Origin of the sequence: Chromobacterium piscinae (genome assembly GCF_021129175.1) — a bacterium.
Taxonomy (GTDB): domain Bacteria; phylum Pseudomonadota; class Gammaproteobacteria; order Burkholderiales; family Chromobacteriaceae; genus Chromobacterium; species Chromobacterium piscinae.
In genome coordinates, this window is the sequence record NZ_JAJOHV010000022.1 from 111,714 (window position 1) to 152,718 (window position 41,005).

At 64.3% G+C, this 41,005-nt stretch carries 38 protein-coding genes and 7 tRNA genes (1 of these 45 running past the window's edge); 35 read left to right on the plus strand and 10 right to left on the minus strand.

Going from position 1 to position 41,005, the window contains the following annotated elements:
• The 9 genes from LQR33_RS07980 to LQR33_RS08020 form a co-directional block, all read left to right on the plus strand.
• Positions 1 to 547, plus strand: partial view of a hydrolase gene (locus LQR33_RS07980; RefSeq protein ID WP_231468270.1) — the 3' portion only. It extends 107 nt beyond the left edge of the window; only the last 547 of its 654 coding nucleotides appear in the window; its start codon lies beyond the left edge, outside the window; it ends in the stop codon at positions 545 to 547.
• A gap of 64 nt (positions 548 to 611) precedes the next feature.
• Positions 612 to 2,492: an amidohydrolase gene (locus LQR33_RS07985; RefSeq protein ID WP_231468272.1), complete on the plus strand. Its 1,881-nt coding sequence runs from the start codon at positions 612 to 614 to the stop codon at positions 2,490 to 2,492.
• A 104-nt stretch (positions 2,493 to 2,596) separates the two neighbouring features.
• Positions 2,597 to 3,844 (plus strand): serine hydroxymethyltransferase, encoded by a 1,248-nt coding sequence (gene glyA / locus LQR33_RS07990; protein ID WP_021476990.1) that lies wholly within the window; start codon positions 2,597 to 2,599, stop codon positions 3,842 to 3,844.
• A 142-nt stretch (positions 3,845 to 3,986) separates the two neighbouring features.
• Positions 3,987 to 4,445: a transcriptional regulator NrdR gene (nrdR, locus tag LQR33_RS07995; protein WP_021476991.1), complete on the plus strand. Its 459-nt coding sequence runs from the start codon at positions 3,987 to 3,989 to the stop codon at positions 4,443 to 4,445.
• A gap of 56 nt (positions 4,446 to 4,501) precedes the next feature.
• A complete protein-coding gene (locus LQR33_RS08000; RefSeq protein ID WP_231468274.1) occupies positions 4,502 to 5,050 on the plus strand; it encodes a GNAT family N-acetyltransferase in 549 nt (182 codons plus the stop codon).
• Positions 5,047 to 5,580: a GNAT family N-acetyltransferase gene (locus tag LQR33_RS08005; RefSeq protein ID WP_166438939.1), complete on the plus strand. Its 534-nt coding sequence runs from the start codon at positions 5,047 to 5,049 to the stop codon at positions 5,578 to 5,580. Before LQR33_RS08000 ends, LQR33_RS08005 begins: the two co-directional genes overlap by 4 nt.
• Positions 5,577 to 6,683, plus strand: coding sequence for a bifunctional diaminohydroxyphosphoribosylaminopyrimidine deaminase/5-amino-6-(5-phosphoribosylamino)uracil reductase RibD (gene ribD, locus LQR33_RS08010; RefSeq protein ID WP_231468276.1), 1,107 nt, complete (start codon positions 5,577 to 5,579; stop codon positions 6,681 to 6,683). Before LQR33_RS08005 ends, ribD begins: the two co-directional genes overlap by 4 nt.
• A gap of 99 nt (positions 6,684 to 6,782) precedes the next feature.
• The gene (locus LQR33_RS08015; RefSeq protein WP_166438937.1) at positions 6,783 to 7,424 is read left to right on the plus strand and encodes a hypothetical protein; all 642 of its coding nucleotides are present in this window, start codon (positions 6,783 to 6,785) and stop codon (positions 7,422 to 7,424) included.
• 136 nt (positions 7,425 to 7,560) lie between these two features.
• Entirely contained in the window at positions 7,561 to 9,048 is a 1,488-nt protein-coding gene (locus LQR33_RS08020; protein ID WP_221665614.1) for a carboxypeptidase M32, read from the plus strand.
• A gap of 139 nt (positions 9,049 to 9,187) precedes the next feature.
• On the opposite strand, the gene LQR33_RS08025 is transcribed toward LQR33_RS08020, so the two are convergent.
• Positions 9,188 to 10,057: an alpha/beta fold hydrolase gene (locus tag LQR33_RS08025; RefSeq protein WP_166438935.1), complete on the minus strand. Its 870-nt coding sequence runs from the start codon at positions 10,055 to 10,057 to the stop codon at positions 9,188 to 9,190.
• A 732-nt stretch (positions 10,058 to 10,789) separates the two neighbouring features.
• Here LQR33_RS08025 and LQR33_RS08030 point away from each other — a divergent pair.
• The 4 genes from LQR33_RS08030 to LQR33_RS08045 all read left to right on the plus strand — a co-directional run bounded on the left by LQR33_RS08030 (position 10,790) and on the right by LQR33_RS08045 (position 15,768).
• Complete coding sequence (locus tag LQR33_RS08030) at positions 10,790 to 11,314, plus strand: fimbrial protein (protein ID WP_021476998.1); 525 nt, start codon at positions 10,790 to 10,792, stop codon at positions 11,312 to 11,314.
• Positions 11,315 to 11,382: 68 nt separating this feature from the next.
• Complete coding sequence (locus LQR33_RS08035) at positions 11,383 to 12,132, plus strand: fimbrial biogenesis chaperone (protein ID WP_231468278.1); 750 nt, start codon at positions 11,383 to 11,385, stop codon at positions 12,130 to 12,132.
• A 67-nt stretch (positions 12,133 to 12,199) separates the two neighbouring features.
• Positions 12,200 to 14,758: a fimbria/pilus outer membrane usher protein gene (locus tag LQR33_RS08040; protein ID WP_221664850.1), complete on the plus strand. Its 2,559-nt coding sequence runs from the start codon at positions 12,200 to 12,202 to the stop codon at positions 14,756 to 14,758.
• Between the two features lie 44 nt (positions 14,759 to 14,802).
• Positions 14,803 to 15,768, plus strand: coding sequence for a fimbrial protein (locus LQR33_RS08045; RefSeq protein ID WP_166438932.1), 966 nt, complete (start codon positions 14,803 to 14,805; stop codon positions 15,766 to 15,768).
• A gap of 72 nt (positions 15,769 to 15,840) precedes the next feature.
• On the opposite strand, the gene LQR33_RS08050 is transcribed toward LQR33_RS08045, so the two are convergent.
• The 3 genes from LQR33_RS08050 to LQR33_RS08060 form a co-directional block, all read right to left on the minus strand.
• Positions 15,841 to 16,143 carry a hypothetical protein gene (locus LQR33_RS08050; protein ID WP_231468280.1) on the minus strand — a complete coding sequence of 101 codons (303 nt, stop codon included), beginning with the start codon at positions 16,141 to 16,143 and terminating at the stop codon, positions 15,841 to 15,843.
• Positions 16,144 to 16,573: 430 nt separating this feature from the next.
• Positions 16,574 to 18,187 (minus strand): MFS transporter, encoded by a 1,614-nt coding sequence (locus tag LQR33_RS08055; protein ID WP_231468282.1) that lies wholly within the window; start codon positions 18,185 to 18,187, stop codon positions 16,574 to 16,576.
• A complete protein-coding gene (locus tag LQR33_RS08060; protein WP_231468283.1) occupies positions 18,184 to 19,836 on the minus strand; it encodes a GMC family oxidoreductase in 1,653 nt (550 codons plus the stop codon). Before LQR33_RS08060 ends, LQR33_RS08055 begins: the two co-directional genes overlap by 4 nt.
• A 166-nt stretch (positions 19,837 to 20,002) precedes the next feature.
• On the opposite strand from LQR33_RS08060, the gene LQR33_RS08065 reads away from it, so the two are divergent.
• Together LQR33_RS08065 and LQR33_RS08070 are read left to right on the plus strand one after the other, a co-directional pair.
• Complete coding sequence (locus LQR33_RS08065) at positions 20,003 to 20,920, plus strand: LysR family transcriptional regulator (protein WP_104946384.1); 918 nt, start codon at positions 20,003 to 20,005, stop codon at positions 20,918 to 20,920.
• Between the two features lie 9 nt (positions 20,921 to 20,929).
• Entirely contained in the window at positions 20,930 to 21,784 is an 855-nt protein-coding gene (locus LQR33_RS08070) for an AraC family transcriptional regulator (RefSeq protein ID WP_166438927.1), read from the plus strand.
• 64 nt (positions 21,785 to 21,848) lie between these two features.
• On the opposite strand, the gene guaB is transcribed toward LQR33_RS08070, so the two are convergent.
• Positions 21,849 to 23,312, minus strand: coding sequence for an IMP dehydrogenase (gene guaB, locus LQR33_RS08075; RefSeq protein WP_021477007.1), 1,464 nt, complete (start codon positions 23,310 to 23,312; stop codon positions 21,849 to 21,851).
• A 141-nt stretch (positions 23,313 to 23,453) separates the two neighbouring features.
• On the opposite strand from guaB, the gene LQR33_RS08080 reads away from it, so the two are divergent.
• The 12 genes from LQR33_RS08080 to LQR33_RS08135 all read left to right on the plus strand — a co-directional run bounded on the left by LQR33_RS08080 (position 23,454) and on the right by LQR33_RS08135 (position 30,473).
• The gene (locus LQR33_RS08080; protein WP_231178718.1) at positions 23,454 to 23,882 is read left to right on the plus strand and encodes a DUF4124 domain-containing protein; all 429 of its coding nucleotides are present in this window, start codon (positions 23,454 to 23,456) and stop codon (positions 23,880 to 23,882) included.
• The gene (gene uvrC / locus LQR33_RS08085; RefSeq protein ID WP_231468285.1) at positions 23,882 to 25,687 is read left to right on the plus strand and encodes an excinuclease ABC subunit UvrC; all 1,806 of its coding nucleotides are present in this window, start codon (positions 23,882 to 23,884) and stop codon (positions 25,685 to 25,687) included. Before LQR33_RS08080 ends, uvrC begins: the two co-directional genes overlap by 1 nt.
• A gap of 87 nt (positions 25,688 to 25,774) precedes the next feature.
• Positions 25,775 to 26,356, plus strand: coding sequence for a CDP-diacylglycerol--glycerol-3-phosphate 3-phosphatidyltransferase (gene pgsA / locus LQR33_RS08090; RefSeq protein WP_166438925.1), 582 nt, complete (start codon positions 25,775 to 25,777; stop codon positions 26,354 to 26,356).
• Positions 26,357 to 26,457: 101 nt separating this feature from the next.
• Positions 26,458 to 26,533: transfer RNA gene (locus LQR33_RS08095), tRNA-Gly, on the plus strand.
• A gap of 22 nt (positions 26,534 to 26,555) precedes the next feature.
• Positions 26,556 to 26,631, plus strand: a tRNA-Gly gene (locus LQR33_RS08100).
• A gap of 22 nt (positions 26,632 to 26,653) precedes the next feature.
• Positions 26,654 to 26,729: transfer RNA gene (locus LQR33_RS08105), tRNA-Gly, on the plus strand.
• 25 nt (positions 26,730 to 26,754) lie between these two features.
• Positions 26,755 to 26,830, plus strand: a tRNA-Gly gene (locus tag LQR33_RS08110).
• 26 nt (positions 26,831 to 26,856) lie between these two features.
• Positions 26,857 to 26,932 (plus strand) — tRNA-Gly (locus LQR33_RS08115).
• 45 nt (positions 26,933 to 26,977) lie between these two features.
• A tRNA-Cys gene (locus LQR33_RS08120) sits at positions 26,978 to 27,051 on the plus strand.
• 211 nt (positions 27,052 to 27,262) lie between these two features.
• A complete protein-coding gene (locus tag LQR33_RS08125; protein WP_231468287.1) occupies positions 27,263 to 28,159 on the plus strand; it encodes an N-acetylmuramoyl-L-alanine amidase in 897 nt (298 codons plus the stop codon).
• A 180-nt stretch (positions 28,160 to 28,339) separates the two neighbouring features.
• Positions 28,340 to 29,527: a class C beta-lactamase gene (gene ampC / locus LQR33_RS08130; protein ID WP_378076632.1), complete on the plus strand. Its 1,188-nt coding sequence runs from the start codon at positions 28,340 to 28,342 to the stop codon at positions 29,525 to 29,527.
• Positions 29,528 to 29,771: 244 nt separating this feature from the next.
• Complete coding sequence (locus LQR33_RS08135) at positions 29,772 to 30,473, plus strand: hypothetical protein (RefSeq protein ID WP_231468291.1); 702 nt, start codon at positions 29,772 to 29,774, stop codon at positions 30,471 to 30,473.
• Positions 30,474 to 30,525: 52 nt separating this feature from the next.
• Here LQR33_RS08135 and LQR33_RS08140 read toward each other — a convergent pair whose 3' ends face one another.
• Entirely contained in the window at positions 30,526 to 30,882 is a 357-nt protein-coding gene (locus LQR33_RS08140; protein WP_231178712.1) for a hypothetical protein, read from the minus strand.
• A gap of 131 nt (positions 30,883 to 31,013) precedes the next feature.
• On the minus strand, positions 31,014 to 31,697 hold the full coding sequence (locus tag LQR33_RS08145) for a DJ-1/PfpI family protein (RefSeq protein WP_221665990.1): 684 nt from the start codon (positions 31,695 to 31,697) through the stop codon (positions 31,014 to 31,016).
• An 83-nt stretch (positions 31,698 to 31,780) separates the two neighbouring features.
• Between LQR33_RS08145 and LQR33_RS08150 the strand changes: the two genes are divergently transcribed.
• Positions 31,781 to 32,728, plus strand: coding sequence for a GlxA family transcriptional regulator (locus LQR33_RS08150; protein WP_231468293.1), 948 nt, complete (start codon positions 31,781 to 31,783; stop codon positions 32,726 to 32,728).
• A 1-nt stretch (position 32,729) separates the two neighbouring features.
• On the opposite strand, the gene LQR33_RS08155 is transcribed toward LQR33_RS08150, so the two are convergent.
• Both LQR33_RS08155 and LQR33_RS08160 read right to left on the minus strand, forming a co-directional pair.
• Positions 32,730 to 32,993, minus strand: a complete 264-nt coding sequence (locus LQR33_RS08155) for a hypothetical protein (protein WP_221665988.1) — start codon at positions 32,991 to 32,993, stop codon at positions 32,730 to 32,732.
• Positions 32,990 to 33,784 carry an N-acetylmuramidase domain-containing protein gene (locus LQR33_RS08160; RefSeq protein WP_231468295.1) on the minus strand — a complete coding sequence of 265 codons (795 nt, stop codon included), beginning with the start codon at positions 33,782 to 33,784 and terminating at the stop codon, positions 32,990 to 32,992. Before LQR33_RS08160 ends, LQR33_RS08155 begins: the two co-directional genes overlap by 4 nt.
• Positions 33,785 to 34,522: 738 nt before the next feature.
• On the opposite strand from LQR33_RS08160, the gene LQR33_RS08165 reads away from it, so the two are divergent.
• The 6 genes from LQR33_RS08165 (at position 34,523) to LQR33_RS08190 (ending at position 39,979) form a co-directional block, all read left to right on the plus strand.
• Positions 34,523 to 34,607, plus strand: a tRNA-Leu gene (locus tag LQR33_RS08165).
• 182 nt (positions 34,608 to 34,789) lie between these two features.
• Positions 34,790 to 35,254: a ProQ/FINO family protein gene (locus tag LQR33_RS08170; protein WP_221668884.1), complete on the plus strand. Its 465-nt coding sequence runs from the start codon at positions 34,790 to 34,792 to the stop codon at positions 35,252 to 35,254.
• A gap of 122 nt (positions 35,255 to 35,376) precedes the next feature.
• Complete coding sequence (gene htpG, locus LQR33_RS08175) at positions 35,377 to 37,272, plus strand: molecular chaperone HtpG (RefSeq protein WP_166438917.1); 1,896 nt, start codon at positions 35,377 to 35,379, stop codon at positions 37,270 to 37,272.
• A 105-nt stretch (positions 37,273 to 37,377) separates the two neighbouring features.
• Positions 37,378 to 37,794, plus strand: a complete 417-nt coding sequence (locus LQR33_RS08180) for a VOC family protein (protein ID WP_231468297.1) — start codon at positions 37,378 to 37,380, stop codon at positions 37,792 to 37,794.
• Between the two features lie 62 nt (positions 37,795 to 37,856).
• On the plus strand, positions 37,857 to 38,450 hold the full coding sequence (locus LQR33_RS08185) for a cysteine hydrolase family protein (RefSeq protein ID WP_231468299.1): 594 nt from the start codon (positions 37,857 to 37,859) through the stop codon (positions 38,448 to 38,450).
• A 59-nt stretch (positions 38,451 to 38,509) separates the two neighbouring features.
• Entirely contained in the window at positions 38,510 to 39,979 is a 1,470-nt protein-coding gene (locus LQR33_RS08190; protein ID WP_231468301.1) for a hypothetical protein, read from the plus strand.
• A 2-nt stretch (positions 39,980 to 39,981) separates the two neighbouring features.
• On the opposite strand, the gene LQR33_RS08195 is transcribed toward LQR33_RS08190, so the two are convergent.
• Positions 39,982 to 40,392, minus strand: coding sequence for a hypothetical protein (locus tag LQR33_RS08195; RefSeq protein WP_152526917.1), 411 nt, complete (start codon positions 40,390 to 40,392; stop codon positions 39,982 to 39,984).
• Positions 40,393 to 40,485: 93 nt separating this feature from the next.
• On the opposite strand from LQR33_RS08195, the gene LQR33_RS08200 reads away from it, so the two are divergent.
• Positions 40,486 to 41,005 (plus strand): segregation and condensation protein A (locus LQR33_RS08200; protein WP_231468303.1); only part of this gene is annotated, 520 nt, incomplete at its 3' end.

Sequence of the window (41,005 nt, forward strand, 5' to 3'; positions counted from 1 at the left end):
CATCGATATGCCGACGCTGCGCAACAACGCCGGCCTGGTTGCCAGCGCCGCCGCCGGATTCGGCGTGTCCACCATCCTGACCACCGTGGCGGAGAAAAGCTTCTCCGGCCCGATGTTCGATGAAGTGACCGCGCCGTTCCCGGACTTGCGCATGCTGGACCGCACGTCGATGAACACCTGGGAGGACGCCGCGGTGATCGCCCGCGTCAATCAGATCGGCAAGGGCCGCATCGTGCTGGCCGGCCTGTGGACCAGCGTCTGCATCGTCGGCCCGGCCTTGTCCGCGCTGGATCAGGGCTTCGAAGTCTATGTGATCGCCGATGCCTGCGGCGATATCTCGGCCGAGGCGCACGAGCGCGCGATGCAGCGCATGGCGCAGGCTGGCGCGCGGCCCATCACCTCGCTGCAGTACCTGCTGGAGCTGCAGCGCGATTGGGCGCGCGCCGACACCTATGAGCTGACCACCGGCATCGCCGCCAAGCTGGGCGGCGGCTACGGCCTGGGCATCCGCTACGCCAAAACCATGTTCGGTGGCCACGAAGGCTGATCGCCGCGCCGCCGCCGGCAGCATGCGCTTTCCGGCGGCGGCCAATATTCCGGGAGAAACCATCATGGCTACCGCCGATGTGATTTTGCGCAATGGCCGCATCGCCACGCTGGACAGGCGCAAGCCGCTGGCCGGCGCAGTCGCCGTCAAGGACGGCCGCTTCCTCGCGGTGGGGGAGGACCATGAGATCATGGCGCTGGCCGGCCCGGCCACCCGCGTGATCGATCTCAAGGGGCGCGGCGTCTTGCCCGGCCTGGTCGACAACCACACCCACCTGGTGCGCGGCGGCCTCAACTTCAATATGGAGCTGCGCTGGGACGGCGTGCGCTCGCTGGCCGACGCGATGGACATGCTGCGGCGGCAGGTGGCCGTCACTCCCGCGCCGCAATGGGTGCGGGTGGTGGGCGGCTTCACCGAGCATCAGTTCGTAGAGAAGCGCCTGCCCACGCTGGACGAGATCAACGCCATCGCGCCGGACACGCCGGTTTTCCTGCTGCATCTGTACGATCGCGCTCTGCTCAACGGCGCGGCGCTGCGTGCCGTGGGCTATGGCCGAGACACGCCTGCGCCGCCGGGCGGGGAGATCGTCCGCGACGGCAGCGGCAATCCCACCGGCCTGCTGCTGGCCAAGCCCAACGCCGCCATCCTGTACGCGACGCTGGCCAAGGGCCCCAAGCTGCCGTTCGACTACCAGCTCAATTCCACCCGCCACTTCATGCGCGAGCTGAACCGCCTGGGCGTGACCGGCGTCATCGACGCCGGCGGCGGCTTCCAGAATTATCCGGACGATTACGCGGTGATCCAGCAACTGGCCGACGCCGGCCAGATGACGGTGCGGCTGGCCTACAATCTGTTCACCCAGAAGCCCAAGGAGGAAAAAGAGGATTTCCTAGCCTGGACCGGCAGCGTCCGCTACAAGCAGGGCGACGATTATTTCCGCCACAACGGCGCCGGCGAGATGCTGGTGTTTTCCGCCGCCGATTTCGAGGACTTTCGCCAGCCGCGGCCCGACATGCCGCCGGAGATGGAGGGCGAGCTGGAGGAGGTGGTGCGCATCCTGGCGCAGAACCGTTGGCCGTGGCGGCTGCATGCCACTTATGACGAAACCATCTCCCGCGCGCTGGACGTGTTCGAGAAAGTAGACCGCGACATTCCCCTGCAGGGGCTGAACTGGTTCTTCGACCACGCCGAGACCGTTTCCGAGCGATCGATGGACCGCATCGCCGCGCTGGGCGGCGGCATCGCGGTGCAGCACCGGATGGCTTACCAGGGCGAGTACTTCGTCGAGCGTTACGGCGCGGCGGCGGCCGAGGCGACGCCGCCCATCGCCCGCATGCTGGACAAGGGCTTGAAGGTGTCGGCCGGCACCGACGCCACCCGCGTCGCTTCTTACAATCCCTGGGTGTCGCTGGCCTGGATGATCACCGGCAAGACTGTCGGCGGCTTGCGGCTCTACCCGCAGCGCAACTGCCTGGACCGCGAAACCGCGCTGCGGATGTGGACCGAGAACGTCGCCTGGTTCACCAACGAGGAGGGCGGGCGCGGCCGCATCGAGGTTGGCCAGCTTGCCGATCTGATCGTGCCGGACCGGGATTTCTTCGCCTGCCCGGAGGATGACCTCTCCTTCCTGGTGTCGGAGCTGACCATGGTGGGCGGCCGCATCGTCTACGCCGCCGGCGCCTTCGCCGAGCTGGACGACAACTCCTTGCCGCCGGCGATGCCGGACTGGTCGCCGGCGCGGACCTTCAAGGGCTACGCCGCCTGGGGCGATCCGCAAGGCGCCGGCCGCCATTCGCTTCATCGCCAGGCCTCCGCCGCTTGCGGCTGCGCCAACGCCTGCGGCCTGCATGGCCACCAGCATGCGCGGGCCTGGGGCGCGGAGCTGCCGGTATCGGACGCCAAGGGCTTTTTCGGCGCCTTGGGCTGTTCCTGCTGGGCGGTGTGAGAGGCGCGGCGGAGCCTCGGCGAGCTTGCTTCACGTTAAGGTTTCGTTCCGGGCATTTGGTGTAGAATGCCCGGATCGTTAACCCTTTGATGGATGAGTCAAAGATGTTCGCTGCTGACCAGACGATCGCCAAATTCGACCCAGAACTCGCCGCAGCCATCGCGGCGGAATGCCAACGCCAGGAAGATCATATCGAGCTGATCGCCTCGGAAAACTACACCAGCCCGGCCGTCATGGAAGCCCAAGGCTCCCAGCTGACCAACAAGTACGCCGAAGGCTATCCGGGCAAGCGCTTCTACGGCGGTTGCGAGCATGTGGACGTCGTTGAGCAACTGGCCATCGACCGCGTCAAGCAGCTGTTCGGCGCCGAATACGCCAACGTGCAGCCGCACTCCGGCTCCCAGGCCAACCAGGCTGTGTACTTCTCCATCCTGAAGCCGGGCGACACCGTGATGGGCATGAATCTCGGCCACGGCGGCCACCTGACCCACGGCTCCCCGGCCAACCTGTCCGGCAAGATGTTCAACATCGTCGCCTACGGCTTGAACGACAAGGAAGAAATCGACTACGACGACATGGAGCGCGTGGCGATGGAAACCAAGCCGAAGCTGATCATCGGCGGCGCGTCCGCTTACGCCTTGCGCTTCGACTTCGAGCGCATGGGCCAGATCGCCAAGAAGGTCGGCGCTTACTTCATGGTGGACATGGCCCACTACGCCGGCCTGGTGGCCGCGGGCCTGTACCCGAACCCGGTGCCGCACGCCGACTTCGTGACCTCCACCACCCACAAGACCCTGCGCGGTCCGCGCGGCGGCATCATTCTGGCCAAGGCCGAGTTCGAGAAGAGCATCAACAGCAATGTGTTCCCGACGCTGCAAGGCGGCCCGCTGGAGCACGTGATCGCCGCCAAGGCCGTCGCCTTCAAGGAAGCGCTGCAGCCGGAATTCAAGGAATACCAGCAGCAGGTGCTGAAGAACGCCGCCATCATGGCCAAGACCCTGGCCGAGCGCGGTCTGCGCATCGTGTCCGGCCGCACCGAGAGCCACGTGTTCCTGGTCGACCTGCGCGCCAAGGGTCTGACCGGCAAGCAAGCCGACGCGCTGTTGGGCCGCGCCCACATCACCGTCAACAAGAACGCGATCCCGAACGACCCGGAAACTCCGTTCGTCACCTCCGGCGTCCGCATCGGCTCCCCGGCCATCACCACCCGCGGCTTCAAGGAAGCCGAGGCCATCGAAGTGGCCAATATGGTAGCCGACGTGCTGGACAACCCGAACGACGACGCGCTGATCGCCCGCATCGCCGAGAAGGCCACCGCGCTGTGCCACCGCTTCCCGGTGTACGCCAAGTAATCAGCCGGCTCGCCCGGATGCAGAAAAGCCGCCCGCAGGGGCGGCTTTTTCTTTGCCAGGGCCGGCTCGAGCCATGGCCGGCGGTGCGGGCGGGCGGCATTGCTGATAACATCCAACTATTGCAACCCACAGGATTATTGTCATGAAATGCGCGTTTTGCGGCAACTCGGACACTCAGGTGATCGACTCCCGCGTCAGCGAGGACGGCAGCAGCATCCGCCGTCGCCGCCGCTGCCCGGCCTGCGACAAGCGTTTCACGACCTTCGAGACCGCCGACGTGCGCATGCCGCAGGTGGTGAAGACCGCGGGCCATCGCTCCGAGTTCGACATCGAGAAAGTGCGCACCAGCTTCCTGCGCGCGCTGCACAAGCGGCCGGTGTCCACCACGCTGGTGGACGAGGCGATAGACCGCATCTGCCACAAGCTGCTGCAACTGGGTGAGCGCGAGGTCAGCAGCCGGCAGATCGGCGAGATGGTGATGAACGAGCTGGCGCGGCTGGACAAGGTGGCCTATGTCCGTTTCGCGTCGGTTTACCGTAGTTTTCAGGATATCTCAGAATTTACCGACGCGATCAAGGAAATTCAGAAGTCCTCGCATTGACAGTCCGATATTGGGTTGATTAGGCTGGGTAATTTAATTGTCATTTTCGAGATGCCATGACCGCCATCGCCCAGACACGCATTGCCCTGCTGCCGCCCGACGTCATCCACGCCGAGCGGCTGTTCGCATTGATAGACGAAAGCCGCGGCACGCTGCGCGCCTGGCTGCCCTGGGTGGATGCCACCCGCAGCGTCGAGGATAGCCGGCAGTTCCTGGCCGGCGCCGCCGACGGCGCGCGCAATGGCGGGGCCTGCGCGTCCTGGCTGATCGAGCGGGATGGAGAACTGGCTGGTTGCATCGACATCCACGGCATCAGCAGGCTGCATCGCTCCGGCTTTCTCGGCTATTGGCTGGCCGACCGTTTCGTCGGCGGGGGCGTGATGGGCGAAGCTGTGGCGCAGGCTCTGGACATCGGCTTCGGCAAGTTGGCTTTGAACCGGATCGCTATCGTGGCGGGCGTGGCTAACGCCCGCAGCCGCGCGCTGGCCGAGTGCCTGGGCTTCGTCCGCGAGGGCGCGCAGCGCGAGGGGCTCCATCTGCATGGCCGTTATCATGACGCCTGCCAGTACAGCATGCTGGCTGGCGAGTGGCGGGCGCGTCGATGAGCTTGGTGGAGATCCGATCGCCGGATCCGGCGGGCGACGCCGAGTGGATTTATGCGCTGATCGAACGCCACCGCGGCACCTTGTCGCAATGGTTGTCCGGCATCGTCAAACCGCAATCGGCGGCGGACACCGAAGCCTTCCTGCGCTTGCAGGCGGAAGGCAATCACGAGGGACGCTGCGCGCACCGCGTGATCCTGGCGGACGGTGAAATCGCCGGCATTTGCTCGTTGCACGGCATCAGCGCCGCCCACCGCTATGCCCGCCTCGGCTACTGGCTGGCCGACAGCCATGTCGGCCGGGGCGTGATGTCGCAGGCGTTGACGCTATTGTTGAACTACGCGTTCGAAGACCTGGAGCTGCATAGGGTGGAGCTGGGCTGCGCGCCGGAGAATCTGCGCAGTTGCCGCGTCGCCGAACGGCTGGGTTTTAAGCTGGAAGGAGAGCTGCGCGACGCGCAGTTTCTACGCGGTCGTTTTTGGAATATGCGTTGTTACGGCCTGCTGGCCGATGAGTGGAAGAATCGAACATGACGGACTACCGCCCCGACGACTACCTGTATATGCAGCGCGCGCTGCGTTTGGCCGAGGGCGCGACGCGCCGGGCGGCGCCAAACCCGGGCGTCGGCTGCGTGCTGGTCAACAAGGGCCGGGTGGTGGGCGAGGGCGCGACGCTGGCGGTGGGAGGCGACCACGCCGAGATCCAGGCGATCAAGGACTGCCTGGCGCGCGGCGAAAGCCCGCGCGGCGCCACCGCCTATGTGACGCTGGAGCCGTGCAGCCACCATGGCCGCACGCCGCCGTGCGCTGAGCGCTTGATCGCGGAAGGCGTCGCGCGGGTGGTGGCGGCGATGGTGGACCCCTATCATGAAGTGTCGGGCCGCGGCATCGCCATGCTGCGCGCGGCCGGCGTCGAGGCGTCGGCGGGGTTGATGGAGGCCGAGGCGCGCTGGACGCACCGCGGCTTCCTGTCGCGCGTCGAGCGCGGCCGGCCCTGGGTGACGTTGAAGGCGGCCGCCACGCTGGATGGAAAAACCGCGCTGCTGAACGGCCGCAGCAAGTGGATCACCGGGCCGGAGGCGAGGATGGACGTGCAGCGGCTGCGCGCCGCGCATGGCGCGATTCTGACCGGTAGCGGCACCGTGCTGGCCGACGATCCGCAATTGACCGTGCGCGAGCTGCAGGTGGCGGTGCAGCCCTGGCGGGTGGTGCTGGACGGAGATCTGCGCACCGATGCCGGCGCGCGCGTCTACCAGGACGGCGGCGCGTTGCTGGCCAGCTGCGAGACGGATGAGGGCCGCTTGGCCGCGTTCCGCGAACGCGGGGTGGACGTCCTGGCGTTGGCGCGCCGCGACGACAAGGCCGATTTGGCCGATCTGCTGGCGCAACTGGCCGGACGCGGCGTCAACGAACTGATGGTGGAGGCCGGAGCCGGCCTCAACGGCGCCATGCTGCGGGCCGGGTTGGTGGACGAGATCGTGCTGTACCTGGCACCGTCGCTGGCCGGCGACGCCGCCCGCGGCTTGTTCGCCTGGCCGGCGCTGGAGGATCTGGCCGACAAGATCGAGCTGGATATCGCCGACATCGGCAAGGTGGGACGGGATCTGCGGCTGGCGCTGCGTCCGCGCCGCGTTTAGGGCCGTCTGTCCTCCTGCCGGCTCCGGCTGCGTTATCGCTATCGGAGGCGCGGCGTTTCCGCCGCCATGGGAGAGTGCGATGGTTGCGAGGGCTGGGGCATGAATCCCCGCGAGGCGACGCTGGATGCCTATCTGAAGCTGATCGCCCGGCTGGGCGCCGACGAGGGGGTGGTGGCTGCGCGGCGGGAAATGCTGGGGCGTTTGCTGGCCCGGCTCGCCGGCGCGAAGCGGACTTCCGGCGATTATCACGCCCATGTCGGCGGCTTCGTCGCGGATTGCGGACAATCCGAGCGGGTGCTGGCCATCACCTGCGCCCGGGAGTTTTATTACTTCTGGCTCGACGACATGAAGAAAATGGTGGAGATGACGGCCCGAGCCGGCTTTTCCATCCATAACCCGGATTTTCCCTGGCATGGCGATCTTAGCGCGCTGCTGGGCGCGATGCGCGAATCCGGCTTTTCGCGCTTTCCGCCCTCGCTGGGCCTGTTTCTGGGCAAATCGTTCGAAGACGGCGCCGACGAGGCCGATATCCGCCAGCGCGAACATCTGCTCAAGGCCTTGCTTTTCTTGCTCGATCCCCATCCTCCCACCTCCAGCCATTACCGGATGGCGGTGGACGCGCTGTTGCAGCATCTGGCGGACGCCGCGGCCCGGCAGCAGCTGCTGGCGCTGGTGCGCGAGTATTTCGGTTATTGGCAGTCTTTCCCCTTCTCCCATCACCGCAAGAGCGCGTCATCCTGAGTTGTTAGTGAGTAAAATTCATTGGTTTCTCCTGTGTGCGGCATGCTGGAAGATCGATTTTCCCTAATAAAATTCATGGCATTGACCGAATGAAGAACTGGTGTGAACATTCATTTTCCACACAAGGGAGAACGCAATGGGACATCAGATGGCCTATCAGAGCCTGACCCGCACTTTTCAGCGGCTGCATCATTTCGCCCACCTGGGGGCCATCGCCAGTTGGGACCAAGCGGCGATGATGCCGGCCAAGGGCAACGAGGCGCGCGCCGCCGCCCAGGCCGAGCTGCAGGTGTTGATGCATCAGTTGATTACCGCTCCGGAGCTGGCGCAGCAGCTGCGCAGCGCCGAGCAGGAAAATCTGGACGAAGCGCAACGCGCCAGCCTGCGTGAGATGTGCCGGGAGTGGCGACAGGCCAATCTGTTGCCCGCCGAACTGGTGGAGGCCAAGACGCTGGCGGCTTCCCGTTGCGAGCATGCCTGGCGCAGCCAGCGCAAGAACAATGACTGGCAAGGTTTCTTGCCGAATTTTCGCGAGGTGCTGAGGCTGGCGCGCGAAGAGGCCGCGCTGCTGGCCGAGGCTAACGGCGTCAGCCGCTACGACGCGCTGCTGGACAAGTATGAGCCCGGCATGCGAAGCGCCGAGATCGCGCGCATCTTCGATGACGTGAAGTCCTGGCTGCCCGGCCTGATCGAACGCGCGCGCGCCAAGCAGGCCGGCGAGACGGTGATCCGGCCGCAGGGGCCGTTCCCGGTCGAGCGGCAGCGCGAGCTGGGCCTGGAGGCGATGAAGCTGCTGGGCTTCGACTTCGACGGCGGCAGGCTGGACGTCAGCACCCATCCGTTCTGCGGCGGCGTGCCGGAGGACGTGCGCATCACCACCCGCTACCGCGACGACGATTTCGCCCAAAGCCTGATGGGCATCGTCCATGAAACCGGACATGCCCGCTACGAGCAGGGCTTGCCGCGCGATCTGCTGTCGCTGCCGGTCGGCCGCGCCCGTTCGATGGGCATACATGAGAGCCAGAGCCTGTCGTTCGAAATGCAGCTGGGTTGCAGCCGCGGCTTCCTGCAGTTGCTTGCGCCGATGCTGCGCCGCCATTTCGGCGATCAGCCTGCCTTCGACGCTGACAACCTGGCCAAGCTGTTCACCCGGGTCGAGCCCGGCTACATCCGGGTCGACGCCGACGAGCTGTGCTACCCGGCGCACGTGATCCTGCGCTTCGAGATCGAGCGCGCGCTGATCGACGGCGAAATCGAGGCTGAAGACGTGCCGGCGCTATGGGATGAGAAGATGATGGCCTACCTGGGCGTGGACACGCGCGGCAACTATCGCGACGGCTGTTTGCAGGACATCCACTGGACTGACACATTCGGCTATTTTCCCAGCTATACGCTGGGCGCGATGTACGCGGCGCAGTATTTCGCGACGCTGCGGCGAGCAGAGCCGGGGCTGGACGACAAGATCGGCCGCGGGGAACTGGAGCCGGTATTCGGTTGGCTGCGCGAAAACATCTGGAGCCAGGGCAGCCGCTGGAGCACCGACGAACTGGTTCGGCGCGCCACCGGTGAAGCGTTGAACCCGGCTCATTACCGCGCGCATCTTGAAGCGCGCTATTTGGGCTAGCCGCCGAGGGCCGGAGTCGTTCCGGCCCTTTCAAACCCGCTGGAAAAAAACTGATCCTCTGTTGCGCCTACTTGCCGTACCGCTGGTGGCTGCGTCGGCGCATCTTAGCTCAGGTTATCTTCGAGGTTTATTAGCGGCCTTAGTCTTGCCACAGCAGGAAGCGTTCGACTTCGGCCGCCATCTGTTCCGGCTCATCCCATTGCAGCATATGGCCGGCGCCGGCGATTGTGGCCTCGCTGAGCCGGGCGAAACAGGCACGGCGTTGGTCCAGCGTGGCCATCACATCGCTGACGACGGAGTGGCCGAACGGCTGCTCGCCCAGCAGCCACAGTGCCGGCGCGGTGATGCGGCGCCAGCAGGCCATCGCCTCCTCCAGCCGGTACAGCACAGGGTTGACCATTTTATGGCGCGGGTCGGCGCGGTAGACCACACCGCCGTCTACCGGCCGGGTCAGCTCTGCGGCCAACCAGAGCGCCCGCTCCGGCGTCAGACTTGGATTGCGGGCAATCAGCCTGCTCGCCGCCTGTTGCAGACTCTCCAATGGCTCGAACCCCATCGCTTGACTGATTTCCCGCAGCCAGCGGCTGTAACGGCCTGGCGCCTCGGCCGGGCGGGTGGGGTTGAGGCCGAAGCCCTCGGCCAGCACCAGCTTCGCGACCCTCTGAGGGCAGACGCCGGCGTAGATGCCGGCGATCATCGACCCCATGCTGTGTCCCAGTAGGTTTACCGGCTGGTCCGGCGATAGTTGGCGCAGCAGATCGTCGAGGTCGGCCAGGTAGTCTGGGAAATAATAACTGCCGTCATTCCACTGGCTATCGCCGAAGCCGCGCCAGTCGGGCGCGACGATCCGCCACTTTCCCTGCAGCGCGTCCACCATGAATTGAAACGTGGCGGAGCTATCCATCCAGCCGTGCAGCAGCACCAGCAGGGGCGCGTTGTTATCGCCCCAGCGGCGCAGGTGATAGCGGCGTTGATTGAGCGTCAGGTATTGGCTGGTGGAGAGCATCATCTCGGGATGGTTTCCGTTCGGTGCGAAGCCGTTCAGTCTAACTGCGCGATGACGGAGCGGATAGTGGCGACTGGGGCATTATTGGCGATGGAAATGAAAATGTCATTATGATTTGCCTTTTCTTTGGAATTTGGCGTATTTATTAAATTATAAGTTTAAAATGTTGTTAATTTGATGCAAGAATGCGACACGTCAGTACAGTAATGACAAACTAATATCTTGATGAAAATCCTTTTTAATCAATGGATTGTTTTTAATTTTGACACATATGCTCAAGTAAGAGGATGTTGAAAGTTATGTCTTTTTTGATTTAACCTAACGTCTACATCGCAGCAAAACCGCGCAAGCGGAGGCTTCCGGCAAGGGATGCCAGATGCGATGAAGCTGAGCATTGTCCAGCCATGTAAGGCGACAGACGGCTGTTTTCAACGGCGTCCGTCGCCGATCTTCAGGGTTTGCCCGCCTATTTTTTCAATCTGATGACGAACGACTGTCAGACGGCTTTGATTGGATTTGATGTATTTTGTGAAATCTGATTATTGTTTTTTTGAAAATTGGCGGCAATGAAGCCGGCCGCGGGACGGGCTCGGCGCCGGAACATCTCAAGTGCAGGCAGGGATCGCAAGATTGCCGAAGATGCCTTGACGTGTCGGACTGCTCTTCAACTTCTGCCCCTGGCGGGCAGGCAATCGGGCAACAGCACTGCCTGCAATTTAAACGGAGACTATTTAAATGAAAAAGATCGTAACCGCAGCTCTGATCGGCTTGGGCGTGTACTCTTCCGGCGCCATGGCCGCTGACGGCAAAATCACCGTCACTGGAAACATCGTCGCGCAAACCTGCACCATCGCGGGCACTTCCGGCTCCAACGTCACCGTGAACCTGCCGACCGTGGGCGCTTCCTCGCTGGCCAGCACCGGCCAGACCGCCGGCGCGACCCCGTTTGCGATCAATCTGAGCAACTGCCCGTCCAGCCTGAAGAGCGCGCAGACCCGCTTTGAAGTGGGCCCGACCGTGAACCCGACTTCCGGCAACCTGCTGAACAGCACCGGCGCGGGCTCGGCTTCCAACGTTGAAGTTCAGCTGCTGAACAACACCTTCAACGCGATCAACCTGAGCACCAACGCCAACTCGCAGCAAGTCGCCATCAGCGGCGGCGCCGCCACCATGGGCTACTACGCCCAGTACATCGCCACCGGCGCGGCTGGCGCGGGTTCGGTGAACACCAGCGTTCAGTACTCGATGACCTACCAGTAACAGGCGTCATCCGGCGGGCGGCCTTCGAGCCGCCTGCCGGCATCTTTTGCATGGAGGCGGGTTAGGAAATGAAACAAGCAGTATGGCGAGGAGCGTTCGCCCTGGCGGTCGCCGGCTCGGTATGGACCAGCGCGGCTTTGGCTGGCGTGGTGATTTCCGGAACCCGCGTCGTGTACAAGGCGGAAGACCGCGAAGTGACCGTCAAGGTCAACAACCCGGGCAAGGAGCCTTCCCTGGTGCAGGTGTGGTCCGACAGCGGCAACGAGAAATCCGTTCCCGACACGGCCGACGCGCCATTCCTGATCATGCCGCCGATTTTCCGCGTGGACCCGGCCAAAGGCCAAACCTTGCGTCTGACCTTCACTGGCGCCGATCTGCCCAAAGAGCGCGAATCGGTGTTCTGGCTGAACGTGCTGGATGTGCCGCCGCTGCCGAAGGCCGGCAACGAGCAGCGCAATTTCATGCAAGTGGCTTTCCGTTCCCGCATCAAGCTGTTCTATCGTCCCACCGGCCTGCAGGGCACGCCGGACGATGCAGCCGACAAGCTTTCCTGGACCTTGTTGCCGCAGGCCGGCGGCAAGGGCTACATGCTGCGCGCGTCCAACCGCGCCGCGTACAACGTCTCGCTGAACCGGGCGATGCTGCTGGTGGGCAAGCATGAGTACGAAACCGATGGCGGCATGGTGCCGCCGGGCGGCAGCCACGATTTCGCGCTGAAGGACCTGAAGCTCAAACCGGATGCCGGCGCGAAGCTCACTTACGAAAGCATCAACGATTACGGCGCCCCAGTCATGCACAGCGCGCCCTTAGCTCCCTGATAATTCCAGCGTAGGCCTGCCGGGGCTGCGCGCTCCCGCAGGAGACGATCTAGCCATGAAGCACTTGATGACACGACATTCCGATAACAGCTGGGCCCTTAGCCCGCTCAGCCTGTTGATTTTCGGCTTGTTCGGCGGCCAGGCTGCCTTGGCGGATACGTCCGCGGCGGAAAACGCCGCGCTGGGCGATGTGCAGTTCAATCCTGTCTTTATCAATCAGAATTCCAACGGGAAAAAAGTCGATCTTTCCCGCTTCAACCAGATGGGCGGGGCTTTTCCCGGCAATTACCGCGCCGACGTCTACGCCAATAGCGTCTGGATCGGCCGCCGCGACGTGCAGATGAAGGAGCTGGCCGAAGGCAAGGTGCTGGCCTGCTTCAACCGCGCGATGATGGACGAGCTGGGCGTGGACTTCACTAAGGTGGGGAATGCCGCAGGCGTACCTGGACGGGATGAGCCCGCCCGCTGCGTCGACATCGCCACGGTGGTGCCCGGAGCATTCTCCAGCTTCAACAGCTCGGATCTGCGCCTGGATGTCAGCATTCCGCAGAAATACATGCGGGCCCAGGCGCGCGGCTACGTCGCGCCGGAATACTGGGACGCCGGCGCCCCGTTCGCCGGCTTCCTCAATTACAACGCCAATGGCTACCGCTACGACAACGGCGCCGCCGGCAAGTCGACCCAGTATTATTTCGGCGCCAACGCCGGCCTGAACATCGGCTTGTGGCGCTTCCGCTATAACGGCTCGCTGACGCAGCAGGACAGCGGCAACGGCCAGAGCCAGCGCAACTACCAGGGCGCGTCCGCCTATACCCAGCGCGATGTGACCGACTGGCATTCGGTGCTGACCCTGGGCGATTACTTCACGCCCTCAGACATGTTCAGCAGCGTGCCATTCCGCGGCGTGCAGCTGAGTTCCGACGACCGGATGCTGCCGGAGTCGATGCAGGGCTACGCGCCGGTGGTGCGCGGCGTGGCCGAGACCAACGCCAAAGTATCGATTCGCCAGAACGGCAATCTGATTTACGAAAACGTGGTGCCGCCGGGCGAGTTCAGCATCGATGATCTCTACAACACCGGCTTCTCCGGCGACCTGGAGGTGACGGTCACCGAGGCGGACGGCCGCGTGCGCAAATTCGTCGTGCCTTACGCCGCCGTGCCCCAGTTGCTGCGAGAAGGACAATCCCGTTACGCGATCACCGCGGCGCAATGGCGCGACAACTCGCTCAACAAGCGTCCCGATTTCGTGCAGGCGACCTACCAGCGCGGCATCAGCAACAGCCTGACCCTGTACGGCGGCCTGATCGCCGCCGACCATTACCAGTCGGCGCTGTTCGGCTCCGGCGTCAATACGCCGCTGGGCGCGCTGGCGCTGGATGTCACCCAGTCCTGGGCCCGCAATCTGCCGTACAACGCCAGCGCCGCCAATATGCAGGGCCAGAGCTATCGAGTGACCTATAGCAAGCTGATGGAGTCGACCCGCACCAACTTCACGGTCGCCGCCTATCGCTTCTCCACCGATGGCTATCTGGAACTGCGCGACTACGCCAACCTGATCAACCAGGTCGGCGTGGTTTACCGCGCCAAGAACAAATTCCAGCTCAACGCCGACCAGCCGCTGGGCGAGGGCCGCGGGCAATTGTTCTTCACCGGCTCGACCCAGGATTACTGGAACCAGAAGGGCCGGGATCTGACTTACCAGCTGGGGTACAGCAACAGCTTCAAGTCGGTGAGCCTGAACCTGTCCGCCGGCCGCACCCAGGATTCGACCGGCCGCATCGTCAACCAGTACATGCTGAGCCTGTCGATGCCGCTGGGCCGCGAGCCGTATTCTCCGCTGCTGAGCACCAGCGTCAGCGGCAGCAGCGACCGCAGCGGCAACGCGCAGGTCAATCTGAGCGGCACCACCGGCGAATTGCGCAACCTCAGCTACAACGTCTACGCCAGCGGCAACCGCAGCAGCGCCGGCGCCAACAGCAGCGGCGGCGGCGGCAGCGTGCAGTACGCCACCTCGGTGGCGACACTGACCGCGGGCGCGAGCTCGAGCGGCGGCAACTCCCAGGCGAATGCCGGCATCAGCGGCGCGCTGGTGTTCCATCCGGGCGGCGTGACGGCGGCCCAGTCGCTGGGCGAATCCTTCGCCGTGGTGGAGGCGCCGGGCGCCGAAGGCGCGGCGGTGAGCAACACCAACGGCGTGCGCGTCAACAAGAACGGCTACGCGGTGGTGTCCTCGCTGATGCCGTACCGCCGCAATGAAATCACGCTGGATCCGAAAGGCATGGATCAAGACGTGGAATTGCAGGAAACCAGCGTGCAGGACGCGCCGCGCGCCGGCGCCATCGTGATGCTGAAATTCAACACCCAGCAGGGCAAGCCGGTGATCGTGACGCTGAAGCGGCCGGACGGCAGCCATCTGCCGGTGGGCGCGACGGTCAGCGGCGGCGATGATTTCCTCACCATGGTGGGGCAAGGCGGACGCGCCTTCCTGCGCGGCGTGGAAGGCAAGCCGCTGACGGCGAGCTGGGGCAGCGACGCCGGCCAGCAATGCCGTTTCAGCTATCAACTGCCGCAGAAGACGGGCGACGCGGCCTATATGCGGACCGATGCCGTTTGCGAGCCGCTGTGATGTTTGGCGCGAGCCACTAGAGATACCGGGAAAGCGATAGGAAAATGAAGAAACTGATCTGCAGCGGAGTATATGGATGGCTGCTGGCGCTGATGCTGGCCATGCCGCTGACCAGCCACGCGCTGGGTTGCTGGAACGGCAGCAGCAGTTCCGGCAACGTCACCTCCACCTTCAATCTGCCGGGCAACTTGTATGTTTCCGCCAACGCGCCGGTGGGCACCATCATCTGGCAGTCGTCATTGCAGAACCTCAACCTGTACTGCTCACAGAGCGTTGGCGAATATGTGTATTTCTGGGTGAATCCCAAGGGCCGGACGCTGGCTCCCGGCTTGCAGATCGGCATCATCTTCAATGGCCAGACCTACACCCAGAGCAGCGGAGCGATCAATACAGGCATCTATGTACCGCAGAATGGCTACGTCAGGACGAACCTGCCGTACTCCATCGTGTTGTTGAAGACCAGCGGCGCGCCATCCAGCGGCACGTCTTCGATCAGCCAGTACTCGGTGTTTCAGCTGGATGGCAAGGGCGGCATCAACGCTGCGCCCGGCATCAACTTCAACCAGCTGATCGATGGGAGCGTCACTTTCACGCCCGGCGGCACCTGCGATCTGAGCGCAAACGGGCAGTACACGGTGAATCTGCCTACGGTCGCCAGTGGCCAGTTCGCGTCGGTGGGCAGCGCGCTGTCCCGCTACGCCTTCACCATCACCGCCGCCAATTGCTCCACCGGCGTGAGGACGGCGACTTTCCGCTTCTCGGGCACGGCCGATTCGAACAACCCGGTGCTGTTCGCCAATACCGGCGGCTCGGCTCAGGGCGTCGCCATCAACTTTGGCAGTTCGGCCGACGGCGCCAACATCGGCGCCAACAGCACCAACAATACCCGGGTGGTGAACGTGCAGTCGCAAATGGCGCAACTGGGCGTGTTCGCGGAATACATGCGGACGGCCAACGTGGTGGCGGGCAGCTTGCAGACCGCGATCACGATCGACATGTTGTACCAATAGCCGATCCGTCTGCGGCGACAATGAAAAAAGCCTTCGGCCGTTTGGCCGAAGGCTTTTTTGCGTGGTGTCGGGTCAGTTGTAGACGATGGTGACCAGCTGTCCGCTGCTTTGAGTGGTCGAGCCGGTCATGTTGACGGCGGCGATGCTCAGCGACTGGGTATTGTCGATGCCGGAGCAGGATTGGCTGGACGCTATTTTGCGGGCGGCCTGGTATTGACGGGGATTTTGCGCGTAGCTCAGCAAGGTGCTGCTGTTCTGGGCGCAAGGTTCCTTGACGATGGAGCCGCTGAAGTTGACGGTGCCGCCGTTGGAGGCCATGGCAAAGCCGGATTGCAGAGCGGCCAGCGCTGCCAGTGTCAGTATGGCTTTTTTCATTTGAGTCTCCCTGTTGGCGGCCTGCGAGCTATCGCGTGCGTGCTATAAACAAATTATTTAAATTAATTCGTTTATATTTAATTTGTTCTGTTAAGCAAAGTATAGGCACAAGAATTGTAAACATCAAGCCTATGTTTGATTGAATTATTAATAATAAAAATTGAAAAGTTGTGGGCTGGCCGCCGTGCGCGGTTTTGCTTGGGGCCGCCGCGGGGGGCGGATGATTTTCTGGCAGGGATAATTTCAAGTTATTGCATTTTTGCGGGATTGCTTGATTTTTGGCTGTCGTCGATGGGAAAGCGGAGGGACCGGCGAACGGGTTTTGGCTTTTCCGGGAGAGGATCTGGCGATGGCGAGGAAGCAAAAGCCCCCTCGGAGGAGGGGGCGGCCGCGGGGGCAAGGTGCGGTGGCGATGGGATGTTCTTAAGGTTCAGTGGCCGTGGATGTCGTTGCGGAAGGTTTCCTTCAGGAACAGCAGGCTTACAACGAGACTGACGGCGTAGACCACGATCGGGTACCACAGGCCGTACAGAATGTCGCCGGTGTAGACCACCAGCGAAAAGGCGACGGTCGGCATCAGTCCGCCGATCCAGCCGTTGCCCAGGTGATAGGGCAGCGACATCGAGGTGTAGCGGATGCGAGTGGGGAACAGCTCTACCATCATCGCGGCCAGCGGGCCGTAGGTCAGCGCGGAGATCACCGACAGCAGCACCAGCACCAGGATCACCATCGCGTGGTTGATCTTGGCCGGGTCGGCCTTGTCCGGATAACCGGCGGTTTTCAGCGCGTCCTGCAGCGCTTTCTTATCGAAGCCCTGTTGAACGGTTGCCCCGATATGGACTTCGGTTACGCCGGCCGGCGCGGCTTTTTGCTGGTAGGGCACGCCGCTCTTGGCCAGCAGCGCCTTGGCCTGGTCGCACGGGGTGTTCAGCTTGGCTTTGCCGATGGGGTCGAACTGGAAGTGGCAACTGGCCGGGTCGGCTACCACCGTCACCGGGGAGCGGGACTGGGCGGAGGCGACGTCCGGGTTAGCGTAGTCGGTCAGCCAGCTGAAGGCGGGGAAGGTCAGCGCCAGGCCCAGCGCCAGGCCGGCGATCAGCACCGGCTTGCGGCCGATGCGGTCGGACAGGTGGCCGAAATACAGGAATAGCGGCGTGGTCAGGATCAGCGACGCGATCAGCATCAGGTTGGCGGTTTGCGGGTCGACTTTCAGGATCTGGGTCAGGAAGAACAGCGAGTAGAACTGCGCGCAGTAGAAGGTCACCGCCTGGCCGCCGTTGAAGCCGAGCAGCGAGATCAGCACCACTTTCAGGTTGGCCCAGTTGCCGAAGGCCTCGCTGATCGGCGCTTTGGAATGCTTGCCCTCGGCCTTCATTTTCAGGAAGGCCGGCGATTCCTGCATCGACAGCCGGATCCAGGTGGAGATCGCCAGCAGGAAGATGGACAACAGGAAGGGCAGGCGCCAGCCCCACTCGTTGAAGGCTTCGCCGGTGAGCTTGCGGCAGGCCAGGATCACCAGCAGCGACAGCAGCAGGCCGGCGCCGGCGGTGACCTGGATCCAGCTGGTGTAGCCGCCGCGTTTGTGGTCCGGAGCGTGTTCGGCCACGTAGATGGCCGCGCCGCCGTATTCGCCGCCGATGGCCAGACCCTGCAGCATGCGCAGCGACACCAGGATCAGCGGCGCGGCGATGCCCAGCGTGGCGTAGCCGGGCAGCATGCCGACCAGGAAGGTGGACAGGCCCATGATGACGATGGTGGCGAGGAAAGTGTACTTGCGGCCCACCATGTCACCCAGCCGGCCGAACACCAGCGCGCCGAACGGCCGCACCACGAAGCCGGCGGCGAAGGTCATCAGCGCGAAGATGAAGGCGGTGGTCTCGTTGACGCCGGAGAAAAATTGCTTGCCGATGATGGCGGCCAGCGCGCCGTACAGGAAGAAGTCGTACCATTCGAACACTGTGCCGAGCGACGAGGCGAGTATCACCTTGCGCTCGGCGCGGCTGATGCCGGCGGCGGAAGCAGCCGATGCGATGCTGTTGCTCATGTCCAGGTCTCCTTTGCGGGTGGGGACGGCGTCCGTATCGGCGCCGCTTGCTTGTTGTCCTGCTCTATCATCTGCGCCGCCTTGGCGGCGATCATCAGGGTGGGGCTGTTGGTGTTGCCGGAGGTGATGGCGGGCATGATGGACGCGTCCGCCACGCGCAAGCCGGCGATGCCGCGCACCCGCAGCCTGTCGTCCACCACCGCCAGCTCGTCGCGCCCCATCTTGCAGGTGCCCACCGGGTGGAAGATGGTGGTGCCGATCCGGCCGGCGGCGTCGATCAGCTGTTCCTCGCTCCGGTACTGCAGGCCGGGCCGGTATTCCTCGGGCAGGTAACGGGACAGCGCCGGCGACGCGGCGATGCGGCGCGTCAGGCGGATCGCCGCGGCGGCGACGCGCTGGTCTTGCGGATGGCTGAGATAGTTGGGCTGGATCAGCGGCGGCGCGTCCGTGCGCGCGCCGCCGATGGCGACATGGCCGCGGCTCTCGGGCCGCAGCTGGCAGACCGAGGCGGTGAAGGCGGGGAACCGGTGCAGGGGCTCGCCGAAGCGTTCCAGCGACAGCGGCTGCACATGGTATTCCAGGTCAGGCGTGGCGGCGCCGGGGCCGCTGCGGGCGAAGGCGCCGAGCTGGCTGGGCGCCATCGACAGCGGCCCGCTGCGCTTCCACAGGTATTCCCAGGCCATCGCCAGCTTGCCGCTCCAGCTTGCCGCGCGGCGGTTCAGCGTGGACGCGCCGCGGATCTTGAACACCAGCCGCAGTTGCAGGTGGTCCTGCAGATTGGCGCCGACGCCGGGCAGAATGCGCAGCGGCGCAATGCCATGGCTCGCCAGCAAGGGCGCCGGGCCGATGCCGCTGCGCTGCAGCACCAAGGGGGAGCCGATGGCGCCGGCGGCGAGGATGATCTCGCCGCGGCAGCGGGCCTGCAGCGGCATTCCCTGTTGCATAAATGCGATAGCGGCGGCGCGGCCGTTTTCCAGGATCAGCCGGTCGGCCTCCGCGCCGGTCAGCACCGTGAGATTGGCGCGATCGCGGATCGGCCGCAGGAAAGCGCGCGCGCTGCTCCAGCGCCAGCCGCCTTTCTGATTGACCTCGAAGTAGCCGCAGCCGGCGTTGTCGCCGGTATTGAAATCGTCAACGGGGGCGATGCCCTGCTCGGCGGCCGCGGTGCGGAAGGCGTCCAATATCTCCCATGACAGCCGCTGTTTTTCCACCCGCCATTCGCCGCCATGGCCGTGCAGCGGACGTGCGGGATCGTAGTGGTCTTCCATGGCGATGAAATGCGGCAGCGCGTCGCGCCAGCCCCAGCCGCGGTTGCCCAGCGCCTCCCAGTGGTCGTAGTCGGCGGCCTGGCCGCGCATGTAGATCATGCCGTTAATCGACGAGGAGCCGCCCAGCACCTTGCCGCGCGGGTAGCCCAGCGAGCGGCCGCCCAGCCCTCTTTCCGCCGCGGTCTGGTAGCACCAGTCGGTGCGCGGGTTGCCGATGCAGTAGAGATAGCCCACAGGGATGTGGATCCACGGGTAGTCGTCGTTGCCGCCGGCCTCCAGCAGCAGCACGCGTTTGTCCGGATCGGCGGACAGGCGGTTGGCCAGCAGGCAGCCGGCGCTGCCTGCGCCGACGATGATGTAGTCGAATTCGCCGCTGAGCATGGCGGGATGCTCCGGTCATGTCGTTGTCGTAGCTGGCATCTAAACCGAAGCGGAGGCCGCTGGGAATAGCCAGCGGGAAACAACGTATGTTAATTTTTTAACAGGCGGCGGCAGATTGGCCGCCGTTTTCGTGTGCAAACGCACAACACCCATCGCGGGGAGGACCATGTTCGACTGGAACGATGTCCGCTTTTTTCTGGCCTTGCAGCGCAGCGGCAAGCTGCTGAGCGCGGCGCGGCAGATGGGCACCACCCATGCCACGGTGGCGCGCCACATCGCCGCGTTGGAGCGGGTGCTGGGCCAGCCGCTGTTCATCCAGCAGGCCGACGGCTACATGCTGACCGCCGCCGGCCGCCAGTTGCTGCCGCTGGCCGAATCGCTGGAGAACACCGCCTCGCAGATGCTGGACAGCGGCAGCAGGGGCCATGCCGAGGTGAGCGGCGTGGTGAGGCTGGGGGCGCCGGAGGGGCTGGGCGCGCTGTTTCTGGCCCGCCACATGCCGGCGCTGATGGCGCAGTATCCGGGATTGGAGATCGATCTGGTGGCGGTGCCGCGCTTCGTCAGCATCACCAGCCGCGAGGTGGACATCGCCATCGCGCTGGAGCGGCCGCAGGCCAATATGGTGGTGACGCGCAAGCTGACCGATTACTGCCTGGGCCTGTACGCCACGCCGGCCTATCTGGCGGGACATGCGCCGATACGCGAGCGCGAGGATCTGAACGGCCATGCCATCCTCGCCTATGTCGACGACCTATTGTTTACCCGCGAGCTGATGTACCACCATGGCCTGTGCCGCCATCCCAGCATGCCCTTGCGCAGCACCAGCGTGGTGGCGCAGAAGGAGGCGGCGCTGGCCGATGGCGGCATCGCGGTGCTGCCTTATTACACGATTTACGATGATCCTCGGCTGGCGCAGATCCTGCCCGAGCTGCGCATCGTCCGCTCCTACTGGATCAGCGCGCGCAGCAACATCCGCCGCACGCTACGCTACCGGGTGGTGTGGGACTACGTGGTGGACTTGTGCCAGCGCATGCAATGGCTGCTGATGCATGAACCGCAAGATCGATCAATCGAAACCGCCTAGGCTATCCGCATGAGACACGCATACCGGCAATTCGGCCCAGGCACCTTGTACACAGTGCGCCTGCTGCGCGCGCTGGATTATCTGTGGCGCCATCTGGACGAGCCGCTGCTGCTGGACCGGCTGGCGGAGGAGGCCTGCTTCTCGCGCTTTCACTTCCATCGGCTGTACCGCAACCTGATGGGCGAAACCGTGATGGAGAGCCGGCAGCGCATGCTGCTGCATCGGGCCGCCGGCGAGCTGGGGAGGGCGGACAAGCCGCTGGCCAGAATCGCGGCGCGGGCCGGCTTCGCCAGCAGCGCCGCCTTCATCCGCGCCTTTGCCAGCCGCTACGGTGAGACGCCGGGCCGCTACCGCCAGCGTCGTCTCATGTTTCTCAATCAAAGGGAGAGGACCATGCGTCAGGTAGAGATTGTGGAAAAGGATGCCGTCAGGGTGCTGATGCGCCATCATCGCGGACCGTATATGGAGATCGGCCAGGCCTTCGACGCGCTGCGCGCCGTCCAGGGGCCGCAGCAGGACGGCGAGCCGCCGGGGAGAAGCTTCGGCATGTATCTGGACGACCAGGCGCAGACGCCGGCGGCCGACTGCCGCTCCATCGCCTGCGCCACCATGCCGGAAAGACTGTGGGACCGGCAGGTGGACGGTTGCGAGTGGGGCAATATTCCAGCCGGGCGCTACGCGGCCCTGCTGCATACCGGGCCCTATGCGGAGCTGGAGGAGAGCTGGGACTGGCTGTACCGCCATTGGCTGCCGGCCAGCGGCGAGGTGCCCGGGGCCACGCCCTGCGTGGAGGAGTATCTGAACGCGCCCTACGACACGCCGCCGTCCGAGCTGAAAACGCTGCTGCTGCTGTCGCTGGCCTGAGCTGCCGTCGCAAAAAAAGCCCGCGTTGCAAAACGCGGGCTTTTGTCCGATCAGGCGAACCGTCTTAGCGGTCCACGTGGTAGTTCGGCGCTTCCTTGGTGATCTGCACGTCGTGGACGTGGGATTCGCGGATGCCGGCCGAGGTGATTTCGACGAACTGCGCCTTCTGGTGCAGGTCGGCGATGGTCGGGCAGCCTAGGTAGCCCATCGACGAACGCAGGCCGCCCACCAACTGGTGGATCACCTGGGAGATCGGGCCCTTGTACGGCACGCGGCCTTCGATGCCTTCCGGCACGAACTTGTCGGCGGCGTTGGAACTGTCCTGGAAGTAGCGGTCGGCCGAGCCCTGGCTCATCGCGCCGAGCGAACCCATGCCGCGATAGGACTTGTACGAACGGCCCTGGAACAGTTCCACTTCGCCCGGGGCTTCTTCGGTGCCGGCGAACATGCCGCCCAGCATCACCGCGTTGCCGCCTGCGGCCAGCGCCTTGGCGATGTCGCCGGAGAAGCGGATGCCGCCGTCGGCGATCATCGGCACGCCGGTGCCCTTCAGCGCTTCGGACACGTTGTGGATGGCGGTCAGTTGCGGCACGCCGACGCCGGCGACGATGCGGGTGGTGCAGATGGAGCCGGGGCCGATGCCGACCTTGACGCCGTCGGCGCCGGCCTTGACCAGATCCAGCGCAGCCTGGGCGGTGGCGATGTTGCCGCCGATCACGTCCACATGCGGGAAGTTCTGCTTGACCCAGCGCACGCGGTCCAGCACGCCCTGGCTGTGGCCGTGGGCGGTGTCTACCACGATCACGTCCACGCCGGCCGCCACCAGCGCCTTGACGCGCTCTTCGGTATCGGCGCCGGTGCCGACGGCCGCACCTACGCGCAGACGGCCCTGGCTATCCTTGTTGGCGTTGGGGTGTTCGCTGGTCTTGATGATGTCCTTGACCGTGATCAGGCCCTTCAGCTCCCAGGCGTCGTTGATCACCAGCACGCGTTCCAGGCGGTGCTTGTGCATCAATTCGCGGGCTTCGTCGATGCTGGCGCCTTCCTTGACGGTGATCAGGCGCTCGCGCGGGGTCATGATGGAGCCGACGGTCTGGTCGAGGCGGGTTTCGAAACGCAGGTCGCGGTTGGTGACGATGCCGACCACCTTGCCGTCTTCGATCACCGGCAGGCCGGAAATCTTGTACTGGCGGGTCAGCAGCACCAGATCGCGCACCAACATGTCCGGCGCGATGGTGATCGGGTCTTTCACCACGCCGCTTTCGTGGCGCTTGACCTTGGAAACCTCGGCGGCCTGCTTCTCGGCGCCCATGTTCTTGTGCACGATGCCGATGCCGCCTTCCTGAGCCATGGCGATGGCGAGGCGGGCTTCGGTCACCGTATCCATGGCGGCGGAAACCAGCGGCAGGTTCAGGGTGATGTTGCGAGTAAGTTTGGTGCTCAGCGCTACGTCGCGCGGCAGAACTTCAGAATGGGCCGGGACGAGGAGGACGTCGTCGAAGGTGTAGGCTTTCTCGATGATGCGCATCGCATTTCCTTAGGCGGCAAAGCCGCATTATACCGGATCGTCAACTGTTCTGCAAAAACAGCGTAATGCGGCGTTTTGCGCGGCCAGGAGGCAGGCTTTACAATCCGGATATAAAGCGATGACAGCGGCGGGATGGTGACGATGAAGTCTTTTCTAGTATGGACGATTTTGGCGGCGTCGCTGATGCCGGCCCTGGCCGCGGCCGAGGTCTACACCTGGACCGACGCCAATGGCAACAAGGTGTATTCCGATCAGCCGCCGCCTAGCGTCAACGCGCGGCGGATGAACGTGCGCGCGCAGCCGGCGCCGCCAGCCTCGGCGCCCCAGGCAGAGAAAAAGGCGGAAAAGAAAACCGACAACAAGGCGGTAGCGTCCGACAACGCCGCCATCACCGCGGCCAACGCCAAGATCAAGGAACAAAACTGCAAGTCGGCGCAGACCAATCTGTCCACGCTGCAGCTGAACGGCCGCATCCGCATGCCGGGCTCCACCGCGCTGGCCACCGACGCGCAGCGCAACGAGCTGATCCGCCAAGCCCAGAAAGACGTCCAGACCTGGTGCGCCAAATAGTGTCCAAGCCCGCATTCGATTACCAAAACGTATTGCAGAACCTGCCCGCGCTGCCCGGCGTCTACCGGATGCTGGGCGAGGGCGGCAAGGTGCTGTACGTTGGCAAGGCGATAGACCTGAAGCGCCGCGTCAGCTCCTATTTCCAGAAGAACGACCTCAGCCCGCGCATTCAGTTGATGGTCAGGCAGATCGCCAGCATCGAGACCACGGTCACCCGCACCGAGGCCGAGGCGTTGATTCTGGAAAACAACCTGATCAAGGCGCTGGCGCCGCGGTACAACATCCTGTTCCGCGACGACAAGTCCTATCCTTATCTAATGTTCAGCGGCCACGCGTTCCCGCAGATGGCCTATTACCGCGGCGAACCAAAGAAGCCTAACCAGTACTTCGGCCCCTATCCCAACGGTTACGCGGTGCGCGAGAGCATACAGATCCTGCAGAAGGTGTTCCGGCTGCGCACTTGCGAGGACGCGGTGTTTTCCAACCGTTCCCGCCCCTGTCTGCTGTACCAGATCAAGCGCTGCTCCGCGCCCTGCGTCGATCATATTTCCAAAGACGAGTACGCGGCCGACGTGGCCAGCGCGGTCGCCTTTCTCAACGGCAAGCAGAGCGAACTGATAGGCGCGCTGACTGAACGGATGGCCGCCGCCGCCGAAGCGATGGAGTTCGAGCAGGCGGCGGAGCTGCGCGACCAGATCCAGGCGCTGGCGCGGGTGCAGGAAAAGCAGTTTGTCGCCAGCAACCAGAGCCAGCAGGACTGCGACGTGGTGGCGGCGCGGGTGGGCGACGGCATGCCCTGCGTCAATCTGGTGATGATACGCGGCGGCCGCCACCTGGGGGACAAGAGCCACTTTCCAGTCGGCGGCGAGGCCGACACCGCCGAGGAAATCCTGCAGGCCTTCGTCGCCCAGCATTACCAGCACGCGGCGGTGCCGGCAGCGCTGGTGGTCAATGGCGAGTTGGACGAAGCCTTGCAGTCCTTTCTGCAGAGTCGCGCCGGCCGCAAGGTCTACATCGTCGGCAACCCGATAGGCGAGCGCCGGGTATGGCTGGAGATGGCGGAGAAGAACGCCGATCTGGCCATCCAGCAGAAGCTGGGCAGCAAGGCCACCCAGACGCAGCGCCTGGCGCAGTTGAACGAGGTGCTGGAACTGGAGGACGCGGGCCGCTTCGAATGCTTCGACATCAGCCACACCATGGGCGAGGCGACGGTGGCGTCCTGCGTGGTGTACGACAAGGGCGCGATGCAGCCCACCGAGTACCGCCGCTTCAACATCACCACCGCTTCGCCTGGCGACGATTACGCCGCGATGCGCGAAGTTCTGTCACGTCGTTACGGCAAGCTGGCGGAAGGTGAGGGCCGATTGCCGGACGCGGTGTTCATCGATGGCGGCAAGGGCCAGGTGGGCGTGGCGCTTGAGGTGATGGGCGAATTGGGGCTGAATTTGCCCATCGTCGGCATCGCCAAGGGAGAGGAGCGCAAACCCGGCCTGGAAACGCTGATCCTGCCTTACCTGGAAAAGACGCTACAATTGCGCCAGGATCATCCGGCGCTGCATCTTATCCAGACCGTGCGTGACGAGGCGCACCGCTTCGCGATCACCGGCCACCGCGCGCGCCGGGCCAAGGCGCGCACCGCGTCGACGCTGGAGGAGATTCCGGGCATCGGCGCCAAGCGGCGCCAGCTGCTGCTGACCCGCTTCGGCGGATTGCGCGGCGTGGCGGCGGCCAGCATGGAAGATCTGGCGCAAGTGGATGGCATCAGCCAGACGCTGGCGGAAAAGATTTACAATGCGCTGCATTGACGATTGAAAACGGCGGGCGTCCCTGATCCAGGCTCGGGGCGCCTGCCGGCGTTGTTGACGAGCCTGAGAGCGACAAGACCAAGACCAATGCCCTTCAATTTGCCGATATTACTGACTTGGCTCAGGGTCGCCCTGATCCCGATCTGCGTGGCGGTGTTTTTCCTGCCGGACTCCATTTTGCTGCTGCACAGCCGCAATATCGTGGGGGCCGGCATTTTCGCATTGGCGGCCGCCACCGACTGGCTGGACGGCTATCTGGCGCGCAAGCTGGGACAGACCTCGGCCTTCGGCGCTTTCCTCGATCCGGTGGCGGACAAGCTGATCGTCGCCGCAGCGCTGATCCTGCTGGTGCAGATGGGCCGCGCCGAGGGCTGGATGGCGATGATCATCATCGGCCGCGAGATTACCATTTCGGCGCTGCGCGAGTGGATGGCCGGCATGGGCAGCCGCAGCAGCGTGGCCGTTGCCTATATCGGCAAGCTCAAAACCGCCGCCCAAATGCTGGCGATCACGCTGCTGCTGTACGACGGCAAGCTGTTGCCGGGGCTGGATGCCCGCGGCTTGGGAAATTTTTCCATGTACGTCGCCGTCATATTGACTTTGTGGTCAATGGTTTATTACCTGCAGATGGCAGCCAAAGAGTTTGCGGGTAAAAAAATAGACGTTTGAGTGTTGACAGCCTCAAGCAAATCTCTATAATTCGCAGTCTCTCGCCGCCGCTGACGAAGCAGCAGCGAGATCAAGCAAAGCGTTGTAGCAAGTTACGCAGCGCGGGAATAGCTCAGTTGGTAGAGCGCAACCTTGCCAAGGTTGAGGTCGCGAGTTCGAGCCTCGTTTCCCGCTCCAGTAGCCTGAAACAATTTGTGATGCGGGAATAGCTCAGTTGGTAGAGCGCAACCTTGCCAAGGTTGAGGTCGCGAGTTCGAGCCTCGTTTCCCGCTCCAGTAGCTTGAAAAAATTTGTGATGCGGGAATAGCTCAGTTGGTAGAGCGCAACCTTGCCAAGGTTGAGGTCGCGAGTTCGAGCCTCGTTTCCCGCTCCAAAAATAGTTTGAAACAGTCTGCAATGCGGGAATAGCTCAGTTGGTAGAGCGCAACCTTGCCAAGGTTGAGGTCGCGAGTTCGAGCCTCGTTTCCCGCTCCAGCATCAGACTTGAAACAATTTGCATTGCGGGAATAGCTCAGTTGGTAGAGCGCAACCTTGCCAAGGTTGAGGTCGCGAGTTCGAGCCTCGTTTCCCGCTCCAAAATTCAGATTGATCAGATATCGTCTGGTCAATTCGCCGGTTAGCGGCGGGGTAGCAAAGTGGTTATGCAGCGGATTGCAAATCCGTCTACGCCGGTTCGATTCCGACCCCCGCCTCCAGATATAACCCCGTAAATCCAAGGATTTACGGGGTTTTTCTTTTTCATCCCATACACTTGAAATCGTTCGGCGCGATGGCTTTTCCATTCCCCATCATGAATCCGCAGGCAAAGCGATGAGCCGCGCGGCTTGATCGGGATTTCCGCTCGGCGCGGGCGGTCTGACCGGACTGGATATATCGCATCACGCGCCGGATGGCGGAAGGGAAATAATGGCGAATCGCAGACAGTTTTTGTGCCGGACCGGGATGATCGCCGCAGGCGGCGCGCTGCTGGCGGCTCCGGCCGCAAGGGCGCAGGGCGAAACGATGGCGCTCTGGATCGATGAATCGCATGCGTCGGCCAACCAGGACTCCCGCGTCCGCACCCTGGTGCTCCACTATACGGCGGAGGACTTTGCGGCTTCGCTCAAGCTGCTGACGGACGCGCAGTACCGGGCTAGCGCCCACTACCTGGTGCCTGATGCAGCAAGTCTGGCCGCGAAGCCCGCGGTTCTGAGGCTGGTGCCGGAGGAGAGTCGCGCCTGGCATGCCGGCGAGAGTTTTTGGCGCGGCGAGCGCTATGTGAATGGCAGCTCGATAGGCGTGGAAATCGTCAACCGCGGCTACCCGTCGCCGCAGCAGGACGACTGGCCGCCCATGTCGCGGGACTGGGTGGCGTTCGACGACGCTCAGATCGCCCTGGTGGGCAGGCTGGCCGCCGACATCGTCGCCCGCCACCGCATCCCGCCGCGCAACGTCGTCGGGCATGCCGACATTTCGCCGGGCCGCAAGGTGGATCCGGGGCCGAGGTTTCCCTGGGAGCGGCTGTATCGGGAGTTTGGCGTCGGCGCCTGGCCCGACGATGACGATGTGCGTCGTTTTCTGTCCCGCCGGTTGCCGACGGACGCATCGGATTGGCAGGAGCGTTTGACGGCCTATGGGTACGATGCGCCGGAAAGCGGGGCATGGGATGCCGAAACGCGGGCTGTCATCACGGCATTCCAGATGCACTTCCGGCCCGCCCGCTATGACGGGGAGCCGGATGCGGAGTCGTCGGCGATTCTCGACGCGCTGCTGAGCAAGTATGCCGGACGGGGGCCCGAGGATGAGGAAGCGGGCCATCCATGAGGCGGGGCCGCCAGCGTGGTATTTTGTTTACAGTTCATTAACGGTTACGGATGTTACGTTTCTCGCGGTTTACGCTCGCCGCCGCGGTTTGTAACTTGGCGGGGCTTTCCCCATCGGGACCAAGCGCCGCGCGGAGAGGCCGCGTCGGCCGCCATGTCCCCGCACCGGAGTTCCGCGATGATGCGATCCCTGAAGTTTCAAACCCTGGCAGGCTTGTTCGTCTGCCTTTCCCTTGTTCCGACCGCGGCTTTGGCCGCCAATGATGGCGGCGGCGCCGACCTTGGCAAGGCGGTGGAAGCGACGATTCGGCCGTTGATGAAGGCCAACGACATTCCCGGTATGGCGGTGGCGGTGCTGGCAAACGGCGAAGCCCGCTACTTCAACTATGGCGTCGCCTCCAGGGAGAGCGGCCAGGCCGTGACTCAGGACACCCTGTTCGAGCTGGGTTCGATCAGCAAGACCTTCACCGGCATCCTGGGCGGCTACGCGCTGGCCCAGGGCAAGCTGTCGCTGGGCGACAAGGCCAGCCGCTATCAGCCCGAACTCAAGGGCAGCGCCTTTGATCGCATTTCGCTGCTGCAGCTTGCCACCTACAGCGCCGGCGGCCTGCCGCTGCAGTTTCCGGACGCGGTGGTTGATCCGTTATCGATGCTGGCTTACTACCGCGGCTGGAAACCGGACTACGCTCCGGGCGCGAGGCGTTTGTATTCCAATCCCAGCATCGGCCTGTTCGGGCATCTTGCCGCCCGCAGCCTGGGCCAGCCTTTCGACGAGGCGATGGAGAAGGGGTTATTGCCCAAGCTGGGTTTGAGCCATACCTTCATCCACGTTCCGGCGGCGGAGCAGTCGCGCTACGCCTGGGGCTATTCCAAGGCCGGCAAGCCGGTGCGGGTGGGCCCGGGCGCGCTTGACGCCGAGGCTTACGGCATTAAATCCAGCGCGGCCGACATGCTGAAATACCTGGCGATCAACATGTCCGGCCAGACGGAGCCGGCGCTGAGGCGAGCCCTGGATGCCAGCCACGCCGCTTATTACCGGGTCGGCGATCTGCATCAGGGCCTGGGTTGGGAGGGCTATCGCTACCCGCTCAGCCTTGAGCGTTTGCTGGCGGGCAATTCCAACGAGATCGCATTCCAGCCGCAGCAGGTGGCGTGGCTGAATCCGCCGCGCCCGGCCGGCGCGGATGTACTGCTGAACAAGACCGGTTCCACCAATGGTTTCGGCGGGTATGTGCTGTTCGTGCCGTCGCGCAAGATAGGCATCGTGATGCTGGCCAACCGCAACTACCCCAATGCCGAACGCGTCCGGGCGGCCTATCGGATCTTGTCGGCGCTGGACCCGTCGCTGGCGCATGCCGGCAGGCCATGAACTGGGGGGCGCTTGTTGGCCGCCATTTTGACTGTTCTTTTGATCAGGGTTGGCCGAATTTTATGCGATTATAATTTTTCATACAAAGACAGTTGTAGTTTAGATTCGCCAGGCCGGCATGCCGAAGCATGTCCGGCCTGTTGTCCGGCATCCTGCGCCGAATGGGTTTATCGCGCCGAGGGGGAGTTCCGGTACCCGCCGCAGCGGCGGGTTCGCGGCAGTGCAAGCTCAGGAGGAAAACGCCATGGCCTCGGTCAACCAGTTCGCTTACGTTCCCGGTACCAGCACTTACAAATTCGCCTATGGCGGATCCATTCCCAACATTCCCGTCGTCAACATGCCCGCCGATACCAATTGGCTGCGCTGGGCGATGCTGAACGATGGCGAGTATTACCGGATGTATTTTTTCAAGGGCAGCAGCGCCAACACGCTTTACCAGGCGGCGTTCAACCCGGCGAGCGGAGCGTACGAGTTCGGCTACAACTCGATCAAGGAGCTGCAGATCACCGACGCGCCGGCCGATGCCGACGCCAGCAGCCTGGCGATGCTGTACGACAGCGGCACCAAAACCTACCGGCTGTACCTGCGCCGGCTGGGCGCGCCGACGGTGCTGTACCAGTTCGGCTTCAATCGGGAAACCAGCCGCTATGAATACGGCTACAACTCGATTCCCACGCTCAACGTGGCGAAGGCCCCGAACGATACCGACTGGCATCGCTGGTCCATGCTGTTCGACGGCAGCGCCTACCGCTTGTACGCGTTCAAGGTCGGCAGCGTCGATACCTTCTATCAATTCGCCTACAACCGGCAAACGAATCAATACGAGTACGGCTTCGATTCGATCCCGGTGCTGAACCTGGTGGACATCCCGGCCAACAGCAACCTGACCAGCATGGCCATGCTGTTCGGGCAGGGCGACTACCGCCTTTACTTCCAGACGCTTTGACGCGCGGCAGGGCGCGGCGGGCGAGATTCCCGCCGCGCGCTTGGATGCCGGATCAGCCGCCGGTTACCACCAGCATCAGCCGGATCTGTTCCGGCGAATCCGCGGCCGGCAATATCCGGTAACAGTCCCGTCCGCCGGCGCCCGAGCCGCCCTCCAGATGGCATTCCAGCACATTGCAGACGTAGCTCAGCACGGCTTGCCGCATGCTTAGCAGCTCTTCGGCCAGCGACAGCTCGACATAGGGCATGAATTGCTCGTCGGCCTGCGCCCGGGCGGGAAGGCCTGCCTTGCTCAGCAGGCCGGCGATCCGGTCAGCCTGCTGGATGATGTGCTGCCGCGCGTAGAGCGCGTCCAGCTGGGAGCGGTATTGGTCCGCCGCGTGTCTGACCAGTTCGGCATACAGGCTCATCGTTCACCTCGCGTGGAGGAGCGCGGATCGCGCCGGGATGCCGGGAGTCCGCGCCGGGATGGGGCTTCATGCTCTAGGTGTAGCCGCTGGCGAGGCGGCGTCGGTCAGCCTCTTGGACAGTTTTTCCCCTTTCACAGGCTGGAGGCGGCGCGTAGCACCGCTTCTTCGCGCCGATCGCGGAGCTGGTCGATCCGCCGCCGCGCCGCGGCCAGCACCTCCGGGCTGGCCAGTTCCGGCCGGCCGGAGGCGAACGGCGGCGCCGGCGCGTATTCCAGCGTCAGCTGCACCGTCTGCGCGAACTCGGGGCCGGCGATTTCCGCCATCAGCGTCAGCGCCATGTCGATGCCGGCGGTGACGCCGCCGCCGCTGAACAGCTTTCCGTCCACCACCACCCGGTCCGGGCAGGGATGGGCGCCGAAGGCCGCCAGGCTGTCCAGCCAGGCCCAGTGGCAGGCGGCGCGGCGGCCCTTGAGCAGGCCGGCCGCGCCGAGCAGCAAGGAGCCGGTGCAGACCGAGCTGACGTAGTCGGCCCCGGCTGCGAGGCGGCGCAGCTGTCCCAGCAGCTCGGCATCCTCCATCGCTTCCATGGTGCCGAGGCCGCCCGGGACGCACAGCAGGTCGCAGCGTTCGATGTCGGCCAGCCGGGCGATGCCGGAGAAGACGACGCCGCCGTCGGCGCGGATGTCGCCGCCCCGGCTGGAGGCCAGCAGGCAACGGGCCCGGGGGAGCTTGCTCAGGAATTCCAGCGGGCCGGTGAAGTCCAGCTGGGTGACGCCCGGATACAGCGCGAAAACGATGGTATAGGGGTGGTTCATGATGCCTCCCGGCGGTGATTGACCCCGCAATCATCGGCCGGCTATGCTTTGGCGCAAATGACTAAATTCCAACTTTTCATGCCATGACGCGAGACATCGCCATCCTGCTGTTCGATGGTTTCCAGCTATTGGACGCGGCGGGGCCGATCTCGGTTTTCGAATGCGCGCTGCGCTATCGGCCGGGCGCGTACCGGCTGACGCCGCTGACCGTGGGCGGCGGCGCGGCGCGCAGCTCCTCAGGCATCGCGCTGGACAGCCGGCCGCTGTCCGCGATGCCGGCGCCGGACACGGTGCTGGTGGCCGGCGGCGAGGGCGCGCCTTCCGCGCTGGGCTGCGGGGAGACGCTGGCCTACCTGCGGCGTTGCGCATCGGCTTCCCGGCGCGTGGTCAGCGTTTGCACCGGCGCTTTCCTGCTGGCGGAGGCTGGCTTGCTGGATGGCCGGCGCGCGACCACCCATTGGGCGCACAGCGGGGAATTCTCCCGCCGCTATCCCGCGGTGGAACTGGATACCGACCGCATCTTCATTCGCCAGGGCAATATCTGGACCGCCGCCGGGGTCAGCGCCGGCATCGATGTGGCGCTGGCCTTGGTGGCGGAAGACATGGGCGAGGAGATCGCCCGGCGTTGCGCGCAGCGGTTGGTGGTGTATTACCGTCGTCCGGGCGGGCAATCGCAGTTTTCGTCGCTGCTGGAGATGCAGCGGCCGGACGGACGCTTCGCGGCCTTGCTGGACCAGGTGCGGCGGAGCTTGGATGGGGCTTGGGACGTGGAGTCGCTGGCTGGATTTTGCTGCTTGAGTCCGCGCCATTTCTCGCGGCTGTTCCAGTCCGAGGTGGGCATGCCGCCGGCCAAGGCGGTGGAGCAGCTGAGGGTGGAGGCCGCGCGCGCCGCCTTGGAAAGCGGCGAGCGCTCCATTCAGAAGGTGGCCCGGCTGTGCGGCTTCGGCGACGCGGAGCGCATGCGCCGCAGCTTTTTGCGGGTGCTGGGGCGGCCGCCGTCCAGCTTGCTGCGCTCGCCGGCAGACGAATGACTCAATGGCGAGATCGCAGCAGGCGCCGGGTTTCGCCAGCCAATTCGCGTTGAGCCGACGCCAGCAGTTTCAGGTCCAGATCCTGAATGGCCAGTTGCTGCGCCTGTTGCTGATTAATGGTCAGCAACTGTTGCTCGCGCAGCTGTAGTTGCGCGATTTGGGTTTGCAGCGCCGCGCTGCGGCCGAACTGCAGGTCGAGCAGCTGCAGCGGAAACAGCAAGGCGAGCGCGGCGATGGCGAGCCGGAGCGGGGCGTACGGCGTCATGCCAGCCTCCGCGCCCGGTCATGGGCGGCGGCCAGGCGGGCGTCGTACAGGCTGTCCAGCCAGGCGGGGCCCTGCCGGATGCGCGCCGTCGCGCGCCAGCGGCGTTCGCGCAGGGTTTGCAGCAAGGCGGGGCGCGCGCTCAGCAGCCGCACCAGGCCGTCCAACTGGCGGGCCTCGTCCCGCTCCATTTCCGCCCGAAACGACCGGGCGTCGGCATAGCCCAGCTCCTGCCAGAGGAAGCCGGGCAATCGGTACAGTCCCCAGAGGCAGGACTCGACGGCAACCGTTTCCCCCGCCACGGCGGCCAGCCGCCGGAAACGCTCCCATTCCGCGGATGGGCTTTGATAGCCGCCGCGGATAGGCTTGCACAGCTCGGGATGGCGGTTGGCGATGCGGTTGGCGTCCAGGCCGGCCTTCAAGGCTTGGCGGTAGGCGATATGGCGCTCCAGCAGGATGCGCGCGCTGCCGTCGGGCAGGAAGCCGGCGTCTTCCGCCTCGGCCTCGCAGAAAGCCTTCAGGCTGGGGGGCGGCAAGCGCAGGCGGTCGGCGGCATCGAGCAGATCCGCCTCGCGAAGTCCGCGCGGATCGCGCTGGCCGCGCAGCGCCGCCTGCGTGGCGTCGCCGGCCACGCCGTTGACCACCAGGCCGGCGCGGCGTTGCAGCCGGGCCACCGCTTGTTCCGTGGCCGCTCCATACCATCCATCCACCTCCAGCCTGGAGCCCTGGCTGTTGAGACGGATTTGCAATTCCCGCACCTCCTGGCCGTGCGCGCCCTTGCCCAATGCTTGCATGTGGTTTCTCCGCGAATGGATGCGGGCCGGCATGGCCGGCGCGCTGCTGTGATTGGAGGCCAGTTTAGAAAGCGGCCGGCTCAGGCCGGCAGGGGAACCATGTCAGTGTGTGTGGGGGGGGGGGGGGCGGGCTCTGCGGGAAATTGATGCCGCGAGGGAGTATTGCGTGAGGCTGAGATGAGGTTTTGCCTGAAACTGGGATTGGGAAGCGCCAGCGATCCTGGAGTTTGCCTGGGGGCTCATTCTGTATAGTCCAGGCTGAGAATGAATAAGGAGACAGGTAAATATATTGATATTGATTCAAGGCGGAAGTGTGGTGAAATTCGTCAGTATTCGATAGGCATTGCCAGATGTTTTTAACGGAGGGTTATTGATAAAGCCCATATACCTAAGACATTGACCGGAAAAACAGCTATTTAGTCGTCATTCGCGCATCATCACTTGGTAATCGAGATGATTCTATGCGCGGCGCATCGCCGTCGATTGATATTTGCCTGCCGCGGCGTTGACAGCTCTGGCCATTGCCGTTAAAGTGCAGCGTCTCATTGGCTGGCAATGCTTTAAAATCAAATCGTTGCCGCTGATGAAACGCGCTGCTCAATCATATCAAGACGAAATAAGCTGAAAGTCGGCTGATTCGCACGCGGCGGGTGATCAGCCTGCGCTGCCTGGGATGTGATATTTAAAATGCATTGTCAGCCCGCGTTGCGCTGGGCTACAATTGCCCGCTTTGCTGCTGCCCCGGTGGTGAAATTGGTAGACACAAGGGACTTAAAATCCCTCGGCTTCGGCTGTGCCGGTTCGACCCCGGCCCGGGGCACCATCAGCAATCCGGCCGCGAAAGCCGTTTCGTCCCTTGAGGACGGATGGCGGCATCCACCTTGCTGGATTAAAATTCACATCCTGGCGACGCTGTCGTCTAACTGGACAAGTGGCCGGTTGCACCACGCCTCTTGATTGGGCAGCATGCGCTGTCTTTGCATCAACGGATCTAGATTGAAGTTCATGAAGCCAAATACTGAAACGGCACTCGGTGCTGCTCTCAAGTCTGCAGTCCAAAGCTTGTCCAAGAAAAAGCAGACCGAGATGATCGCGGATCACATCTACGGCAAGTTTGACGTGTTTCGCCAGTTCCGGCCGTTGGCGCTCGGCATTCACGAGAGCCTGATCGCGGCGTTGTCGCAGTTCGATCCGGCCCTGATTTCCCGCGTGGTGGCCAACCATTGCCGCAAGCCGCGCTACCTGAAGTCGTTGGCCCGCGGCGGCAAGCGTTTCGACCTGAGCGGCAAGCCGCAAGGCGAGGTAAGCGCCGAAGAGAAGCGCGCCGCCGAGCTGCAGATGCAGCCGAAGAACGCCCCTGTGGCGGACGCCGAGGCGGCGCCGATCGAGGCCGCCGCTCCGGCAGTGGCCGAAGCCGCTCCCGCGGTAGCGGAAGCCGCGCCGGAACAGGACGGCCAGATCGAATCCTGATCGGTTCCCATTGAGGAAGAAAGCCCTGTCGCCCGACAGGGCTTTTTGCATTTGGGCTACTTGAAATGCGGTTGATAGCCGCCATCTGCCGGCTATCGCTAACCTAAATGACATTGACGACCATGAGTGCACAGAAAGAAACCCTGGGTTTTCAGACCGAAGTCAAACAGCTGCTGAAGCTGATGATCCACTCCTTGTATTCCAACAAGGAAATCTTCCTGCGTGAGTTGATCTCCAATGCGTCCGACGCCGCCGACAAGCTGCGCTTCGAGGGCCTGGCCAAGCCGGAGCTGTTCGAGAACGATCCCGAGCTGAAGATCCGCATCGCCTTCGACAAGGACGCCCGCACCGTCACCATCGCCGACAACGGTATCGGCATGAGCCGCGACGAAGTGGTGTCCCACATCGGCACCATCGCCAAGTCCGGCACCAAGTCCTTCTTCGAGCAGCTGTCCGGCGACGAGAAGAAAGACGCTCACTTGATCGGCCAGTTCGGCGTCGGCTTCTACTCAGCCTTCATCGTCGCCGACAAGGTGACGCTGACCACCCGCCGCGCAGGCGAGGCCGAAGCGGTGCGCTGGGAGTCGCAAGGCGAGGGCGAGTACACGCTGGAGAGCGTGGAAAAGGCCGAGCGCGGCACCGAGATTGTCCTGCACCTGAAAGAGGGCGAGGACGAGCTGCTGAACGATTGGAAACTGAAGGGCATCGTCCGCAAGTACTCCGACCACATCTCCATCCCGATCGAGATGAAAAAGGGCAGCGGCTACAGCGAGGACGGCGAAGTGGTGGTCAGCGACGAGCTGGAGGCGGTCAACTCCGCGTCTGCGTTGTGGACCCGCTCCAAGAGCGACATCACCGAAGAGCAGTACCAGGAATTCTACAAGCACGTCGCCCACGACTTCACCGACCCGCTGGCCTGGAGCCACGCCCGCGTCGAAGGCCGCCAGGAGTACACCGAGCTGTTGTACATCCCGTCGCGCGCGCCGTTCGACCTGTATGACCGCGAGCGCAAGCAGGGCGTGAAGCTGTACGTGCGCCGCGTCTTCATCATGGAAGACACCGAAAAACTGATGCCGCACTACCTGCGTTTCGTGCGCGGAGTGATCGACAGCAACGATCTGCCGCTGAACGTGTCGCGCGAGATTCTGCAGGAATCCAAGGACATCGACGCCATCCGCGCCGGCTGCGTGAAGAAGGTGCTGGGCCTGCTGGAAGACCTGTCGTCCAACCAGCCGGAGAAATACGCCGCGTTCTGGAAGGAGTTCGGCCAGGTGCTGAAAGAGGGCGTGGGCGAAGACCATGCCAACAAGGAACGCATCGCCAAGCTGCTGCGCTTCGTCTCCACCGCGTCCGAAGGCGCGGAGCCGACCGTATCGCTGGCCGACTACATCGGCCGGATGAAGGAAGGCCAGGACAAGATCTACTACATCACCGCCGACACGCTGGCTGCCGCCAAGAACAGCCCGCATCTGGAAGTATTCAAGAAGAAGGGCGTGGAAGTGCTGCTCTTGACCGACCGCGTCGACGAGTGGGTCACCGGCTCGCTGTTCGAGTTCGACGGCAAGGCGCTGCAATCGGTCGCCAAGGGCGCGCTGGATCTGGGCGCGCTGGAGGACGAAGCCGACAAGGAAGCGCAGAAGCAGGTTGAGGAAGCGTCCAAGCCGGTGGTGGAGAAAGTGCTGAAGGCGCTGGGCGAGCAGGTGAAGGAAGTGCGCGCCACCGCTCGCCTCACCGAGAGCCCGGCTTGCCTGGTGGCCGGCGAGCACGATATGAGCGCCCATCTGGAGCGGATGCTGAAGGCCGCCGGCCAGAAGGTGGAAGGCAGCAAGCCGACGCTGGAAATCAATCCCGAACACGTGCTGGTGAAAAAGCTGGCCGGCGAAGCCGACGAAGCCCGCGCCGCCGATCTGGCCCAGGTGCTGTACGATCAGGCGCTGTTGGCCGAAGGCGGCAAGCTGGAAGATCCGGCCTCCTTCGTCAAGCGCATCAACAAGCTGATGCTGGAGCTGTCGGCCTGAGCCCGTCCGCGTAGATTCCGAAAATGAACCGCCCTTTCGCAGGGCGGTTTTTTTATTGTCATTGTCCTAATATGGGATTCCCCGCAATGGAATCAGGAGACGGCGATGAGCGAAACGAGAGCGTTGCCGGGCGTGTATCCCTGCCTGTGTTACGACGACGCGGCGGCGGCGATGGAATGGCTGGAGCGGGTGTTCGGCTTCCAGCGCCGCTTCGCGGTGATCGAGGATGGCCGGGTGCATCACTCGGAACTGAGCCTGGGCAATGCGGTGATCATGGTGTCCGGCCCCAAGCCGGAGCAGCGGTGGATCGGCGCGGGCGGCCTGTCTGGCCTGGCTCAGGCCTTGTGCGTTTACGTGGAAGACCCGGCCGCGCATTACGAGTGGGCTAGGGCGCAGGGCGCCGAGATCGTGCAAGCGCTCAAAGGCGAGGACTACGGCGCCCTCGGCTATCTGGCGCGTGATCCGGAAGGCCAGCAATGGTATTTCAGCGACTATCTGCCCGGCGAATACTGGGAGTCCTGAACCGCTAGCGCGCAGATTGCCGGCGCGTGGCATCATGCCATTTTCATTATGAAGGCTGACTCATGCCCGCGCGGCTGCAATTCGCCACTTCCACGCCGCTGTTATTGCTGATCGACATGCAGCAGGCGGTCGACCATCCCGGCTGGGGCCCGCGCAACAACCCCCAGGCGGAGCGGGTGTGCGCCGGCCTGCTGGCTGCTTGGCGCGAGCGCGGCTTGCCGTTGATCCATATTCGCCATGACTCTGTCGAGCCGGACTCCACTTACCGGCCGGGCCAGCCCGGCCATGCGTTCAAGCCGGAGGCCGCGCCGCGGCCCGGCGAGACGGTGATCGGCAAGCAGACCAATAGCGCTTTCATCGGCACCGAACTGGAGTTCTTGCTGCGCGGCAACGGCTGGCTGGAACTGGTGGTGGTTGGCGTCAGCACCAGCAACTCGGTGGAGGCCACGGCGCGGATGGCCGGGAACCTGGGCTTTTCCGCCTGGCTGGCGGAGGACGGCTGCTTCGCTTTCGACAAGACCGACTGGCGCGGCCGCCGCCGCGGCGCTGACGAGGTGCACGCGATGAGCCTGGCCAATCTGGATGGCGAGTACTGCCGCGTCTGCGGCAGCGCCGACATCCTGGCAGCGATTGGCAATATTGCCGGCGCCGCGTGATCGCGGGCCGGCGGCGTGAAGGCTAAGATGCCGATCCCGGAAGCTTTGTCATTGTCATCATGTTGAGACTCACCGTATCCCGCACTCTGCCGGCGGGCGAGCCGCAAACCTTGGATCGGCAGGCGCTGCAAGAAGCCTTGCAATGGCAGCCCGGCTTGCCGGTCGAGGCGCATGTCGACAGGCTGCGCCGTCCTCTAAGACGGCTGGATGAACAGCCGATGAGCCTGGCTGACAGGCTGCACGCGCTCAGGGAGCTGTTCGAGGCCTGCCTGCCGCTGATGTGGCGCGGCGCGGGGACGGAGAGCGACCGCGACTTGCGCGGCTTATGGCGCGAGTTGCACGAAGCCTGCAAGCTGTTGGCCCAGGCCTGCGCCGCGCGCCGCGCCGGCCGCTTCAGCGACGGCGGCTTGCTGTGCCAGGCGCTGGGGCTGGCGCTAGGCAGCGCCTGGCAACTGCAGCGCGGCCACGCGCTGGGATACGCGCCGTTGTTTCCCGGCTTCTGGCAGGACAGCCATCAGCTGTTCGCCGAAGCGCGCCGCCGCGGCTGGGAGGGCCGGGTCGCCATCGACGGCCAACCGTCGCTGGGCGCCGGCTACCGGCAGATGCTGCTGCTGGGCATCACTTCCAGCAACCGGCTGGATCCGGCGCGGCAGTCGTTGCTTCTGGACTGGATCGCCGGCCATGGCCAGGCGCTGCGCCTGGAGGGACCGCCGAAGAGCGGCGTTGAGGTGGAAGGCTGGCTGGTGTCGGCGGAGGCGGACAGCCCGGGCCGCTTCGCCGCCATCGCAGCGGCCGAGACTGCTGGCGGCTACTGGCGGGTGGACGCCGCCGACGTGACCCGCCGCCTGCGGACGGCCGCCCACGCGCGCGCCGACGAATTCTCCGCCACGCAGTGGCAGTTGCTGGGACGCTTGGAGCAAGAGTGGAACCGGCCGCCGCAGCGCCGCCATCTGCGGCGCAATCAGCGTAACGGCCAGCGGGTGACGGTGGTGGGCGGCTTCGACGCTTGCTGGCGGCTGGCCGAAGAAGGACGTCTGCCGGACGATGTCGAAACCGGCGAACTGCTATTGGGCAATCTCAGCCCGTCGGGCATGCGCCTGTACGGCGATTGCCCACCGGGACTGCTGCAGGCCGGCGCGCTGGTGATGCTGAAGCGGCGAGGTTTCGAATGGCAGTTGGGCCTGGTGAGATGGATCAGCCTGCCCGGCGGCGACGCGCCGGCGGAGTGCGGGGTGGAGTTTGTCGGCAAGCGGCCTCAGGCGGTGGCGGCTTGCGCGGTGACCAGCCACCCTGGCACGCCGCTGGAGTCGGGCCTGCTGCTGCAGGCCGAGCGCCATTTCCGCCTCCGCGGGGTGCTGGTGCTGCCGGGGCGGCAATACCAGGCGCTGCGGCCGTTTCAGCTGCGGGCCGACGGCGGAGAATGGCTGGTCCGGGCGCAGCGCCTGCTGCAGCAGACCGGCAGTTGCCAATTGATGGAGATCCGGCTGGAGGACGCGGTGGACGCGCCTCAGGCCGACGAGCCGGCCTGAGGTCAGGACCAGGCCGCCAGGTGCCTGGGCGGATAACAGGCCTGCCGGCCGGCTTTGTCGGAGTGGCAATGGATGCTGAGCACGCGGCCGCTGGATAGGTCGCCGGCCACGCTGAAGGTGACGGGATGGGTTTTCCAGCCGCTGCGGGCGGTGCCGGACAGGCGGAAGCGGTATTGTCCCGAACCGCTGCCGTCTTCCTGGGCGACCAGCCGGGTGGTTTCCGGATAGCCCAGCTCTTTTTCTATGATGCGGCGGCTGACTTCCTCGATCTCGCGCTTGCGCCAGAAATGATCGGAACTGGCCGAGAGACGGCGCGGTTCGGATGCGTGTGAAGCGCCGTCGCCGTCCAGGCCGCAAGCGGAAAGCGGCAGGCAGAGCAGGCCGAGCAAAACAGGCAATGGATGTAGCGACACGCTGGCGTGACTCCCACTGTCGAAACCGGTTTGTGCGCCGCAGCGGGCAAAAGTTCAACCGACACGCGTCTGCTTGCTGGTATCCTTGTCGCCATGAGCGACGTACCCTTGAATGCCCCCGACTCCCCCGCGCCGGATTTCCAGCTGACCTCGCCCGAGCTTCCGCCCAGCGTGCCGATCGCGCACGTTTTCGGCCAGCCGGTGCTGGAGGTGCCGCAGGACCTGTTCATCCCGCCCGACGCGCTGCAGGTGATCCTGGAGAGCTTTGAAGGCCCGCTCGACCTGCTGCTCTACCTGATCCGCAAGCAGAACCTGGATGTGCTCAATATCCCGATGGCCGAAATCACCGCCCAGTACATGTCCTACATCGACGCGATGAAGCATGGCCGGCTGGAGTTGGCGGCCGAGTATCTGCTGATGGCGGCGCTGCTGATCGAGATCAAGTCGCGCTTGTTACTGCCGCGGCCGCAGCTGGACGAGGACGGCGAGCCGGACGACCCGCGGGCCGAGCTGGTGCGCCGGCTGCTGGAGTACGAGCAGATGAAGCTGGCGGCGCTGGAGCTGGACAAGATTCCGCAGGCGGAGCGCGACTTCGCCTGGCTGGCGGTGCTGA

What these genes read in the sequence shown, in the direction of transcription:
- LQR33_RS07985 (WP_231468272.1), top strand. Translation starts at nt 612, where the DNA reads ATGGCTACCGCCGATGTGATTTTGCGCAATGGCCGCATCGCCACGCTG.
- glyA (WP_021476990.1), top strand. Translation starts at nt 2,597, where the DNA reads ATGTTCGCTGCTGACCAGACGATCGCCAAATTCGACCCAGAACTCGCC.
- nrdR (WP_021476991.1), top strand. Translation starts at nt 3,987, where the DNA reads ATGAAATGCGCGTTTTGCGGCAACTCGGACACTCAGGTGATCGACTCC.
- LQR33_RS08000 (WP_231468274.1), top strand. Translation starts at nt 4,502, where the DNA reads ATGACCGCCATCGCCCAGACACGCATTGCCCTGCTGCCGCCCGACGTC.
- LQR33_RS08005 (WP_166438939.1), top strand. Translation starts at nt 5,047, where the DNA reads ATGAGCTTGGTGGAGATCCGATCGCCGGATCCGGCGGGCGACGCCGAG.
- ribD (WP_231468276.1), top strand. Translation starts at nt 5,577, where the DNA reads ATGACGGACTACCGCCCCGACGACTACCTGTATATGCAGCGCGCGCTG.
- LQR33_RS08015 (WP_166438937.1), top strand. Translation starts at nt 6,783, where the DNA reads ATGAATCCCCGCGAGGCGACGCTGGATGCCTATCTGAAGCTGATCGCC.
- LQR33_RS08020 (WP_221665614.1), top strand. Translation starts at nt 7,561, where the DNA reads ATGGGACATCAGATGGCCTATCAGAGCCTGACCCGCACTTTTCAGCGG.
- LQR33_RS08025 (WP_166438935.1), bottom strand. Translation starts at nt 10,057, where the DNA reads ATGATGCTCTCCACCAGCCAATACCTGACGCTCAATCAACGCCGCTAT.
- LQR33_RS08030 (WP_021476998.1), top strand. Translation starts at nt 10,790, where the DNA reads ATGAAAAAGATCGTAACCGCAGCTCTGATCGGCTTGGGCGTGTACTCT.
- LQR33_RS08035 (WP_231468278.1), top strand. Translation starts at nt 11,383, where the DNA reads ATGAAACAAGCAGTATGGCGAGGAGCGTTCGCCCTGGCGGTCGCCGGC.
- LQR33_RS08040 (WP_221664850.1), top strand. Translation starts at nt 12,200, where the DNA reads ATGACACGACATTCCGATAACAGCTGGGCCCTTAGCCCGCTCAGCCTG.
- LQR33_RS08045 (WP_166438932.1), top strand. Translation starts at nt 14,803, where the DNA reads ATGAAGAAACTGATCTGCAGCGGAGTATATGGATGGCTGCTGGCGCTG.
- LQR33_RS08050 (WP_231468280.1), bottom strand. Translation starts at nt 16,143, where the DNA reads ATGAAAAAAGCCATACTGACACTGGCAGCGCTGGCCGCTCTGCAATCC.
- LQR33_RS08055 (WP_231468282.1), bottom strand. Translation starts at nt 18,187, where the DNA reads ATGAGCAACAGCATCGCATCGGCTGCTTCCGCCGCCGGCATCAGCCGC.
- LQR33_RS08060 (WP_231468283.1), bottom strand. Translation starts at nt 19,836, where the DNA reads ATGCTCAGCGGCGAATTCGACTACATCATCGTCGGCGCAGGCAGCGCC.
- LQR33_RS08065 (WP_104946384.1), top strand. Translation starts at nt 20,003, where the DNA reads ATGTTCGACTGGAACGATGTCCGCTTTTTTCTGGCCTTGCAGCGCAGC.
- LQR33_RS08070 (WP_166438927.1), top strand. Translation starts at nt 20,930, where the DNA reads ATGAGACACGCATACCGGCAATTCGGCCCAGGCACCTTGTACACAGTG.
- guaB (WP_021477007.1), bottom strand. Translation starts at nt 23,312, where the DNA reads ATGCGCATCATCGAGAAAGCCTACACCTTCGACGACGTCCTCCTCGTC.
- LQR33_RS08080 (WP_231178718.1), top strand. Translation starts at nt 23,454, where the DNA reads ATGAAGTCTTTTCTAGTATGGACGATTTTGGCGGCGTCGCTGATGCCG.
- pgsA (WP_166438925.1), top strand. Translation starts at nt 25,775, where the DNA reads ATGCCCTTCAATTTGCCGATATTACTGACTTGGCTCAGGGTCGCCCTG.
- LQR33_RS08125 (WP_231468287.1), top strand. Translation starts at nt 27,263, where the DNA reads ATGGCGAATCGCAGACAGTTTTTGTGCCGGACCGGGATGATCGCCGCA.
- ampC (WP_378076632.1), top strand. Translation starts at nt 28,340, where the DNA reads ATGCGATCCCTGAAGTTTCAAACCCTGGCAGGCTTGTTCGTCTGCCTT.
- LQR33_RS08135 (WP_231468291.1), top strand. Translation starts at nt 29,772, where the DNA reads ATGGCCTCGGTCAACCAGTTCGCTTACGTTCCCGGTACCAGCACTTAC.
- LQR33_RS08140 (WP_231178712.1), bottom strand. Translation starts at nt 30,882, where the DNA reads ATGAGCCTGTATGCCGAACTGGTCAGACACGCGGCGGACCAATACCGC.
- LQR33_RS08145 (WP_221665990.1), bottom strand. Translation starts at nt 31,697, where the DNA reads ATGAACCACCCCTATACCATCGTTTTCGCGCTGTATCCGGGCGTCACC.
- LQR33_RS08150 (WP_231468293.1), top strand. Translation starts at nt 31,781, where the DNA reads ATGACGCGAGACATCGCCATCCTGCTGTTCGATGGTTTCCAGCTATTG.
- LQR33_RS08155 (WP_221665988.1), bottom strand. Translation starts at nt 32,993, where the DNA reads ATGACGCCGTACGCCCCGCTCCGGCTCGCCATCGCCGCGCTCGCCTTG.
- LQR33_RS08160 (WP_231468295.1), bottom strand. Translation starts at nt 33,784, where the DNA reads ATGCAAGCATTGGGCAAGGGCGCGCACGGCCAGGAGGTGCGGGAATTG.
- LQR33_RS08170 (WP_221668884.1), top strand. Translation starts at nt 34,790, where the DNA reads ATGAAGCCAAATACTGAAACGGCACTCGGTGCTGCTCTCAAGTCTGCA.
- htpG (WP_166438917.1), top strand. Translation starts at nt 35,377, where the DNA reads ATGAGTGCACAGAAAGAAACCCTGGGTTTTCAGACCGAAGTCAAACAG.
- LQR33_RS08180 (WP_231468297.1), top strand. Translation starts at nt 37,378, where the DNA reads ATGAGCGAAACGAGAGCGTTGCCGGGCGTGTATCCCTGCCTGTGTTAC.
- LQR33_RS08185 (WP_231468299.1), top strand. Translation starts at nt 37,857, where the DNA reads ATGCCCGCGCGGCTGCAATTCGCCACTTCCACGCCGCTGTTATTGCTG.
- LQR33_RS08190 (WP_231468301.1), top strand. Translation starts at nt 38,510, where the DNA reads ATGTTGAGACTCACCGTATCCCGCACTCTGCCGGCGGGCGAGCCGCAA.